The sequence below is a fragment of the Spiroplasma tabanidicola genome, assembly GCF_009730595.1.
Classification (GTDB): Bacteria; Bacillota_I; Bacilli_A; order Mycoplasmatales; family Mycoplasmataceae; genus Spiroplasma_A; species Spiroplasma_A tabanidicola.
This window is the reverse complement of the sequence record NZ_CP046276.1, coordinates 749,730-807,400: the sequence shown is the minus strand read 5'-3', so window position 1 is coordinate 807,400 and position 57,671 is coordinate 749,730. Positions and strand designations below refer to the sequence as shown.

Genomic DNA, 57,671 nt, shown 5'->3' with positions numbered 1-57,671 from the left:
TTTTATATTCTCAATTTGGAAGTTATCAAGATTTAATTAAATGAGTTATTTCAGATTGTGGATTTAGTAGTATCAAACTACAGTATCGCTACTATATTCAAAATAATTATTTTAAAAAACCTTGATGACTAATTAGTTTAGGATATACTAAAAAGTTTAGTAAATTAACAAAAACAAATCAAAATAAATATAATTTATTAAAACATATGAATTTAAATAAAAATATTCCAATATTTTTTGTGCATGGAAAAGGTGATACATTTATTGATTATCAAATGAGTTGAGATATGTATAATAAAAAAATTAAATTTGAAACTAATATAAAAAGTGAAATTTGAACACCAGAAGGTTCAGAACATGTTTATATGATAAGTGATTATTATAATGATTATTTATTAAAAACTTTAAACTTTGCAAAAGAAAGTGAGAAATTCAACAATGAAAAATAAAAAAATGGGTTTTTGAACAGTTTTAGCAATGACTTTAACTGCAACAATTGGAACTAGTATTATTTTAACTTATGGAAGTGTATTTGCTTTAAGTCAAAACAATCCTTTGTTAATGATATTTGCGTGAATTATTGGTGGAATTATAATTTTACCTGAAACATTTATAATGGTAGAACCAACAATTTCTTTTAAAGAAAATGGAACAGCATATAGTTGACTAAGAAGGGCAAACTGAAAAGTTATGGCTTTTTGATTAGGATGAGTTTTAATGTTATTTGTATCAGCTGTTGCAATAGCAACAGCTAGTCTGGCAATTACAAATATTATTAAAGAATTTTCAGGATACGATAATGAATATTTATGAAAGTTTATATCTATTTTTATATTATTTATTATTGGAGGTAGTCAAATATTTATTAGAAATTTTAGTTATAATAGTCAAATAGTATTTCTTGTTATTAAAAGTTTACCAATTTTGTTTATTTTAATACTAGCTTTAATTTATGGAGTAAACGATGATTTATTAAGTTCTAATACTATGAAGCAAAATTTAAAAGATGCTTATATTGGAGGATCACTTTTAATTCCTGCAATTACAATGACTATGTTTTCATATTCAGGAACTGAAATTCCAACTTATGTAGCAGCAGATACAAAAAACCCCGAAAAAACTACACCACGAGTTATTTTTGTAGGAGTAATAATTGTTGCAATAGTTTATATAGTTTATGCAGTTGCAATCTTATCAATCAGTAATATTGGAACTAATAAATTCTTGAATGTTTTTGCAAATACTCCTAAATGAGCAAAAATGGTATTCAACTCAATCGCTATAGTTTTATTTATAGGGGCTATCAATTCTTATTTAGTTTATCAAACAGTTTTGGTAAAAAAAATGGCAGAAGAAAAAGATTTATCTAAACATTTTTTAAAAAACTCAAAACTTTCAGATAAACCACTTAATTCAATGTTACTTTTAATGTTGTTAGCAACTGTTTATATCATTTTTAATGATATTAGAGATTTATTGGGATACTTTTCTCTTGCGGTAAGCGCTTTAAAAACATTAATGACAACAAATGTAATATATTTAAGAATTAAAGATAAAGATTATAAAAAAATATATAAAGATTGATTGTTTTATACTTTTGCTGCATTTTCATATTTAGCTTGTATATTAACCTTAGTTGGATCGTTTATGCTATTACTTATGGGGATAAAAACCGCAGATATTTGAAAACCAATTGTAATGATTTTAATAGTTATTTTGATTATTCCAGCTGGATTTTTAAAATTTCATATTCAAAAAAATTAGAAAATAAAAAAGAGATAAAAACTAAAATTAACAAATAGAATAAACAACCTTAAAGAAACAAAAAATATCTTATAATATTTGGTTTCTTTTTTTATTATTTAAATATTTTTGTACAAGATTTTTATTTTATAAATTCATTTGCAATAATATTAATTTTTTTAATCTCTGATATTTTTATATTTGATTCATGATGACCTGGAAACAATGTTGTATCTTTAAACTTATTTGTGTATAAAAATTGAATAGATTTTTTAAATATATCATCATTGCATCTTTTCATTTCTTTGCCATGAAATCCAATCTTTTCTTTAAACAATGTATCTCCACAAAACATATAATTTAAATCAACTAGATGATAAAATACAGTTCCAGGAGTATGTCCTTTCATAAGATAAATATCAAAATTAAAGTCATTTATATTAAGTGAAATACTTTTATCAATCAATATAGTATTTTTATATTTATTTTCTAGTTTTCAAAAATTATTTCTACTTGCTCCAGCATTCATTTCAGGATCATATAAGCAAACTTCATCTTCTTTTCCTATGTACAATTTTAAATTATTAAACTTAGTTAAAACTTTTTCAATGCTTACTAAATGATCGAAATGACCATGAGTTATTAAAATTGTTGTTAAATTGATATTATTTTTTTCAATATATTCTAAAATTTCATCTGCTTTATTTGCAAGATCAATTAAAATTGCTTCTTTTTTATCATTTATAAGTAAATAAGAATTACCATTATTAAATAACTCATTTTGAAATACTTTTATTTCCATGTTTGTATCTCCTTAAATTAAGTAAAAATTTTTCTAATTTAAATTAAATATATATTAATACAAATGGAAATGAATTTATTTTTTTGGTAAATTTTCCATTTTTTTTAAAAAAAACATAAAATTTATGATTTAATTATATCGATATGTTAATGATGTATCTATGAAAGGAAATAAAATGAAAATTTTTAGTAAAAAAAATACTATTGATACTAATATTATTGCTATAGCAGAAGATTTAGGTAATACAGAAAATGTTGAAAACGTTAGTCATTGTGCAACTAGAGTCAGAATTAAAGTTAAAAATATAGATATTGTTAAAATCAATTCACTAAAAGAAAATATATTAATCAATGGTGTTGTTGTAAATGAAAATTTAGTTCAACTTGTAATTAAAAAAGATATTGAGCAATTTAATAAAGATTTATTATCATCACTAGGAGTTTCTTTGAAAAGAGTAGTTAATTTTTATGATGTAAAACTTACTACAAAAAAAAGTTTTTTTAAAACTTTAACTGATGGTATTGGACTATTGGTTATGCCTATTATTCCTTATTTAATTACTTTATCGATTATTTCAACAATAGAAAATATAATAAATGGTATTGAAGTTAATGGTTCAACAATAAAGGATACAGGAGAGTTTTCAAAAACATTAGGAAGTATTTTAAAATCTCTTCAAAAAGCACTTGCATTATCATTTAGTATTTTGATACCATGATCTATTTTTAAACTTATGAAAGGTAGTGAAGCTATTGGTATTTCTTTAGGGGTTGTGCTTTGTGGAAAAGACATGGTTACAACAAATGACTTTATGAATTCTGGTAGACCATTATTTGATTGAGGACAAAATGGTCAAGTTGGAACTGATAGTGTTAATTGATCTTTTTCAGATTTAGCAAGTGGTTATCCATGAAAAATCTCATATGAAGGTCAAATACTTCCATTGGTATTGATTGCTTTTACAGCAGTTTATTTAGAAAGGTTAGTTAGAAAAATAAAATTTGGTGTTGTAAAAGAGATATTTGGAATCCCTTCTGTAATGTTGATTGCATTTTTTATAGGTCAATTATTATTGGCGCCAATAGGGATGTTAATAACTTATGGAATGAATATAGCTGTATTATGAGCAACAACTCACAATATTGCAAAATTTGTGTTTAATCCATTATTTGCATTGTTACTACCTTGACTAGTGGTGACTGGATTTATTCAGATATTTGTAGTGGTTGCTTTACAACAATTTATGACTTATAATGCAACTTCAATAAACCCAATGTTTACACAATTAAATATATCGGTTGCAACTAGTGTTATGGCATTTGCTATAATGAATAAAAAAAATAAAGAGTTACAAAAAACAGCAGTACCTGCATATTTGATTGCTTTTGTAGGAGGTTCAACTGAACCTGCATTATTTGGAGTAGCATTAAGATTTTTATTCCCTGTAATTGCTGTAAGTATAGGAACAACAGCAGGAGTAATTGTTACAACTGCATCAGGAGTTTTAACAACAATGGGTCCATGTTCACTTCTAGTATTCTTGACAGTAATTCCTCAAGCATCAACAAGACCTGGTTTTGATATGAATACTTGAGGGGGTACAGGATTCTTATGAATGGCTATAGCAATTATTGTCACAATAGGTACAACATTCTTAGCAACAATTTTATTATCAAGACTTAAATACTTTAAAAAATTGACTAAGTCTATTTTAGAAAGAGATTTTGCTCCTGTTCCTGGAGTAACTAATGAAGTAAAAAAAACAAAAGTAGAAAGTAAAGGTTAATTCAGAATGAAAAGAATAAAAGAAATACAATGAAAAAAATGATTTGATATTGATAAAAAATATTATGATCAAGCAAATGAACTTGTAAAAAAAGATATTTACTATAGACCAACTTATCATATTGCATCACCAAATGGATTGGTAAATGACCCAAATGGATTATTATTTAAAGATGGAGTTCATCATATTCATTATCAATGATCTCCAGTTGAACCATACCATGGTTTTAAACATTGAAGATATGTAACAACAAAAAATTTTGTAGATTATGAAGATAAAGGTGTATCAGTTACACCAGATCATGAAAAAGAATTATTTGGTGCTTTTTCAGGAAGTGCTTATGATTTTGGAGATACTGTAAAAATTTATTACACAGGTAATATGGAAGATGGAAAAGGAAATATGACAGAAGAAGTTCAGTTAGTAGCTGACTTTGAAGATGGAAAAATTATTAACAAGAGAATAGCTGTTCCTTGAGATAGTGAAAAATTTACACCTCATGCTAGAGATCCTAAAATTTTTGATCATAATGGTAAAAAATATATGATTTTTGGAGTTAGAACAAAAGATGATGACCAAGGTGGTTTGGCTATTTATGAAATGAAAGATTATGACAAATTTGAGTATAAAACTATTTTAAAACCAAGTCTAAAAGATAACACATATGGATATATGTGAGAATGTCCTAATCTTGATGTTATAAATGATAAGTATTTATTTTTCATTTCAGCTGAAGGATATTTTGATAAAAACAATAAGTATGAATTAAATGGTTCTAGAAATGTTGTTTATACTATTTTAGATAAATTTGATGTAGAAGCAAAAGAACTAAATGAAAAGTTCCCATTAATTACAATGGATTATGGTTATGATTGATACGCTCCTCAAACTTATTGAGCAAATAACAAACTTGTAGTTTATGGATGATTTGGTATTTGTGATGTTCAATATCCAACAGACGAGTACTCATGACACTCAATGTTGACTATTCCTAGAGAAATGACTATTGAAAATGATTTATTAGTTCAAAAACCATATGAAGAATTTAGCAAAAATACTTTGTTTAATAAAAAAAATATAAAAACAAATATAGTAAATATAAACAAAGCAAAACACATTAAATTTAATTTAGAAGGCAATACAGAATTTAAAATTATAAATGATGAAAATGAGTATTTAGTAGTTATATTTAATGATGATGAGATTATTATGGATAGATCTAAACAAACTTCACAAGTAAGTTGAGATTTTGAAACAACTAGATATGCTAAAAGAAAAGTTAAAAATAAATCTCAAGTTATAGAAATGTTTATTGATTCTTCATCTATTGAATTATTTGCAGATGATTATAAAACAGTATTTACATCAAGATTTTTTGTTAAAAACTTTAATAGAATTGAATTTTCTAATGAGCAAGATCTTGAAGTATCAGATATTAAACCTATTATATATAAATAACAATAAATAAAATGTTAATTTGAAATAACATTTTATTTTTTTTATAAAATGTTATGATTTTTATATTAATAGGAGAAAATATGAAATTAAATGAAATTATAAGAGAATCATTAAATGCAGAAATGAAAAGACAACAAGATCATATAGAATTAATAGCTAGTGAAAACTATGTTTCAGAAGCTGTATTAATTGCAAATGGATCAATTTTTACAAATAAATATGCAGAAGGATATCCTGGAAGAAGATATTATGGTGGTTGTTTAAATGTTGATAAAGTTGAACAATTAGGAATTGATGTTGCAAAAAAATTATTCGATGCAGAACATGTTAATATTCAACCACATTCAGGAAGTCAAGCAAATGCAGCTGCTTATAAAGCATTTTTAAAACCAGGTGATAAAGTTTTAGCAATGGATTTAAGAGCTGGAGGACACTTGTCTCATGGGTTTGACTTAAACTTTTCAGGAGAAGTATATGAATTTGCTTTTTATGGAGTAAATAAAGATACTTATTATATTGATTTTGAAGAAGTTAGAAATAAAGCGTTAGAATTTAAACCAAATATGATTTTAGCTGGAGCAAGTGCTTATTCAAGAGAAATAGATTTTAATAAATTTAGAGAAATAGCAGATGAAGTTGGGGCATATTTAATGGTAGATATGGCTCATATTGCAGGATTGGTTGCTGGAAGAGCACATTCAAATCCTTGTCCAATTGCTGATGTTGTTACAACAACAACTCATAAAACTTTAAGGGGAGCAAGAGGAGGAATGATTTTTTGTAAGCAAAAATTTGCAAAAAAAGTTGATAGTGCAGTATTTCCAGGAGTTCAAGGTGGACCTTTAGAACATTTAATTGCAGGAAAAACTCAAGCTTTAATTGAAGCAAGTGATCCAAGTTTTTTAGAATATGCAAATCAAGTAGTTAAAAATTCTAAAGCATTATGTAAAGTTTTAATGGATAATAATATTTTTGTCTTAACAAATGGAACAGACAATCACTTATTAAATATTGAAGTAAAAACTGCTTTTAATATAACAGGAAAAAAAGCAGAAGCAATTTTAGAGTCAATTGGAATTGTATGTAATAAAGAATTACTCCCTTTTGATACTGAATCATCAGTTAATACTTCTGGTTTAAGATTAGGAACTGCTGCTATGACCACAAGAGGGTTCAAAGAAAAAGAATTTGAACAAGTTGGTCGTATAATAGTTGATGCATTAAATAATAAAGATCTAGAATCATTAAAAAAAGAAGTTAAAACTTTATGTGATAATTTTCCAATTTATAACAATATTAAATACTAATATAAGTATTTAATATTTTTTTTTTTTTTTATAAAAAACAAAATCTTTTTTTAAAGATATATTGAGGTATTTATTTTGCTATATGTTCATAAATTATAACTAAGTTCATATTATTAATTCGGCAATTTGTAAATTGTAATGTCAATAACTAATCAATTTTTCCCAAAACTTTATTTTTAGAGTTTTTGTAAAATATTCAATTAGTATATTTTCATGGACTATTTGTTTTGATTTGCTTATGTGTTTTTTTTATATCAGAAACACTTTTATCTTCATAAGCTTCTTTATAAGTGGAGTTTTGTTGAACTTCAATTAAAGGCATTCATTCACTAAATGAGTTTGAATATAATTGCCCATCAAAAGTTTCTACTACAAAAATTTTTGTTTTATTTTTATAAAAGACTGGCTCGCCATTCGAATGTGGTAAATAAAATTTATTTTGGTATTTTATTGTAGAACCTTTATTAATAGTTCTTTCAAATCTTCTTGATAAATAAAAGTCAATGTTTTTATGTTCTTTAAAAATAGCAAAAGAGTTAATGATATTATTTAATTGAAGGGAAAACTGTGAATTATATCTTTTAATATATTCATTTAAAAATGAATTTGCTTCATTTATATTTGATATATTATTTTCTTTGAGTTCCTTTGGTAGGCGATCTTGAAGTGTATTTCACAACCTTTCAATACGGCCTTTTGTTTGAGGAACACTTGAAGTTGTTAGCTTTATTCCTAAGTTATGATATAAGAATCCGTATTGTGTTAAAGAGTCAGAGTGAAGATCTGACTCTTTTTCTTTTTGACTTCAAAATACAGTTCTTTTGTTAGTAAGTATCTCTCTTGGAACCCCTTACTCCAATAAAAATTTTTTGTTATATTGTAGTATCCCATAAGAGTTTCTTCTTTATCAAAATATAAAGCTAAAACTTTACCTGTAGCATCATCTATAAAACCATGTAAATACCATTTCTCATTATCAACTCAGTAGTGGACTGATGCATCAGTTTGCAAGCGCTCACCAAACTCTGTTTTTCGATTCTGCATAGGATGAATATTTTCTATTGAAAGCAAAGTATTTAAATACTCTCGTTTCTCAAGTTTTTTAATATTTTCATTTTTTAATAAGTTAGTAATTTTTTGTTTAATCATTTTTTTAGTTACTTTATGAATTCTTGGTGAATATAAATTATTCTTTTTTAATAAGTTGATTAAGTAAGTATATGAAACACTTATTTGATGATTTGATCAAAGTTTTTCTAGAAAGTGTTTATAATTATATTCTTCATATTTATTAATGTACAAGTCAATAATTTGATCACTTATTTGATGTTTCATTTTTTTATTTGATATTCTTCCAGTATTTTTGTGAATAAATGCTGTGTAACCATACTTTTTATATTTATTAATTAATAAGTTAACATTTCTTATTGTTTGACAGATTTTTATTGCTGCAGCTTTTTTAGATAGTTTTTCATCAATTACAGCTTTAATTATTTCCATTTTATTTTTTTATTCATTTTTAAATATCTCCTCATATTTAAATCACCCTTATAAATTATATATTTGGGAAACTTTTATTTGTTATATATAGGGAAAATATCATATGTTATTGACACAAAAGAATAAAATCTATATTAATAAAGTTTGACATTTATTATTTAATAAGTTATTATAACTTTTGAAAATAATAATCTATTAAATAGATATTTAGGTTATTTTCACTTAGAGGTACTATTATGGGAAGATATAAAAAAATGAACATATCAAACATTCAGTGTATTGGTACATCATTTTTTCATATTTTGCAATTTAATAAATCTATATTTGATATAGGTATAAAAAATTTTATAATTGATTGTTCTTGTTACAAAGATATCCCATTATATCTATCTACATTACAGCAAACACAACACTTTTTAAAAGATAATAATCAAACCGATATATTAGTAAATAAAAGCTTATATAAAACATTATTTTATGTTTTGTATTTCAACTTTAAATATTGCTAATATATCGGTTTTTTTTATATGTAAATTACTAGAAAGAAGGAAAAATAAATGAGCTCAAAATTAACTACTAAAATAAACAACATAATTTTAAAAAATCCAATTACAATTGCATCAGGTCCATTTGTAAATGGAGAATACTTAGATACAATTCATGATTTAGATATTCTTGGAGCAATTACAACAAAAACAGTTACTTATAAACCGAGAAAAGGAAATCCAAGTCCTAGAGTTGCTGAAATTAAAGATGGATACATTAATTCAGTTGGTTTAAGAAATGCTGGAATTAAAAGATTTATTGAAATGAAATTACCATTTGTAGAAGAAATGAATGTTCCTACATTTGTAAGTATTGCAGGAGAATCAATGGAAGAATACATTGAAATGGTAGAAATGTTAAATCCAATTGAATTTATAACAGCTATTGAATTAAATATTTCTTGTCCAAATGTTCACAATAAAAGCATTATGTTTGAATCTGATGCAGAAGGAATAAAAATCTTATTAACAAAAATTAAAGAAGTTTCTAAAAAACCTATATTAGTAAAAATTTCAAACAATAATGCAGACATTTTAAAAACAGCAAGAATTTGTAAAGAAGTTGGGGTTGATGCAATTGTATTATTAAACTCTCCAGCCGGAATGAGATTAGATTTACATACAGGACAATCTGTTCTAACAAGACAATATGGAGGAATGAGTGGAAAACCTTTAAAACATATTGCTTTAAAAATAGTAAATGAAATATCTCATGAAGTAGATATTCCAATTATTGGGGTTGGAGGAATATTTAACAATGATGATGCTATTGAAATGTTATTAGCAGGAGCTTGTGCTGTTGGAATTGGTAGTGCGATTATGTATGATCCTTTAGCAGCATACAAAATGGCAATTAACTTTGAAAAAGATTTAAAAAGATACAACTTTGAATCTGTTGAACAATTAGTGGAAAGTGTTAGAAAAACAAGAAATTGAAATAATAAATAATAAAAAAGTTTTCATATTAAGGAGTTGAAAATAGTGAAACATCTGTTACAAATTGAAGATTTAAGTTTAGATCAAATTAGTGCTTTAATTAACAAAGCTTTAGATCTTAAAAAAAATAAAAATATAAAAAAAATTAATCAAAAAACTATTGTTGCAAATTTATTTTTTGAATCAAGTACTAGAACTCATAAGAGTTTTGAAATAGCAGAAAAAAAATTAAATATGGAGGTAATAAATTTTAATCCTCAAACTAGTTCTGTTAATAAAGGAGAAACTTTATATGATACAGTTTTGACAATGAGTTGTTTAGAAGTTGATTGTTTGGTGATTAGACATCAACAAAAAGAATATTACAAAGAATTAATTAATTCAAAAAATATTAAATGTTCAATCATAAACGGTGGAGATGGAGATGGAGAACATCCAACTCAATCATTATTGGATTTGATGACAATATATGAAAACTTTAAAACATTTAAAAATTTAAAAATAGCAATTTTAGGAGATTTAAAATATTCAAGAGTTGCACATTCAAATATGAAAATTTTAAAAAAACTTGGTGCAAAAATATATTTCTTTGGACCTAAAAAATGATTTGAAAATAGCTACAAAGATTTTGGTGAATACAAAAACATTGATGAGTTTATAAATGATATTGATGTAATGATGCTATTAAGAATTCAAAAAGAAAGACAAACAAAAGAAGATCAAATTGAAATAGATTATTTAAATGAGTATGGTTTAAATAAAAAAAGATATGATCAATTAAAAGATAATGCAATCATTATGCATCCTTGTCCTGTTAATAGAGATGTAGAAATTGATTCAGATTTAGTTGAATCAAAAAAATCAAAAATACTTGAGCAAATGAATAATGGTTTATATATGAGAATGGCAATACTACAAGAAGTATTGAAAGATAAGTTTTAATGAAACTACTAATAAAAAATGCTAAGTTTTTTGAAAATGATTTACTTGTAAAAAAAGATATATTAATTGAAAATAAAATAATAAAAAAAATAAGTCAAATGATTGAAGTTAATGAAAAAGATTTATTAGTTTATGAAGCAAATAATAAATTTATAACACCAGGTTTAATAGATGTGCATGTTCATACTAGAGAACCAGGTTATGAATACAAAGAAGATTTAAAAAGTGTTACAAGAAGTGCATTGGTTGGAGGAGTAACAACTTTTTGTGCAATGGCAAATTTGAATCCAGTTCCAGATAATGTTGAAGATTATTTAAAAATAAAAAAAATGATTAAAGAAAAATCTTTTTTAAATATTTTTCAAATGTGTGCTGCAACAAAAAAACTAAATAGTGATGAGTTAGTTGATTTTGAAAGTTTATCAAAAGCTGGAGCAAAATATTTTTCAAATGATGGTTTTGGAATTCAAAAAAAAGAAGTTATGAAAAAAATTTTAAAACAAATTAAAAAAACAAACTCTATAATTTCTATTCATCTAGAAACTGAAAGTATAAAAAAAGATGGATACATTGATGATTGTAGCTTAGCAAAAAAATATAATTTAAATACTTTTAGTCAAGACTCAGAAGTAGAACAATTAAAAAGAGATATAGAATTATTAAAAGATATAAATTGTAATTATCATGTTGGACATCTTACTACAAAAAAATCTATAGATTTAATTAGAGAACATAAAAAAAGTTTAAATATAACTTGTGAAGTAACACCAAATCATTTAATTCTTCAATCTGAAATGTTTAATAAAAATAGTGGTTTGTTTAGAATTAATCCACCAATTAGAAAAGAAGAAGATAGACTTGCATTGATAAAAGGTTTACAAGATGGAACCATTGATTGTATAGCAACAGATCATGCACCCCATCACTGAGATGAAAAAAATGTAGAATTTGATAAGGCTAACTTCGGAATGATAGGATTAGATTTTAGTTTTAGTATTCTATATACAGAGTTAGTTAAAAAAAATTTATTATCTTTATCAGAGTTAATAAAAAAAATGCATAGTAATCCAAATAAAATATTCAATTTAAAACAAAATATAATTGCAGAAAAAGAAAATGCAAACTTAGTAGTTTGAGATTTAGAAGAAGAATTTGAAATTAATGAAAATTTTATAAAATCAAAATCAAAAAATACCCCATTTTTAAATAAAAAATTATTTGGAAAAAATAAATTGACAATATTTGAAGGAGAAATAAAATGAAAAGATGATTAGTTTTATCAGATGACACAATAATAGAAGGTAAGGCATTAGGAGCAAATAAAGATGTAATTGCTGAATTAGTTTTTTCAACAGCAATGACAGGATATCAAGAGTCAATCACTGATCAAAGTTTTAATAATCAAATTATAACTTTTACATATCCTTTAATTGGAAATTATGGAATTAATTTAGAAGACAATGAATCTTTAACTCCTTCATGTAATGGTGTTGTTGTAAAAGAATTTGCAATTAACGGGTCAAACTTTAGAAATAAAATTTCGTTAGATGAATTTTTAAAACAAAAAAATATTTCTGGAATTTGTGATGTAGATACAAGAATGCTTACAAAAAAAATCAGACAACATGGTGTAATGAAAGCTGCAATAGTTTGTGATGCAAAAAATATTGAAAAAGTAAAAAAAGAACTTAAAAATTATAATATACCTTCAAATAGTGTTGAACAAGTTTCAACAAAAAATAAATATTATATTTATGGAGGTAAGTGAAATATTTTACTAATTGATTATGGATTAAAAATTTCTATAACAAAAGAATTAATAAAAAGAAATTGTAATGTCATTGTTGCCCCATACAATATATCTACAAAAGAAATTTTAGAAATGAATGTGGATGGAATACTTTTAAGTAATGGTCCTGGAGATCCAATAGTTTTAACAGAACAAATTGAAGTTATAAAAAATATAATAGGAAAAGTTCCTATCTTTGGAATTTGTTTAGGACATCAACTATTAGCATTAGCAAATGATTTTAAAACTAAGAAAATGAAATTTGGACATCGTGGTATAAATCATCCTGTAAAAGACTTAGAAAATAATCGTTCATGTATAACTTCGCAAAACCATGGATATGTTGTTGATGAAAATACAATTGATTTTAAAAAAGCAACTATAACTCATAGAAGTTTAAATGATAATGAAGTGGAAGGAATATCTTATAATAATTTAAATGCATTTTCAGTACAATTCCATCCTGACTCATGTCCAGGAACTAGTGATTCATTTTATTTATTTGATAAATTTATCAGCATGATTGAGAAAGGTAAAGTTAAATAATTATGGCAAAAAGAACAGATATTAAAAAAATATTAGTTATTGGATCAGGACCAATTGTTATAGGTCAAGCAGCAGAATTTGATTATTCAGGTAGTCAAGCCTGCATTTCTTTAAGAGAAGAAGGTTATGAAGTTGTTTTGATAAATTCTAATCCTGCTACAATAATGACTGAAAAAGAAATTGCTGATAAAATTTATATTGAACCTTTGACAGTTGAGTTTGTAGAAAAAATAATTATTAAAGAAAATCCTGATGCAATTTTACCAACACTTGGAGGACAAACTGCATTAAATTTAATTGTTGATATTGAAAAAACTGGAATTTTAAATAAATTAAATATTGAAGTATTGGGAACAAAACTTGAAGCTATCAAAAAAGCAGAAGATCGCCAATTGTTTAAAAATTTAATGGATGATTTAAATGAACCAATTGCACCAAGTGAAGTCGTTTCTTCAATTAATGAAGCACTTAAAGTTGCAGATGAAATTGGCTATCCTTTAATAATTAGACCATCATTTACACTTGGAGGGGGTGGAGGGGGAATCTGTTCCAACCAAGAAGAGTTGATAAAAATAGTAACTCAAGGAATCCAAGAATCACCTGTGAAAAGTGTTTTATTAGAAAAAAGTTTACTAGGTTTTAAAGAAATAGAATATGAAGTTGTAAGAGATAAAAACAACAATACAATAATTGTATGTAATATGGAAAATTTTGATCCAGTTGGAGTGCATACTGGTGATTCAATAGTTTTTGCACCAACTCAAACATTAAGCGACCAAGACAATCAAATGTTAAGAGACTCATCTTTGAAAATAATTAAAGCATTAAAAATTGAAGGTGGATGTAATATACAATTTGCTCTCGATCCAAACTCATTTCAATATTATGTAATAGAAGTAAATCCAAGAGTTAGTAGATCTTCTGCTTTAGCAAGTAAAGCAACTGGATATCCAATTGCAAAAATTTCTGCAAAAATCGCTGTTGGATTAACACTTGATGAAATTATAAATCCAGTAACAAAATCTACTTATGCATTTTTTGAACCAACTTTAGATTATGTAGTTGCAAAAATTCCAAGATGACCATTTGATAAATTTTTAAATGCAGATTTCAGATTAACTTCACAGATGAAATCAACTGGTGAAGTTATGGCTATTGGTAGAAATATAGAAGAAGCGTTATTAAAAGCTGTTAGATCTTTAGAAAATAAAAAATATCATATTGAATCAATAGAGTTTGAAAATACTGAAACTACAAAACTTTTAGAAATGATAGCAATTCCAAATCATAATCGTTTATTTATAATTTCAGAGCTTTTAAAAAGAAACTTAGAAATAAATTTAATACATGAAGCTACAAAAATTGATGTTTTCTTTTTAGAAAAATTACAAAATATAGTAAATTTAGAAAATGAACTAAAAAAACATAAAGATGATTTAGATGTTTTAAAAGATGCAAAGAAAAAAGGATTTTCTGATTATATAATTGCAAAATTGTGAAACAAAAAAGAAAAAGATATATATGATTTTAGAATTAAAAATAATATTATTCCTGTATTTAAAATGATTGATACATGCTCTGGAGAATTTGAGTCAACTACACCTTATTTTTATAGTAGTTATGAAACAGAAAATGAAAGTATACCTTTTAAAGAAAAATCAATAGTTGTATTGGGATCGGGTCCAATTAGAATTGGTCAAGGAATAGAATTTGATTATGCAACAGTTCAATGTATTAAAGCAATTCAACAATGTGGTTATAAAGCAATTGTTATAAATTCAAATCCAGAAACTGTTTCTACTGACTTTTCAATATCAAATAAATTATTTTTTGAACCTTTAACAGTTGAAGATATTATGAATGTTATTAACTATGAAAAACCATATGGTGTGATTCTACAATTTGGAGGTCAAACTGCAATTAATCTTGCTCAAAAACTTGAAAATAATGGTGTAAAAATTTTAGGAACATCATTAGAAAGTTTAGACGCTGCAGAAAGTAGAGAAAAATTTGAAAAACTATTAAAAAGTTTGAATATATTACAACCTTTAGGAAAAACAGTTTCAGACAAAGATGAAGCATTAAAAGTAGCACAAGAAATTGGATATCCAATTTTGTTAAGACCAAGTTATGTTTTAGGTGGTCAAGCAATGCATATTGTAAATAACCAAAAAGAATTTGATTCATATATTGATAATGCAATTAATGAAAGTAATAACAATGGTTTGTTGATTGATAAATATATTCAAGGAAAAGAATATGAAATTGATTTAGTAAGTGATGGAAGTGATGTATTTATTCCAGGGATTATGGAACATATTGAAAAAGCAGGGGTTCACTCAGGCGATTCAATGGCGGTATATCCTCCCCAAAACTTATCTGAGCAAATGAAAAAGCAAATTATTGAAACTTCTACAAAAATAGCATTAGCATTAAAAGTTGTTGGAATTATAAATATTCAATTTATTGTAAAAGATAATGACTTATTTGTAATTGAAGTTAATCCTAGATCAAGTCGAACTGTTCCATTTATGAGCAAAATTACAAATGTAAATTTAGTAAATTTAGCAACTAGTGTAATGTTTGATAAAAAACTTAAAGATTTACAAGATAAAATTAATAACAAAAATGAAGAAAAAAATATCTATATAAAAGCTCCAGTATTTTCATTCTTAAAACTAAAAGAAGTAGATGTAGATTTAGGACCAGAAATGAAATCAACTGGAGAAGTTATGGGATGAGATAGAAATTACTTTAAAGCACTATATAAAGCAATTGAAGCAACAGGTATATCAATATCTCAACACGGGAATATATTATTCACTATTGGGGATGACAAAGAAAATGCTTTATTGCTAGCAAAAAGATTTAAAAACTTAGGATTTCAAATATATGCTACAAAAGGAACTGCTAAAAAATTTAGAGAAAATAATTTAGCTGTTAGTGAAGTGTCAAAAATTGAAGAAAATAATGCTGACAATAATATTTTAAAATTATTAAAATCAAAAGAAGTCAATATTGTTATAAATACAAAAAATAAAGATCAGTCAAAATTATATAGTCAAGATGATTTAATTATAAGAAGAACTGCAATTGAAGCACAAATTCCTTTATTTACATCATTTGATACAGTTGAAGCAATTTTAGAAGTTTTAGAATATCGAAATTTCTCATTAAATACAATATAGAAAGAAGAATATATATGAATACAACACCAATTATTGCTTTAGATTTTTCTGACTATAAAGAAGTAAAAGAATTTTTAAAAAAAATGAAAAAAGAAAGACTTTTTTTAAAAATTGGAATGGAACTATTTTATAAATATGGTCCGAGAATTATAAAAAAAATGATTAAAAAAAATCATGATATTTTCATTGATTTAAAATTACATGATATTCCAAATACTGTTTATAAAGCTATAAAAAACGTTTTATTATTAAAACCAAAAATAGTCACTGTTCATGCATTTGGAGGAGCAAAAATGCTAGAAGTTACTTATCAAGCAAAAAAAGAATTAAATAGTGATACAAAAATTCTTGCAATTACTTGTTTAACTTCATTAGATGATAATGCTTTAAAAAATGAGTTAAATATTAGTACAAATACTCAAGAAACTGCATTAAATCTTGCAAAACTTGCAAATGTCAATTGTATTGATGGAGTAGTATGTTCTGTATATGAAGTTGAAAATATAAAAAAATACATATGTAAAGACTTTATTTGCTTAACTCCAGGTATTAGAAATGAATTTAATAATCAAGATCAAAAAAGAGTAGCAACTGTATTGCAAGCAAAAGCTAGTGGTTCAAATTATATTGTTGTAGGTAGAGAAATTACTAAATCTAAAGATCCATATCAAACATATTTAAATATAAAAAAGGAGTGACAAAATGGATAAACAATTAATTACCGACATTTTAATAGATACTAATGCAATTTCATTAAACTTTGAAAATAAATTCACTTGAGCAAGTGGAATTATTAGTCCGATTTATTGTGATAACAGAGTATTATTAAGTTTTGTAAAGCAAAGAGATATAATAATTGATAGTTTTATAGATAGTATCAAAAAAAACTATCCAAATGTAGAATTAATAGCTGGAGTTGCGACTTCAGGAATTGGATTTGCAGCAATGATTAGTCAAAAAATGGGTTTACCAATGATATATGTAAGAACAAAGTCAAAAGATCATGGTAAAAACTCACAAGTTGAAGGAATTATTAAAGAAAATCAAAAAATAGTAGTAATTGAAGATTTAATATCTACAGGACAGAGTGTTTTAAATGTGTGTGAAGTATTAAAAACTAATAAAAGTAATGTTTTAGGAGTTCAAGCAATTTTCACTTATGATTTATTGAAAGCAAAAACTAACTTTGCAAATCAAAATGTAATTTTAAATACTTTATCTAATAGAAAATTTTTAATAAAAAGTATGAAAAAAAGCAATAGTTTTACTGACGAAAACATTAATGATTTATATATTTTTTTCAACTCATTAGGTTAAAATTTAATAATTCAATAACTATAAGCCTTTAATAGCAGTTTAAGGCTTATTTTTTTTCGCTCAAAAATTAACTGATTGTAAAAATATTTTTAAGTTTTAAATAATTTTTTTTGTTAATTACACTATATTTTATCAATTTATAATTCAACTTGTCATAAATAGTAATTTGTCTATTTTAAAACAATTCATTAATATATTATTGAATTGAAAAGTTTAAATTAGAAACTAATAGATTTCTAGATAAGTAAGGGGGATTTGTATGAAACATTTGTTAACAATATTAGCTACTTTTACAATTGGGTCTAGTACTTTGAGTAATGTTTCTGCTGCAAGTTTTAAAACTAGTAGTAGTAATAATAATTCAAATTCTGAATTAGATACAAACGGAAGTAAAAATGATAATAATGCAAATTCTGATGAACAATCTTCAAAAAATGGTAGCGAAGGTACTGCAAATTCTATCCCTGAATTTGTACCCGAAAAGGAAAAAGAACCAACAATTCCTCAAGACAAAAGAACAAATTTATTTGAAATAATAAAAGAAACAAGTTATTACAATTTTAAAAATGTTGATGAAAATATTTTATTAGATACTGTATTAAAAAAATATCCTGAACTTAAAAATGAAGTGGAAATCAAAGATTTTAAAATGCCAGATGAAGAAAAACAAACAAATGGTTCTGCTATCATTAATGCGAAGGATGATTCATTAAAATATAAAGGAAAAGTTTATATTTATTTCTCAATTGATCAATATAAAAACTATAATTTCAACCTTGATAAATACGAAGAAACTATGAGGGTTGGAGAACAAAGAACTTTTAAAGTTACTAATTTTTCATCAGAATGAAGAAATGAAGATTATCCAAATAATTTTGAATATAATAAAGACTACTTCATAGTTTCATTCAAAAAAAACATAGACTCAATTGTTGTAACTGCAAAAGATAAAAAAATCCCTCCAAAATTTAATTGTTTGGAAATTACAGTTAATTCAAATATACCTAGACTAAATAATAAAAAAACTATAAAAATTACTTTAAACGCTCAAAAAGTTGACTTTCAATTAGAAACGGAAAAAATTAATATTCTAGCTCAAAACGGAAGTAAAACAGATATTGGGATTATTAATTTTGATGATTTAATTGATGAAAGTAACTATGTTAAAAAAGTAGAAGTTAGTGATGAAACATATTTATCTGCAAATATAGATAAAAATAAAAGATATATTAGCATTTTAGCAAATAATAATTACATTGATAAAGTTATTGAAGTTTTAGTGTATTCAAATGACTTTATTCATAAAATTAAAGTAACTTTAATATGTCCGCCTAGAAAAGCTAAACTAAATACAAATGTTATTGATATTAATGTTAATTCTGAAGGATTTATAAAAATAACTAACTTTAATGAATTATATGTAGAAGATAACATGCCTAATGTACAATCTATATCTGACACAAATGCTTTAAGTGCAGAATTAGATAAAGCATCTCAATCTATAAAAATTAGAACTAATAATAAACCAGTAGAAAAAGTAATCATTAAAATCAAATCAAAAAATGTTCAAGAAGTACAAGAAATCACTGTAAATGTAAAAGGTGTAGCTAAAGATTTTAGTTTAGAAAGTAATGAAATAACTCTTGACTATAAACAAACAAAAACTATTAAAGTAAAAAATTATGACGAATTGTACGGTTTGGATATAAATTATCCAACATTATTCAAGTATAATAATAAATTTATTGATGTAAGATTTAATAGTATTGCTAAATCAATTGAAATCACAGCAAAAACAACAGAAGCAACTAACCAAACGCTTGAGGTTAGCTCAAAAATGGGGCATAAAGAAGTTGTTAGTTTTACAGTAAGAATTCCAGATATTGGTTTTAAATTAGATAATAAAAATATAACAATGGAATATAAAGAAACAAAAAGAATTAAGGTTACAAATTTAGATGAGATCTATAATGCAGATAAAAATAAACCAAATCAATTCTTAGGATATGATAATAACGCAATAGACGTTATATATGATAATAAAACTAATGAAATAGTTATTACAGCAAAAGAAAAAGAAGTGATCAATGGTAAAATAACTGTACAATCGGTTTCAGGACATATTGATGAAATTAATTATTCAGTCTCTATTCCAAACGTTGAATTCAAACTTGAAGAAAAATTAATATCAATAGATTACTACAAAGAAACAAGATTAAAAGTTATAAATTTAGATCAAATTTATAGAGTAGAGAAAAACTTACCAAAAATATTTGATTATGATAATTCGGTTTTAAAATTATCATATGATTCATCAAGTAATGAAATAGTTATAAAAGCTAAAAATAAAGAAGTTAACAATGGAAGTTTTATTGTTAGATCTCAGTCTGGATTTAGTAAAACCATCAATTATTCAGTCTCTATTCCAAATGTTCCATTTAAATTAGAAACAAATAGTGTTTCGCTAGGAGTGGAACAAGAAAAAAGAATCAAAATAACTAATCATAATGATCTTTATGGTGCTGCAAAAAACTTCCCAACCTCTCAAGGGTTGAAATACAACAAAAATGTTTTGGATGTAAGTTATGATAGTAAAAACTTTGAAATTGTAATTAAAACAAAAAAACAAGAAGCATCAGGTCAAATAATAGTTGAATCTGATAATCATACAGAATATATTAACTACAATGTAACTGTTCAAAGAGTCGATTTTGAATTAGATACCAATAATGTAAGTTTAGATGTTTATAAAGAAGCAAGAATAAAAATTTTAAATAAAGATAAATTGTATTCATATTCAGATAAAAATTTACCGCTAAAGTACAGTGGTTATAATACCGATGAAATTAATGTGAGTTATGATAGAAATTTAAATGAAATAGTTATAAAAGCTAAAGGTTTAAAAACGCAAAATAAAAAATTAATTATAAGTTCTCAAAATGGGACTCAAAAAACAGTTACTTATAATATTAATGTACCAAGAGTCGATTTTGACTTAGGAAATGTAAGTAATATGAGTGTTGGAAGTTCTCAATCAATTGATGTTAAAAATTGATACTCATTATTACATTCAGATAATTATCCATTAAGTTTCTCATATAGTAAAAATGGTATTGTTAGTGCCAAATACGATCAATATAGTCATAAAATTATTATTGACTCATTATCAAACAATGCATTTTGTAGAAACTTCAAATTAACTGTAAAATCTGTAAATGGAACTTTTAAAGAATTAGTTTTTGATGTTGTAAAACAACAAGATTTGAACAGTACAACTAAAAATCTTGATTATTTAAACGATTTAGAATCAAATACTATTAAAGAAGCATTTTTTAATAAAAACAGCGAATATGGTTTAGATATGAATGATTTTAAAGGATTTGGCGTTAAAGATATTACAGAAAATAGTGCAATAATTTATGCAAATGATGACATAACAAGAAGATGGTTCTATGGAGAAGCAAAAGTAAATTACTTATCTCCAAAAGTTGTAAATTATGATATTGACACAGGTTGAAGTGAACTTTCTTATTCAAACAGAAATGCAGATAATAAAGAAGTTAAAATATCAGTAAGTAATGGAAAATTTGATATGTCTTATGATGAATTTATGAATACTTATAAAAGCATGGAAATAAGTTACTCAATTTATTACAAATATACTAGTGAGTATACAGGTAAGTGAGAAAATAATATAAAAGAAGAAAAAAGAGAAGATAAATCGATCACTCTAGATATAAAAAATTATAGTAATTTAAAATTAGTGGACGAAATTGATAAAACATTTATTGATGATGGCGACAAAGATGTTGTACTATTTAACTTTTATATGAGTTCAAGTTTTATAAAAGGTAGTACATCATGATGAGCTATTCCTACAAAAGATGAATATAGTTTTGAGTTCAGAGCAACTGTTCATACAGATAGACCAACTGCATCATTTTTTTCAGCAAATAAAGTTGCTGCTTTGGTTGGTATGAAACTTAATTATATTAAATTTAAAAGATAGTATTTAGTTAATTTATCAAACAAATTGGCTTTAAATGGTACTTTCTCCATACGAATTTCGTATGGAGTTTTTTTATGCTTTAATCTATGTTTAACATAATTATAAAAATTAATATAATCTAAAATTATTGTTTAAATATTGAATAATTTAACTCTTTTATTTTATAAGTATAAATATATTCATTTTGTATTGTTTTAAAAAAAGAATTGCATGCTCAATTATCACAAGAGTTAATTACTCTCGACATTAATAAAACTTATCTTTTTTATTAAAATAAGTTTTATTATTTCGTTGTTATAGGAACTACCTTGATTAAAAAGAATAATATTAGTACTCATCTCTTTTTAATTACATAACTAATATATGTATAACACATTTTTCCATCAGGAATTTTAGATCATTTTTTAATAAACTATTTATAAATTATATAATTTTTTAGAATATATAAATAAGCATTTCTTTATATTGTTTTATGTAAATTACATTTGTACTTTTTTTAAATGTGGACCATTTACATAAAAATTTAGATTTAAAAAAATTTCATAGCTAAAATGCTTTGGTTTATAATATTTTGTCATTTTTGAATGCTTTTAAATTAATATTTTTTATATCTATAAGCAACTCATAGTTTAAAATTTTAATTATTTTTTTAAAAAGTAAAATTATTATTTAATATTTAAAGTGTTTTTTAAATAAACAAAAATAAATATAATTTGACAGTAAGAAATCTATTAAAATTTTTATTCATTGGTTTTCCATTTTTTAGACATTTTAAATAACCAAATCTTGAAACACCTAAATATTTACAACTAATTATAAAGTAAACTTTTTTTATTTTTAAAAATGGCGTAGTACTTTTCCTTATTTGTATTCGCCAAATGTTTTTTAAAGCTCAATCAAATTTTAAAGCCTCTCTTAATTCTTCTGTTGTCATATAATCAGGGTTTTTAAAAATCAATCAAGAAATTTAAATTTTTTAATATTTCTTTTGCTTTGATTTTGTTCCCTCATTCAGGAAAGCCTTCATCTTTAGTTTTAATTTCTACTTTTAATCTTTTGACTGTACTTGTGCTAACATTATATTTTAATGCAGCATATGTTATTCCAATTTTTTTAGTTTCTTCAATAATCTTTATCTTTTTGTTTTTTGATTATTATTTTGCCATATAAAAAGAAGACCTCTTAATAAAATTTTAACAATAAAAGTACTTTTTTACTGTCAATTTTATTTTAGATGTTTATGTGCGCTATTTTTTTATTATATATTTATATTTTTTATAATTGCTTATTATTATTTTTTAGATTAATATAATAATGTATTAAAGGAGTAATATGGTTTTTTTAACAGAAACAGCCAAAAAAAGTTTATCAACAAATACTTTGTGAATGTTATTTGGAATTGGAATTGGTTTGTTAATAATTGGAGTATTAGCAACAATATTTTTTATAAAATTCAAAAGAATTAAAAAAGAAGCGAAAGATAATTTTGCTGTTGTGACAGGAATATATAAAATATTTAGATTTTGACAATATTACGCTATTATAATAGTTGCATTAGTAGGGTATGTTGGATCATTAATATTATTAACAATATCTATTGAAGGGTTGGTAAAATAAAATTCTAATTTTAATTGGAATTTTTTTTATTTTTTTTATTTTTTATAGAGTATTTTGTGAAAAAGTAGATATAATATTAAAGATTTATATCATAGAAAGAGAAAAAAATATGTCAGAAGCTAACGTAACATTAAGCAAAGGCGAAAAAAAACTTGCTAAAAAAGAAAAAAGTATCGGCACTAAACCTTCGGGCTGAAGTACATTTTTATCAAGACTTCAAGAATTAGGTAAAGCGTTACAATTTCCTATAGCAATATTGCCATTTGCTGCAATTTTAAATCGTTTTGGTGCTTTGGGTATGTCATTAGCAGAAAAAGATTCTGTTGGTTATTGAATTTCATTAGTTATTCAAAAACCTGGGGATGTACCATTTGCTAACTTACCTTTATTTTTTGCATTAGGAACAGCATTCGGTTTATCAAAAGATCATAGAGGTGAGGTAACTTTAGTAAGCGCAGTTATGTACTTAGCAATAAGTTCATTAACAGCAGAGGGAACCCTTCCTAATGCATTTTATTCAAAAGTATTACCTTTTGAGGCTCATAGCACAAATGATGCTGGTCAAGATGTTATATCTAAATTTTCAAAATTAATATATGTTCCAAATATCGGAAAAGATGGAGAAACCATTGTTGGAGGAACGTATGTTTTAAATATAGGTGTTTTAGGCGGTATAGTCTCAGGTTGTTTATCAGCATGATTGTATAATAGATTATCTGAAATCAAACTTCCAGTAGCACTTTCATTCTTTGGAGGAAGAAGATTTGTACCGATGGTAGCGCTTGCGTCATCAATTCCATTAGCTATTGCATTTGCACTTGTTTGACCATGAATGCAGTTTGGATTAATTTCATTTGGAAAAATAATTACTCCAGATAATCCGGCTGCAGCAATTCCAGGAACAATGGTATATGGTTTATTAAATAGATTGTTATTACCATTTGGATTACACCAAATTTTAAATACATTTTTTTGATTTCAAATGCCAATATTAGGAGATAAAATTGCTCCTTTAACAGGTGAAGTAATTGGATCTAACCAAATAGTTAACGGGGATATAAAAGCATTTACAGATGGAGTTTCTAATGCTGGATTATTCCAATCAGGATTTTTCCCAATTATGATGGGAGGATTACCATTAGCAGCTGTTGCTATGATAATGGCAGCTAAAAAAGAAAAAAGAAAAGAAGTAGCAGGATTCTTAGGAGGAGTTGCTGGAGTTTCATTCCTTTCAGGGATAACAGAACCTTTAGAGTTCTCATTTGTATTTATTTCACCACTTCTATTAGGAATTCACTCAGTATTGACTGCAATATTTGTAGGAATTTCAACAGCTTTAAGAATTCAATTAGGATTTGGATTTAGTGCAGGATTTATAGATTATGCAATTTCATTTGCACAATCATGAGGATTTGCAAAACACAATGCAGCACAAAATGGTGGAATTTGAAACTTCTTAAGTAACCCGTTAATGACTATGGTCTTAGCGATAGGAGCAGGAGCGACTTATTACTTTGTATTCTACTTTGTAATAACAAAAATGAATGTTCTTACTCCAGGTAGAGAAGTCGAAGATGAAAATGCAGTTGCATCATCAGTTGCAAATAAAGATAGTGCTAAAATTTCAAAAGGAAAAGATAAATATGCTCAAATGGCAGAAAAAATCTTAGAAGCAATTGGAAAAGATAACTTAGTACAAATTGATAACTGTGCAACAAGATTACGTTTACAAGTAAAAAACAATGCTACAATTGATCAAAAACAAGTTAAAGCATCAGGGGCATTTGGAACTAAATTATTAGGAACAGAAAGTGTTCAAATAGTAATTGGTCCAGATGTAGAACATGTTGCAAGAGAATTACAAAAATTAGTAAAATAAAACTAAAAATATTTTAAAATAAAATGGATAACCATTTTATTTTTTAATAGGAGAGAAAGTATGGCATTTAACTTTGAAAAAGATACTGATTGAATTTTTACATTTTGTAAAACTTGTTGAGATTATAAAAAATTTGTTTTTGATAAACCTTTAGACTTTTCAAAAGCAAAAAAAGAACCTGCAGTTTGTACAAGTTGTAAAAAAGGTCAAACTATAAATTTAAAAGAAGCAAGGGAGTATTATCATCATTTAAATGATAATAATAAATAAATATGAATTGATTTGGAACAAATGTAAGTTGAGTGGTTATTGTAATAATTTTAGTAATTGTTTTATTTATAGCGATGTTTTTTCCTTGACAAAAATTAAAAAAATTAAAAAAAGAAAAATCAGATTTAGTAAACAAACCTAAAAATGTTATTAAAGATAGTAAACCAGAAGAAGAACCTGCTATTTTAAGTTTTATGGGAATTTATAACAGTATTGGTAAAAGTGAAGCTTTAAGAATGAAAAAATTAGTTTATGTTCTTCCTAAAGAAAATAGCTGCGAACTTTGTCAAAAATATGAAAATGAAGTTCTATCGCTTGAAGTTTTAGATAAAAAATATTTGACTATGTCAGAAGCGATTTCTAATGGATATCATCATATTGGTTGTACTCATGTTGATATTGATTATTATCCAGGAGATACAAAAATTGATAAAAAAATTTTTTCAAATGAAGATCAACTTAAAAAGCATAAAGTTTATATGGAATTGTTTAAACTAGAAAATGAAATAAGAAATTTAAAATATGATTTAGAAAACAAAAATTCTGAATCTAGTTTACAAGATAATTTAAATAAAAAATTATTAGAAATAGAAGAATTTTGCAAAAAAAATAGTTTACAAAGAAATCTTGAAAGAGAAGAACCTGAAATTAATGAATTAAAAAAGTTTACAAAATATGATATTAATTAACATATAAAAAATCTAGCATTGCTAGATTTTTTATATGTTTCAGCTTTTTAAAAAATTCATAACTCCATCTTCTAAACAATGATTTGTTTTATATTTAGCTGCTTTTTTAACTTGTTCAGTGGCGTTTCCCATAACAACACTAAACTTGAATTTTTCTAAAGCAGGAATATCATTTCCACTATCTCCAAAAAAAATGGTTTCTTCATTTTTATATCCTAACTTATCAAGTAATTCTAATGTTTTAGATCCTTTATTTGAATTTTTTGAAGATATTAAATAATGCATTCTAGTTTTGTTATCATTCGCATCTCAAATAAGAGTTAAATCATCTTTGTATTTATTATCAAATTTTTTAAAAATACTATTTGCTTCATTTTCAAAAGGAAATTGAGAAAATACATAACTTATATTTTCAAAATCTTTATGTTTATTAATGTCGATCAATTTATTTGTTCTTTTATAAAATTTCCTTTCCATTCCAAATTCATTTGTATAATAAACATATTGTTCTGTATATTTTTTTAAATAAATACTAAATTTATGATCTGTTAATGTTAGATAAACATCTTTTACAACTTCTGGGTTCATTACTTCAACCATTTCTGGTTTAAATTCAGTTACTTTTGAAACATAACTTCCATTTTCACAAACTATATAATTCAAATATTTATCTATTTCTAAATCTTTTGCAATTTTTATAGCTTCTTTTCAACTTCTACCAGTTGAAATAATTAGCATTATTCCATTTTTTTGTAAATTTCTTAAATACTGATTTTGCTTTTCACTTGAATACTCACCATTAAATAATAATGTTCCATCCAAATCACTAACAACTACTTTTATATTTTTCATATTCCTTTTTTCCTTTTTGACATTTTCTAATATTTTTGAAGTAAAGTAAATAAACTATTAAAAGTTTTTTTTAAAAAATAATATATATAATATTTTATAAGTTAGAAGGTATAAAATGAAAATATTTGATGTTAAAAATAAATATGTTTTAGTAACTGGAGCAAGTAAAGGAATTGGGCTAGAGATTTGTAAATACTTATTAAATAGAGGTTATAACATAGTTGGAGTGGCAAGAAATTGTGATAAATTAGTTGAGTTAGAGCAATTTTATCCAAATAATAAAATTGAAAAAATAGAAACAGATTTAAGAGATTTAAATAATTTAAAAAGTTTATTAGCAAGAATATCATATTTAGATATAAATTTAGTCGTTAATAATGCTGGTTATGGAGTTTGAGGAAAATTTGTTGAAACTGATGTTGAAAAAGAAATGAATATGATAGATTTAAATATTAAAACATTACATTACATGACTAAATTTTTTACAAAAAAGTTTATAGAAAATAATAATGGGAGAATTATAAATGTAGCAAGTGTTGCTGCTTTCCAACCAGGACCTTTATTTTCAAGTTATTTTGCATCTAAATCTTATGTTTTAAGTTTAGGAATTGCTATAAATACAGAACTTAAAAAAACTAAATCAAAAGTTAGAGTAGTTACAATTTGTCCAGGACCAATTAAGACTGATTTTTGATTAAGAAGTGAATATAAACAAAACAATAAAAAAGCTATTCATGGAATGAATGTAACAAAATATGTTAAAAAAACACTTAAAAAAGCTTTGAAAACAAATCGAAAAAACTTCTTACTAACTGGATTTACTAATAAATTAAACAAAAAATTAGTTGATTGATTACCATTAGGGATAGTTTTAAATGCAGTATATAAAAAACAAAAATAAAAAGTTCATTTAAAATGAACTTTTTATTTTTTATAAATTTAATCCCTCTATAAAATTTTTTATAACAGCTTTTCATTGACCAAAGATTTTTTCTCTTGCAATTCTAATTTCGTTTAGTTTATTTGTAATTGCATTTTCAGAATCTTCAATTCTTTTGAATTGATCTTCAAAAACTTTTGATACAGTTACAAATGATGTGTCTCTTCATTTATTAAATGACTCAACTTTTTCATTTTTATCATCTCTTGAATATTTTTCTAACAATCTTGCTTCTGTTTTTATTAATGTCCTTATAATGTGACCTACAAAAGCAAAGCTATCTGCATCTGTTAAAAAGATGTTTTGATTTTCATCTGACACTTTAAAAGGAATACCGCGATATTGATCGTTAAAACTTGTTGCAATTAATATTCCATATTTTGCACCTTCTTTTGCAGTGTCTTCTATAAGTTTTTTTTCTCAAGTTTTACTTCATGTTGCATTTTTTACTTCATATACAATTTTTCCAACTTCTACATTATTTTCTTTAACTAATTGCAAGTAGTCTGCTTTTTGACTTTGACTGGTAATTTTTTTGATAACATCATCTGGAAATACTTTTCTTAACTCAGCTTCAACATCATGTTCAAAGTTTTCTCCTTTAGTTTTATTTTGAATAACTTTATATTGAATATTTGCTTCTTTTAATTCCATTATTTGGTTATTTAATTCTTTAATTTGTAAATCATATTCATTTCTTAATTTATCTTTCTCTATTAAAATTTCTTCTTTTTTAGATGCTTCTAAAACTTTAATATTTGCTTCTAATTTAGAAATTAAATCTTTATTGGTTGAAATAGCTAAGTTTAATTCATCTTTTTCTTTTTGCATTGCTTGAATTTGTAAAGCCTTTGCTTTTTCAATATCACTTACTAATTTTTGATCAAAGTTGTTGATTTGTTCTTTTAATTTTGTAATCTCAATATCTTTTTCATTTTTTGCTTTTTCAATCATTTTTTCATTATTAATTGATAAAGTATTTATTTCAAGTTTTAATTTATTTTTTTCCAATATAAATTCTTCATTTTGTTTAGCTAGTGCTGAAGTAATTTCTGCTTTTTTTTGAGCATCTAATTGTGTTATTAATTTTTTTTCTAATTCTTTGATATATTCTTGTTTTTTTGATTCTAAAAAATCATTTAAATTTTTTAGACTTTGTTCGCTATTATCAAAGTCTTTTTCTGTTATTTTTTGTCCACATTTTGGACAAATAAAATCAAGTTCCATATTAGAAACCTCGCTTTCCTTAGTTAATTTTTGTGTAAATATAAATTAATGTAATAATTATTAGTAATTTAAATAATCATTTGTTTTTATTGACATTTACACTTTGATATTAACACTTATATAATGTTTTTATTGATTTATTTTGTTTTTCTCTTATTTTATTAGATAATAAGTCTGATAAAAGGAAAAAAAACTATGAGAAAAATAATAAATAATTTATTTCTTGGCGATAAAAATAGCGCACCAAAAGAAACTCAACTTCGTATAAGTTGTGCTGAAGAGATTTTTTTAAATAACTCAAAAAGTGATAATAATGAAATTTATTGAGATGACAAAAACAATGTTTTATATTACAATTTTGAAGATTTTCCAATTTATAAAAATATTGATGTAAATTTAGTGAATGAAGCGATTGAAACTATTGAAAAAAATATTAAAAATAGAGTTATTTATGTTCATTGTGTTTGAGGAATAAATAGAAGTCCTTCAATTGTTTTTATGTATATGGTTAGAAATAATTTAATAAAAGGAGATACCTATCAAGAAAGTCAAAAAGAGTTTTGAAAAATTTATCCTGATCACAAAGCGAATCCAGGTTGAAAAGAGTTTTTAATAAAACAATATCCATATAGATTTAATAAATAGTTAAAATATGTAAAAAGCTCATTGTTTATTGACTTTTTTATGCTTTTTTTTTTATTTCTTTTTTTAAAAGGAATAAAATTAAATATGAATGAAATAAATTGATATAAAAGCAGCAGTATGTAAAAGATTAGGAGAAAAATTACAAATTAAAGAATTATAAACTCCAAAATGTGGAGATAATGATCGTTTGGTTAAAATTAAGGCAAGTGGGGTTCGTTATACAGATTTACATGCAGCAAAAGAAGATTGACCAATTAAACCAGTTTTACTTTTAATTCCAGGGTGTGAAGGAATTAGAGAAGTTATTGAAGTTGGTAAAAATATTAAACATATAAAAGTTGGATATCTTATTTGATTACCATGATTATTTTCAGCTTGTGGTCATTTGAATGATTTTTAACAGGATGAGAAACTATTTGTTCAAATGCGTCTTATGGAGGATATACAAAAAACGGTGGTTATTCAACTCATTGTTTAGCAAATGCAAATTATATATGTAAAATTCAAGACGGATTGAGTTATGAAGAATCAGCACCATTGTTTTGTGCTGGTGTAACAACTTATAAAGTATTAAAGAAAACAAGATGTAAACCAGGCGATTATTTTGGTAATTTTGTAATTGTTGGTTTAGTTCATATGTCAATCCAATACGCAAATGCAATGGGATAAAAATTTGTGTCGATTGATTTCGATGAAAAAAACTAGCTTTAGCAAAAAGCTCAGGAGCAATCTTAACTATAAATTTAAAAAATGAAGAACACGTAGATATAATTAAAAAAAAGCGGAAGTATTACAAGGGACTGTAGTTACAGCTGTTGCGAAAAAAACATTTTTACTAGCATTTAACTCAATGAGAAATGGTAGGTTTATGGCTTGCGCATGATTGCCTCAAGAAAATATGGAAATACCAATTTTTAATACAGTATTAAAAGAAATTTATATAACTTGAAGTTTAGCAGGAACAAGAAAAGATTTATAAGAAACATTGCAATTTGCAGCAGATGAAAAAATTATTGTAGAATATAAAACAGATAAACCGCAAAATATAAAAGAATTTTTGAATATATGAAACAAGCAAAACTAATGTAAGGATTGTATTAAAAATATATTAAACTTTTTTACAAAACATTTGAAAAACTATATTAATGTAAAAGTTTTTAATATATAGTTAATAGGGTAAAGGAGTTTAAATTTTTAAATGGGACAAATTGTAAAAGTAACTATAACAAACATCGTTAACTTTGGTGCCTTTTGTGACGTTGATCTTGACGGAAAAACATACAAAGGTTTAATTCACATTTCAGAAATCACTGATGGATATGTTTCAAATGTAAATAATCATTTAACAATCGGACAATCAGTTGATGGATATGTAATGTCAATCGATGAAGACAAAGGTCAAGCTAAGATTTCTTTAAAAAGAGCTTAATTTGATAATAATTTTATTTTTCAATATATTATAAAACAATATTTAAAATCTGTTACTTTTATTAAAAGTCTAATAGTAAATTTAAATTATTAATAATATCAATATGGCGAAAAGTTTTGGAATATAAAAAATACCTTTTTACAAGGTATTTTTTATATTTTAATTTATTTTTAAGTTATAAAAAAATATTTAAAAACGGCAAATAAATAAATTATTTATTTATAATAGTAATGAGGTGTTTAGAGATTATGAAAAATTATGAAAAAATTTTATTAGCATATAAAATATTTTTTTCATTAATGTCAATGATAGTTATTTATGGTTTTTATATTTTTAAATTAGTAGATCAAACCGAATTATCGCAGAAATTTAGTGGAAATTTTGAAATGATGTCAATGGAGTACTTTACAACATTTACTTTATTATCAAATGTTTTTTGTCAAGTTTGGTTTTTGATTGCAGCAATACAATGAAAAAAAGAAGGGTTAACAAAAGCGACAAATTATACAACTGCAACAAGTTTAGCTACATTAATTACAGTTACTTTAGTTGTTTATAATGCAGTTTTAATACCAGTTGCTGGTTTTCCAAAAGAAGCTTTTGCTGCATTTTCATCAATATATAGTCATGTAATTATGCCAATAGCATTTGTTGTTTATGTATTGTTTTTAATTCCGAGAAAAGAAGAAGTTGGTTTAAAACAATTCTTTTTGAAAAAATTCTGAATACAATTTTTAGTAATTTTTTTATATTGCGTTTTTGCATTAGTTAGAGGTGAATTGAGATATCAATCAATGCAAAATACTGATCCAAATAACAATATTTATACATTTTCTGATGAAAATGGAAATATCAAAAATTATATATATCCATATTTCTTCTTGGATTTACATTCAAAAGGATTAGCGGGAATTCCTGCATATGGGATTTTCGTAATAACTTTCTCAGGGGTGCTTGGCTTTATGATAGGAATAAGTTTCTTATACAATTATTCAAGTAATTTAATAATTAAAAAAAGTTATTATCAAAATTGAAATACTCAAAGCAGTTAATCTGCTTTTTTGTTTTTAAATATTTAAAAACTATGTAATAAAATGTTAAAATTAAATTAATGAGAGGTGATTTTGTGGACAGAAATTTTATGATTAAATCAATCTACAAATTACTTAGAGAAACTGGTTGTTATAACATTGATTTTTACGAACCTCAAGATGCTCAATTTCAAGCAAGAAACGAAATTAGAACTATTAAAGATATTTATAGAATTACTTTTACAAATTCTAACCACAAAATAATAAACTTATATTTAGTATTTAACGAAAAAGATTTTTTATATAAAGCGGATAATAAAAATACTAAATCTTTAGAGTTAAATGTTGTAAGTAAAGAGCAACAAGAAATTGAAGAATTAATTAATTTATATACTTCAAAAGATAGTAATATGGGATTGACAAATATGAAATTATCTTTACAATCTAGTCCGATTAGATTTATTGATTCGTTAGACCAAAAAGAAATAAATATTTATGTTGAAATTTTAAAATATGAAAACTTGTTTGCTCAATCATCAACATTATCAGATTATATGTATTTTAATAATTTTGTTAATTTTTATGAAGAATTTTTACCTATATTTTTATAGTTATAGGTAAAATAATGTTGAAAAAAAGGAGAACTTCAAATGAATGTAATATGTATCGGTGAAGCATTAATGGATGTTTTTATTGAAGGAGATAAAAAAACTTCTAAAATTGGAGGAGCACCACTTAATGCAGCAATTGCTATTAAATATAACTCAGATAAAAATGTTTATTTAGGATCTAATTTTGGAGATGATGAAAATTCTAATGTAATAAGAAATTTTTTGAAAGACCAAAATATAAACAATGAATTTATAACAACAATAAAAAATACAGAGTTATCAACAGCTGTTGTTAGTTTAGAACCAAGTGGCGAAAGAAACTTCAAGTTTGATATAAAAAATGATATGAGAAATAATATTAATATTAATATTGATAAAATTGATTTAGCTCATTTTGGTTCTGCTTTTGGTTTGTTAAGTGATTGTTATCCGAATTATATCGATATTATGAAAAAATTGTATGAAACAAATAAGATTGTAGTTTTCGATCCAAATTATCGTGATGATTTATGAACAAGTGAAGATGAATTTGCAAAAGTTGTTTTTAGTGTAATAAAATATGCAAAAATTGTGAAACTAAGCGAAGAAGAGTTTATGATTTTAAATAAACATAAAAAATTATTTTTTATGAATTACTCAAATCAATTTATTTTAATGACCAAAGGAGAAAATGGTGTTGAGTTTTTCCATGATGGAAAAGGAGATAATTTCTCGGTTATAAAATCTAATAAAGTAGTTGATACAACTGGAGCTGGTGATGGATTTATTGGTGCTCTTATTAGTCAATTATCAATTAACTTTAGTTATGAAGATATGGGAAATGCTATTAAATTTGCAAATAAATTTGCAAAAAGAATAGTAGAAGGTAAGGGAGCTCTATGCTATTTATAAAATGCTGCATTTTATAAATAGTTTTTTTATAAATTTTTATAAATAGTAAGTGGTGGTTTTTATGAGAAAATGAGAAGAAATATATAATTATTTATTTGAATTAATAAAAAGTCATAATGTAAAAGCAAATGATTTTTTGCCAAGCGAAAGTTTTATAAAAAATAAATTTAAAATTTCACTTCAACCAATTAGAAAAGCTTTTTATAAATTAATAGAAGATAAATTAGTTATTTCAAGACATGGTAAAGGATATATGGTTATTGAAAATGAAAATAACATTTTATTTTCTTTTTCAAGTTTACATCCTGAAGCTATTAGTAAATATACATATGAGGGTAAATTTAAAGTAGATGAAGTTTTAAGAAAACAAACAAAATTTTATTATGAAGATTTTGTTCATAAAGTACTTGTAAAAAGATATATTAAAAATAAATTATTTATTGTGCAAATTTCATATATATCTGATTATCTTTTAAAAGATCAGATTAATAACGAGTTATTAAATGAACAAGGATTATTGATGTTTTTAAGATCTCACATTAAACAACCGATTGGTTTTTCTATTAAAAAAATATTATCTGTATCAAAAACAAATTTAAATTTAAAAATAGCAAAAGAACTAGAATCTAACAATTTGATTTTAGATAAAGGAATGTTATTTACAATAAACCAACAATTAATTGAATATCGAGAGAGTTATTATAATTATGAAGGTTTTGAATGAAGTTTTATTGAATATTATCGATAAATTAAATAATTTGTTAATATTGTTTTATTTCTAACGATATTTATTATAGGAGGAAAAATATGATAAATAAACACAATAATTTAAATAAATCATTTTATTGTGCATGTCTAAGTGAAATTGAAATTAATAGTATTATTGAAAATAAAAAAAAGTATTTCTGTGAGACTATGATTAAAACTTTCCCAAATATTTTAATAAAATGCAAAAAAGTTACAAACTGATTTTGTATTAAAGAATCTTTTTTGAAAGATCAAAATAAAGATTTCTTATTATCTATAGCTTTACTTGAAAAAATAAGCTCATTAATTAAAGAATTCGAAGAAGAAGTTGCGGAAATAAAAGCAGGTTACTATTATGTTCAAAATAAAAAAATAACACTAAAAAGTTAACTTTTATAGAAAATACAAGTTTTATAGTTTATAATTAAATTAGTTCACTTAGTGAATGCAGAATCTTATTTGACAATTAAGAATACAATTATGCCACTAATAGAAAGGTAATTATCTTTCTATTTTTTATTTATAATAAGGTAAAATACATTTATCAAGGTGAATTATATGAAAGAAATAAAGAACTTAGTTATTGATGATGAAGATTTAAAAGACTTTTATGATTACAAAGATATCAGAGGTATGAAAACATATTTATATCTTGCTGATTTATTAAGTTTTATAACTCAAAGAGAAGCTATAAATTACAAAGAAGTAAGGTCTATAATAATTTATGATAAAAGAATTAAAAATATCTTATATCGTTACTTTGCAAATATAGAAGATTTTTTAAAAGCTTTAATTTTTGATCATTTTATAATAATAAACGGAAAATATATCAAAAATGATGTTATAGATGATTTTAGTGTTTTTGAAAAGTTTAATATAATTAAAAAAAATGAAAATAAAGATGGTTGATCACAAATTTTATTTAGTTTGATGAAAAATGAAATTGTAGATCATAATGTTTTAGTGGATTTACACACATTAAAAGATTTTCGAAACAAAGTAATGCATTATAACTTTATTTTAGTAGAGTCTTTAAAAAATAATGAGTTTAATTTTGATTGATTAGATTATAATTTAGATTTATTTTTAAGTTATTTACCTGAAAAATATCATAAAAGTTTTGTTACCAAAATTAATAATGCAAAATTAGGTTTGCAAATACAAGAAGAGTTTGTTTTGAATGAATTAACATACGATGATACATTTCTATTACAAGATTTAGAATTTAAAAATAAAAAAAAATAAAAAAAAATAAAAAATCTCTTGCATTAACCTAAGGTTAATGTTTTACAATGAATTTGTCTTTATAAGACTGAAAAGAGGTATATGTATGAAAACAAGAAAATTAGGAAACAAATTAGAAGTTTCTGCAATCGGTCTTGGTGTGATGGGTTTTAGTTTATCATTTCCACCATTTCCATCAAGAGAAGAAGCGATAAAATTTTTAAGAGAAGCTAAAAAAAGAGGTATAACTTTTTTTGATACCGCTGAAATTTATGGTCCGTTTGAAAACGAAGAGATAGTTGGCGAAGCTTTTAAAGATTGTAGAGATGAAGTAATTATTGCTACAAAGTTTGGATTTAAATATGATGGTAATAAAGTTGTAGGAATTGATTCTTCTAGAGAAAATATTTTAAGAGCTGTTGAAGGATGCTTAAAAAGATTGCAAACTAACTATATTGATATTTTTTATCAACATAGAGTTGATCAAAACGTTCCTATTGAAGAAGTTGCTCAAGTTATGAAAGAGTTAAAAGAACAAGGAAAAATTAGATATTGAGGGCTTAGCGAAGCAAGTGCTTCAACTATTAGAAGAGCACACAAAGTTTTTCCTGTATTAGTTGTACAAAGTGAATATTCAATGTTTTGAAGAGAACCTGAAAAAAAAATTTTACCTACATTAGAAGAATTAGGGATTGGATTTGTTCCATTTTCTCCTCTTGGCAAAGGTTTTTTAACTGGTTCTATTAAACCGGGACAAGTATTTGAAGAAGGTGATTTTAGAAATACAATTCCAAGATTTAATAATCCAGAATATTTAGAAGCAAATATGAGATTGGTAGAATATGTAAAAGAAATAGCACAACAAAAAAATACAACTCCTGCTGCTATTGCAATTGGATGATTACTAAATCAAAAAGATTTTATTGTACCAATTCCTGGTACTAGAAACCTACAAAGGTTAGATCAGAATATAAGTGGTGTTGATGTTGTTTTTTCTCAAGAAGAATTAAATGAAATTAAAAAACATTTAGATAATATTGAGATTTTAGGACATAGATATAGCGATGTTCATGAAAAAGCAATCGATAAAGATTAATAAAAAAGGATAATTTTTTTTTAGTATAATATGTTAGTATATTTTTGTATTTTTAGAAATAAGCAAGCGTTTTGAACTCGTATATAAAAAAATAATTTAAGAACTATTTGTTCTTAAATTATTTTTATGAAGGTGAAATTTGGAGGTAATAAAATGATTTTTAGCAAAAGCAATGCGCAAGTTAGAATATTCAAATATGCTTTAGCTGTTTGATTTACAATATCATTAATACAATTTGTTGCAGCTACTTTTTTTGATCAAGAAATAAATAAATTTTTTGGTGAATTAATGGAGTATCGTTGAATTAGAATTTTTGCTTGAATTTTTGAAAACTCTGGGGATATGGCTCAACCAGTATTGTTTTATTTTGTAATATTTACGATATTTTTTGAATCTATCTATGTTTATTGTAAAAAAAATAATAAGTTTCATATATGAATTTGAATTTACTATATTTTTATTTTCTTAACATGAATTTATGTGCATGTTAAAAATTATTTTAGTTTTGTTGGTATAGATGATGGATTTGGTCCTGATATTTCAGCTTGATTTTTTGAGTCATATGAAATATGTAGATATATTGTTATAGCATTAGCTATTGTCGATACAATTATATTATTAGCATTTTTTTATTATTTAAGATTTAAATTTGTCAAAAGAAAAGATGTAATAGAAAATGCATATTGATTGAAATCGTTAAAAACATTTATTTCAGCTGCTGGTTTAACTTTAATAGTGTGAGTATTAAAACTAACTTTTTTAAGACCATATTATTATCAAACTGATTTTGATAATATCTTAAATAATGAAAATTTAGTCAAACAAGAATGAAAAGACTATTATTTAAACGAAGGTCATAATATAATGAAATGAGGAAAAGGTTTGTTAGGAAATTATGGATCGAAATTTGTGCCTTGATTTGAGATAACAGATTTTCCTAATGGATGGAAAAACTTTATCAGTGGAGAAAGAGGGGACCCTGGTTATAACTTTTTATATGCAGATTTCCCTTCAGGTCATATGGCTTCAACTTATTCTGTATTTTATGCTCTTGTATTTTTCTATGATAAAAAATTACATCAAAATTATACAAAAAGATATATAGCACTATTTTGTTTTTGGATGTTTTACTTAAATTTAGTTTTATCAACTCAACTAATAACAAAAACACACTGATTATCAGATTTATCATTTACAAATGTATTAGGTGTTCTATGACCTCTAGGTTTATATAAAATTATTAATAAAATAGTTTTTAAAATTATTTGTAAAAAAATCTCTAAAAATAATATTCAAGTAAAAGGTTTGGTAATAATCAGAAACAAAAGTTATCACTTAATGGTTATACATAATGGAAATGTTTATGATTTAGCTTCTGCTGGAATTTTCTTTCCGGTTATTGGTAAAGTTAATAAAAAAATAGAAATACTTATGAAGAAATATTATATAAAAGAAATTAAAACCGTAGAGTCAAAAGAATAAAAAAAATTATAGACAAATTGAGTAGAGGTGAAAAAATGTTTTTTAAAGTGGAGAATAAACAAATGAAAATTTTTAATTATGCATTAATTGTTTGGTTTTCTTGATCTTTATTCCAGTTTATTTTGTCTACTTTCTGAGATTTAGAAGTTAATGAGTTATTTAAACCTCTAATGGAATATCGTTGAATAAGAATTTTTTGTTGAATATTTGAAAATTCAGGAACAACTCAACCAGTATTGTTTTATTACATAATTGTATCTATTTTTGCTGAATCATTAGCAGTATGGTGCAGAACTAATAAAAAGTGATATTGATGAATTTGAGTATATTATGCTTGTGCTATTATTCTTTTTGTTGCTTTTCAAGTTAAAAATTATTTAGCTTATACAAATCTAGATGATGGATTTGGACCAGATATTTCTGCTTGATTTTTTGAATCTTATTCTACAGGAAGAAAAATAATAGTAACTTTAGCATTAATTGATTCAATCATACTTTCAATTTCATTGTACTATTTAAGATTTAAATTTTCCCATAGAAAAGATGTTATTGAAAATGCTTATTTATTACGAGCGTTTAAAACATTTTTATCTGCATTAAGTCTTAACATTAGTGTATGAGTTTTAAAACTAACTTTTTTAAGACCATATTATTATCAAACTGATTTTAATGATATTTTAAATAATGAAAATCTTGTATCTCCTGAATGAAAAGATTATTATCTTTCAAAAGGTCATGAAATTATGAATTGAGGTTTAGGAGAATTAGGAGACCAAAGTGTTCCTTTTGTTCCGTGATATTCAATTTATGATTTTCCTGATGGATGAGTTAACTTTTTAACCGGTAAAAGAGGAGACGCGGGTTGAGGATTGCTTTATGCAGATTTTCCATCAGGTCATATGGCTGCAACTTATTCAGTATTTTTTGCAATGGTATTTTTTTATGATAAAAATAATCATAAAAAATATACAAAAAGATACATATTTATGTTTAGTTTTTGAATGTTTTATTTAAACTTAGTTTTCTATACACAACTTATTTCTAAAACACATTGACTATCTGATCTTGAATTTACAATAATTGTAGGAATTTTTTGACCAATTTTTATAAATAGATTAATAAACAAAATTGCATTTAGAACTATTTCGAAATTTAATAATAAAAAAAATATTGAAAATAAAGCAATTGCTATAATAAATAAAAACACTTATTATTTTATTTTTTATCACTATAATAATAGATATATAATAAAAAAATCATTTTACTTTAAAAATAATTTTAATACTAAAAAACTTGAAAATTTTAAAAAAAGGTATTATATTAAAAAATTAGAAATTATAAAAACTGAAAAAAATTAGAAAAATAGAAACATAAAAGACCAGATTAAAAACTGGTCTTTTATGTTAGAAAAAAAACAAAAAAAAATAAAAAACATATGAAAAAATACTACTAAAGAAATTTTTAGTGTAATTTGTTAAAGTATATGTAGTTTGGGGTGACTCGTTATTTTTCTGATGTATTTTAATTTTTCTACTAATTTACAATTTGATTTTTATTAAATAAATGTTATTAAATGTTTGTTTTATAAATTTGTAACCATAAACCTAAACAATCTACTTATTTAGTTTTTTGTATTAAATTGAAATTTTTTTTCAACTATTTAAAAGCATTATTTAATTAGATAAGAATATAATTAAAATATATAGAAAGAAGGTCATTAAATGTATATTTATAAATCAAAAATTTTTGACCCAAAATATAACTTAGCAACAGAAGAATATTTAACAATAAATGCTAAATTTCAAGACCCAATCTTATTTTTGTGACAAAATGATAACACTATTGTTGTTGGAAGAAATCAAAATCCAGCAGCAGAAATTAATCTTCAGTCAGCAGAAAAAGACAATGTTAATGTTATAAGAAGAAATACCGGTGGGGGAACTGTATTTCAAGATTTAGGAAACATGAATTTTAGTATTATTTATACCGATAAAGAAAATAAAGGAGTCTCGATGTTCGAAAAAATGCTAGACCCAATTATTCAAACGCTAAATAAAATGGGAGTAGCGGCTAAATTTTCAGGAAGAAATGATATTGTTTTAAATGATAAAAAAATATCCGGAAATGCAATGTGAAAATATAAAGATCGTTTTTTACAGCATGGAACAATATTATTTAATGCAAATTTAGATAAATTAGCAAAATACTTAACAGTTGATAGAGCGAAGATTTTATCAAAAAACATTGAATCAATTACAGCAAGAGTTACAAATATTAACTCTGAAATTGAAAACAAAATTGAAATACCTGTGTTTTGAGACGAATTGATTAAAACTTATGAATCTTTAGGATCAATTAACTATTTAAAATTAGATGTAAATGATTTAGAAGAAATTGATAAACTGTTTGTAAATAAATATAAAAATTCAGATTGAACATTTGTTAAAAATGCAACTTTCGATTATATTAATAAAACAAGAATTGAAGGTAAAGGTAGTTTTGAAATCTTTTTAAATGTTATCGATAACAAAATTAAAGAAGTAAAAATTTATGGAGATTTTTTAGGTTATGCAGGAACAGAAATATTAGAAAAGAAATTAGTAAACGTTGAGTATAAAGCTAGTGAAATAAAAAAAATAATTGAACTAGTAAATATCAAAGATATTTTTGGAAGTAGTATTGAAGTTCAAGATGTTTTGAATTTACTAATACAATAGGAGGGAAAAAATGAAAACAAAATTTTTAAATGTATTTGACCCTTTAAAGAATGAGAGAGTAGAAATTATGGATCAAGATGGAAAAATTGTAAATCCAAAATTAATGCCAAAATTAAAAGATGATCAAATACTAGAAGCATATAAAATTATGAATTTATCTAGAAGACAAGATGAATTTCAAAATAAAGCACAAAGACAAGGAAGATTATTGTCATTTTTATCTTCAACAGGTCAAGAAGCAAGTGAAGTTGGTTATGCATTTGCCATGATAAGAGGAAAGGATTGATTGGTTCCTGGTTATAGAAATAATGCAGCATGACTTACTGCTGGAATGCCTATGAGAAATATAATGTTATATTGAATGGGAAACGAATATGGTGCTCAATCTCCAGAAGGAGTTAATTTATTACCACCAAATATTATTATTGGAAGTCAATATTCACATGCAACTGGAATTGCATTTGCAGAAAAATATAAACAAACTGGAGGAGTTACTTTAACAACAACTGGTGATGGAGGAATGAGTGAAGGAGAAACTTATGAAGCAATGAACTTTGCAAAACTTCATGAATTACCAGTAGTATTTATTTGTGAAAATAACAAGTGAGCAATTTCAACTCCATATGCTAAATCAACAAAATCTTTAAATATAGCTGTAAAAGGAATTGCTACAGGAATTCCGTCAATAAAAGTAGATGGCAATGACTTTTTTGCAGTTTTTGCCGTTTCGCAAGAAGCTATTGAATTTGCAAGAAGTGGTAATGGACCAGTTTTATTAGAATTAGATACTTATCGTCTTGGTGCTCACTCTTCTTCAGATAATCCAAAAATTTATCGTCCAGAAGAAGAATTTCAAGCAGCCTTACTAAGAGATCCTTTAATCAGAATGAAAAATTACATTATTGAAAAAGGTATTTGAGATGATAAAAAACAAGAAGATTTAGATAAAGAACAAGATGAATTAATTAGCAATGAATTCAATTATGCAGAAGCGAACAAAGATTATCCATTAGAAGATGTATTTAATTTTGTATATGAATCAAAAACCTCAGAACTAGAAGAACAATATAACCAAGCAAAAGAGTTTTATGAAAAATACCCTGATGCCAAAGGAGGTCACCACTAATGCCAAAAGTTTTAAATAATGTTAAAGCAGTATCAGAAGCACTTGATGTTGCTATGGATAAATGAAAAGAAGTAGTTGTTTTTGGTGAAGATGCTGGTTATGAAGGGGGAGTTTTTAGAGCTACAGAAGGATTACAAGCAAAATATGGAGAAGAAAGATGTTTTGATGCTCCGATTAGTGAAGCTATGTTTGCTGGAGTTGGAATTGGAATGGCAATTAATGGGATGAAACCAGTTGTTGAATTACAATTTGAAGGACTAGGATGAGCATCATTGCAAAATATTTTAGGTCATATGGGTAGATTTAGAAACAGAACAAGAGGAAAATATCCTTCACCATTAGTTATAAGAATGCCAATGGGTGGGGGAATTAGAGCTTTAGAATCTCACTCTGAAGCAATGGAAGCGATGTATGCACATACTCCTGGAATAAAAGTTGTATGTCCTTCAACTCCTTATGATACTAAAGGATTAATTTTAGCTGCAATTGAATCACCAGATCCAGTTATTGTTTTTGAACCAACAAAATTATATCGTGCATTTAAACAAGAAGTACCAGATGGATTTTATACTGTTCCAATTGGAGAAGCTTTTAAAATTCAAGAAGGAAATGATTTAACTGTTGTAACCTATGGAGCACAAACTGTAGATTGCCAAAAAGCAATTGAAGAATTAGAATCAAAAAATCCTGATATTACAATTGAATTAATTGATTTAAGAAGTATAAAACCATGAGATAAAAAAATGGTTTGTGAATCTGTTAAAAAAACAGGAAGACTATTAGTAGTTCATGAAGCTGTTAGATCATTTTCAGTATCAGCAGAAATTATTGCAACAGTTAATGAAGAATGTTTTGATTATTTAAAAGCACCACTTTCAAGATGTACAGGATATGACATTGTTATTCCTTTTGATTCTGGAGAAACTTATCATCAACCAAATCCAATTAAAATTTTAGCGAAAATGGAAGAAGTATTAAATTATAAATTTTAATACTTAGGAGAGAATATATGTTTAAAGTAAAATTTGCAGATATTGGAGAAGGTTTAACAGAAGGAACAGTAACTGAAATTTTTGTAAAAGTTGGAGATAGTGTTAAAAGTGGAGATTCTTTATTTAATGTTGAAACAGATAAAGTTAATTCAGATATTTATGCACCAGTTGATGGAAAAATTGCAAATGTATTAATTAAAAATGGACAAGAAATTAAAGTTGGAGATGTAGTTATAGAAATTGATGATGGAACTGGGGCTTCAACAAGTAGTGAACCTGCAAAAGTAGAAGTAAAACCAGTTGAAGAAAATGCATCAGTAGTTGGTGCAACTCCAGTTTCAAATGAAGTTATTTCAAGAGAACAACCACAAAGTTCTCAACCACAAGGAATGAGTTTTGATATGAGTCAAGCAAGTATGATAGATAATAGTTTTGCAAATGTAAGAGCAACACCATTAGCAAGAAAAATGGCAGCAGTAATGGGTGTCGATTTAACAAAAGTTAGTCCAACTGGACCAAATAATAGAATTTTAGCTGCAGATATTGAAAGTTTTGCTGCAAATCCACATATTGTTCAACCTCAAGCGTTACCACAAATGGCACCAATTGGTCCTGGACCAAAACCAAAAGTTGATTATACAAATCCTGCTATTTCAGTACCAGAATTCAATGAACCTTTATCATTTAATTCTGTACCTTGAAATCCAATTAGAAAAGCAACAGTTAAAGCAATGGATGTTGCTCATACAAAAGTAGCTGGATTTACTGGATTTAAAAATGTTGATATAACTGAACTTGTTAACTTAAGAAATCAATTAAAAGGTTTTGCAGATAGTCAAAGAGTTAAATTGACTTATTTAGCGTTTATTATTAAAGCTGTTACTTTGTCTTTAAAAGATATGCCTAATTTAAATGTAAGAATTGATGAAGAAAATAAAGCAATTAAATTTGCAAATCAAATCAATATTGGTATGGCATGTGACACACCTGATGGTTTAATGGTTCCTGTTATTAAAGGGGCAGATAAATTAAGTGTTTTACAAATTGCTGTTAAAATAAATGATCTTGCTTCAAAAGCAAGAAGTAAAAAATTAGCAATGAATGAAATGACTGGAGCAACTTTTACAGTTACAAATTTTGGATCAGTAGGATTAGATTATGCAACTCCAATAGTTAACTATCCTGAATCTGCAATTTTAGGTGTTGGTACAATTACTCGTGCCCCTGGTGTTATTAATGATCAAATTGAGATTAGAGAATTTATGCCATTTTCATTAACAGCAGATCACAAGGTAATTGATGGTGCTGATGCTGGTAGATTTTTACAAAGAATAGTTTATTATTTACAAAATCCAGCTATTTTATTAGTTTAAAGGAGATAAGAATATATGTTTAAAGTAAAATTTGCAGATATTGGAGAAGGTTTAACAGAAGGAACTGTTACTGAAGTTTTTGTAAAAGTTGGAGATAAAATAAAAAGCGGAGATTCATTGTTTAATGTTGAAACAGATAAAGTAAATTCAGATATTTTTGCACCAGTTGATGGAGTGATTGCAAACATTTTAATCAAAAATGGACAAGAAATTAAAGTTGGAGATGTAGTTATAGAAATAAATGATGGAACTGGTGATGAACCTGTAACAGTTGAACAACCTGCTGAAGAAAATGCATCAGTAGTTGGTGCAACTCCTGTATCAAATGATCTAATTCAAAGAGGAAGAAAAAGAGAAGTGCCACCAAGACCAGTTGATACTTTTGCAAAAGTAACACAAGTTTTAGATCAACAAAATCATCCTGGAATTGTAAAAGGAAACTCAAAAAATTTAAGACCAGCACCAAAATTTAAAGCAACTAATTTAGAGAATCATTATGATGTAATAATGGTTGGAGCTGGAGTCGGGGGATATGTTGGTGCTATTAAATGCTCTAGACTTGGATTAAAAACTTTGATTATTGAAAAAGCAAAATTTGGAGGAGTATGTTTAAATATTGGGTGCATTCCAACAAAAACCTTATTAAAATCAGCTGATTTATATGAACAAATTAGTAAAGCGGAAAAATTTGGAATTAAAGTTGATATGAAAGGTGTAAAAGCAGATTGAAAAGCAATTCAAGATAGAAAAGCAGATATAGTTTTAAAATTAACCAATGGTATTAAAGGGTTAATGAAAAAAAATAATGTAAATGTTGTTGAAGGAGAAGCTGTTGCTATTGATAAAAATACTATTGAAGTAAATAAAAAAAGATATACTTGTGATAATTTAATCCTTGCAACAGGAAGTGTTCCAAATTCTATGAATTTACCAGGAGCAAAAGAAGCAACTGAAAGTGGATTTTTAATTGATTCAACAGGAGCTTTAGCTTTACCAAAAATTCCAAAAAAATTAGTCATAATTGGAGGAGGGGTAATTGGTGTTGAATTTGCATGTGTTTATAAAAGATTAGGAACACAAGTTACAATTTTACAATTTTTACCAACTATTTTAGAAATGTTAGATAGTGATGTTTCAAAAGAAATGACAAAAGAACTTTTGAATCGTGGGAATCTAGAAATTATAACTGGTGCTGCAACAAAAGAATTTAAAGGAAATAGTGTAGTTTATGAAAAAGATGGTCAAACTTATACTATTGAGGCTGACTTCTGTTTACAATCAGTTGGAAGAAAAACTGTAACAACTGGATTTGACAATATTGGTTTAGAAAAAAACGAAAGAAGCCATATTGTTGTTAATGAATATTGTGAAACAAATATTGATGGAGTTTATGCAATTGGGGATGTCACTGGAAAAATGATGTTAGCTCATGTTGCTTCTTATCAAGGATTAATTGCTGCAAATCGAATTGCAAAAAGATTAGGAAATCATGAGGCTGATGATTTAATTATGGATTACAATCGAGTACCAAGTTGTATTTATACACACCCAGAAGTTTCAATGATTGGAAAAACAGAAGATCAATTAAAAAAAGAAGGTGTTGAATATAAAGCATTTAAATTCCCATTTGCAGCAATTGGAAAAGCATTGGCAGATGGAAATACAACAGGATTTGTCAAATTAATTTGTGAGCCAAAATATAAACAAATAATTGGAGCACATATCATTTCGAATACAGCAACTGATATGATCTCAGAAATTACAACTCTAATTCAATCAGAAGGTACAATCACTGAACTTGCAAAAGCAATTCATCCGCACCCAACTTTAAGTGAAGCGGTTTGAGAAGCAGCTGAAGCATTAGAAACTGGAAAACCAATTAACTTTTAATCTCATTTTTTAGGACTAGATATTTATAAAATATGTAGTAAATATGTGGTATAATTACCTCAAATAAAAAGGAGTACTATTATGAGTGAAAAAATATATCAAATTAGTTCTGATCAAATTGGTGTAGTTTCATTTTCTGAACCATGATTTTTAGCTCACGTAGAAGTTGAAGGTGCAAAACCAATTCAAATCTTTTATCCATCATTAGACGAAGGGATTAGAAGATTTGCTCCATCTTTTGAAGAACATGTTATAAAAGTATGAAAAGCAATGGGTGAAGAAGGCGAAAAAAAAATTAAAGAACTAAAAGATTATGTTATTAATGAATGATATGATCCAGGTGTAGAAACAATGCGCAGAGCAATGTATGAAACATATGGTTATCCTGAATTTAGAGATAAAACAGGAAAAGAATTAATTGAAGATGGTTATGATTTTTTAGCAATTACAATTGGTCATATTTGTTTAAGATTTAATAAAATGAACTTTTATTTCAAAGATTTACATATTTCAACAAGAATTGTAGATAAATTTTTAGCAGTAGATTTTTGATCGAAAGCAAAAAATGATGCCTTAAAAGAATTAACAAATACAGTTTTAGATTAATTATTAGAATACATAAAGTATTCTTTTTTTTGTTTTTTTGTAAATAATAAAAATATAACAAAAAAATAGATTATAATAATTATAATGCATTTAAAAGTGCAATAAAATCATAAAAAATAATGGGGTGTAACAAGTGATTTTATTTTTAAATAAAATGTTTATAGCAATTTCAATGATTTTTTCAAATTTATTTACAACATCTAATTTAATAAGTGAAAATCTTATTAAATTAAACAATAAAATTAGTGATGACATTACAACTAAGGTTAATAAAGTTAGCACTAAAGCATCAACATATAATTATAATGATTTATTATTAGATGACTATTCTAATATTAGTATAAATGATGATAATGCATTACAAAAAGCATTATTTTACGGAAGAATTTTAAAGTATTATATTGCAAATAGTATAAAAGATGAAAAAAATTTACTTAATAATTTAGAAACTGAAATAAATAAAATTTCTTTAGATGATGACATATATAGTAAAAAAGAATTTAAAAAAGCTTTACTAATGCAAAATATAATAGCTTCTACAATTAATATTAGCGCATATGGTGCATCATCTGATAATGAGTTTTTTGCAGAATCATTTGCAAAATGATTATTAACACCAGATGATCAAAAAAATCGTAGTTGAGAAATAATTAATGATTTTTATACTACTATAATGCCTAAACTTATTTCAACTGGAAGAGTTATTACAGATAAAGATATTGAAGAAATTAAAACTATTGTTCAAAATAATTCATCAAGTTTAACAAAATACGACTTAGATTTAACTAGTGCAAGTTCTAATCCAGTGGATTTAAAATATGCAAATAATCAACAAATTGGATGATTAAACTTTACAGATGATATAAAAGAATCATATGGATATGTCGCAATGAACTATTGTTATACTCAACTTTATTGAGCAAGAAGGTCATTGAATCTAAACTTTAATCAGCTAAAAAATCTAATATCTGCTTCTCAAAGTTTTATGTATGATTCATTCACTAAAGCGAGTGAAAGTAATATTAAAAAATTCAATGATTTTAATGATAACCACTTCACTTTTGCTAGTTTAGATGAATTTTTAATAAAAAACTCAATAGATACAAATGGAATAGCACAAATTTCTCCAAATTATTTAATAAATTCATTTGCAAACTATTATAAAAAATTAAGTTGAACAGGTAGTGATGTTATTGATGCTTGAAACGATGATTGAACTGAAAAATTAAAAAATGTCTTTTTAAATTTATATAATTATTTATATGCCTTATTTAAAAATGAAAACTATGTAAAAAATGTTATAAGTGGTTTAGTGTTATCATCTGATTCACCATTAAAAAATAATGATGGCAGTTCTATGGAGGGTGTTTTAGGATATACTTCGACATCTGGAGCGGGTTATAAAAATCCAGATAATGAATCTGAAGTTTTAATAACCACCACAGATTCTTATATAGTTATTAGATCAGATGGATTGTTATTAAAACAATTTAATAGTCAATATCAAAAAGGTTGATTCAGTTCTCCAGAAAATTTTAATGTAATTGTTCACGAAATGGGGCATGCAGTAGAAGCGTTTGGTGGTAGAGAAAACTCTTTAAGATTAAAAAATAATAGCGCATATAGAAATTATGGAGATTTATATTCAGGTAATTATATTGGAGGATCTAACAATAAAGACTCATCTGTTACACCTTCTAACACTTCATCAAAAAAATGAATAACATATATAGCGATCGGAGCAGCGGTAGGAATAGCACTTGTAATTGTAGGATTGGTTTTTTTAAAAAAAGCAAAAAGCGATAAAGACGTTAAATAGCAAATAATAAATAATTTTTTAGAAGGGTTATTATGATTAATATTGTAATTAAGTTATTTTTATCTATAGGTTTATTATTCAATAGCTCTTTTGTAACATCAAGTTACAAAAGAGATAAGTTTTATAATGAAAAATCTGAAAATGTAAATGATTTAACTTTTAATTATGATTCTTTTTTAAAAGAAGATAAAATTATTAAAAAAGATAATTCAAAAAAAGATGCAACAACAAAAATGATGTATTACGGAAGAATCTTGAAATATTATTATGCAAAAAGTGTTACGAAAATTAAACAAGAATTTTATGATTCAATAATTGATGTTTATGATTATAATGAATATTTTTTAACATACGAAGGTATAAATCATTTTGGTTCTAAAAAAACTGAACTTAATTTTTATAAAGCGTTACTAGTACAAAATATAATCGCTTCTACAATTAATATAAGTGAATATGGAGCAACAAATGATAGAGAATTTTTTGCAGAAGCTTTTTCAAAATGATTACTTACTCCAGATTCACTAAAAAATAAAAGTTGAGAAATAACAAATTATTTTTTTACAATATTTTTTCCTGAGTTAATTAAAAATGGAGAAAATCAAATTGATAAAAAAGATAGTTTATTAGATTATTTGTTTTCGAAATATGACGATCGACCAATTTATAATCTAGACTTAGAAGAAAAACCAAATGACTGTATTGATTTGGGATATGAAAGCGAAAAAGTTGGATGAGAAGAATTTGAAAGTGGAAAAAGTGGAAACTATTTATCAACATGCTTTACTAGTTTTTTTGATCAATCGATTGTTTTAAAAATAATTGATAAAGAAATGCACCTAGGAACTTATTATTATAATTTACTTGGTGGATGAATGAATGATTCTTATACAAAAGCAAGTGAGCAGAGTATAAAATATTTTCATAATTTTAACTCAAATTATTATGATGACTTTGATGCTTTAGATGCAAAGTTAGTTGAAAACTCAAAAAATGAATTTAATGAAAGTAATGTAATATTTAAAAAAATATATGATTCTATTGATAATAGATATACTAATTTTTTTTCAATTTATAAATGAAAAAAAAGTTATACTAAAGAATTAAAAGATGCCACACTATATTTATATAACTACTTATTTTCATTAATAAAAAATGAGTTATGAGTTAATAATATCTTAAATAGTTTTGTGATATCTAGTGATGAAGTTTTAAAAGACTCATCTAAAAATGTTTTAGGATATAATGCAACAGATTCAACATTTGAAGATGAAACTTGATCGATAAGTTCATCCTATATAATTATTAAATTTAAAGGCTTAATTGATGCAAAAAATAATAACAGTTATAAAACACAATGATTTTCATCGCCAATTTGATATTCGGTTCTAATTCATGAAATGGGTCACGCTCTAGATGGATTTGGTGGTAGATTAAATAGTTTTAGAAACAAAAATGATACTTCAACTAAAAAATATGATTATTATTATAGTGGTAGAAAAATTGGTTATGATGTAGACCTTGAAAATGTAAAAAATATTTTTTTATGAGTTATTTTTTTGTGCTTAACAATTGGATTTATAAGTACAGTTGCAACATTGAATATTATAGTATATTTAAAAAGAAAAAAAATAATACAAAATATAAAAGCGATTAAAGAATCGTTAGGTAAAAGTGTCTAATATTAGATATTTTTTTATTTCTTAAAACCATCCTTATTCTACTAAGAGAAGGTACATTTTTTCATATTTTTTGGTATAATTATAGTAATTTATCTTAAAAAAAGGAGAAAAATTATGCATTTAAAAAAAATAGTTGTAGAAAACTTTATTACTCCTGGTAAACAAATATTTGAATTTGATGATACACAAACTTTAGTAGCAGGTGAATTCTATGGTTTAGAAGAATTACCAATAATTAATGAATTATTAAATGGTGGTTGAAAACGTTCAACTGCTAGTTTTGAAAAATATTATCCTAAATTTGCAAGAAAAATTAAAAATATGGATTTAAAAATAGATGCATTAATAGTTCTTAAAGATGAAGAATTAGCAGAATTAAATAAGTTTGCTATTAAAATGGTAGGTAGAAATCAAAAATCAATCGCATGATACTATTCAATACATTGTTATTATCCTTATATTTTTCCAATAATTACTTTAACTCCAGCTGAATTTCCTACACAAGACACTAGTTTTGCTTTAGGAAGTCACTATGAAAAATTTCATAAACCTAACTTAACTAAAAGAGATTTATTAACAGTTGGGGGATTAAACGCAATAGGATTATTTAGAGAAATCTTTTTTGAATATCGTCAAATGCCAGTTAGAGCAAGTCAATTACAAACTCATAAAAGATATTTAGATGTTATAAAATCAACTTTTAGATACGATGAAGAATTTTTAAGAAAAATAGGAGATGTTTTATACCAAATTGAAGATGGAGATATTATTCAATATGGAGATCAACATGACTTTTATTTTAGAAATGAAAAAGTTAAAGAATTTTTAGATAATATTCCTTTATTTAGAGAAAATAAAACTGTTCAATATGACTTTTCTGAGTTGTTATTTGATTTTTATTTCAAAGAATTACAATGATCTTATTCTATAAAAACTGCAAACGATATTTATGAAATAAAAAGAGTTATCTTTGACTTAAATTGCACAAGAGCTATAACTGCTCCTGACTTTATTGCAAAATTTAAGTTTGAATTGAATATTCCTAAAAATATGATGATTAGAAACTTTAAGAAAAACTTTATTGAAGATAAAGTTGATCCAATCTTATTTAAAGAAGATATTGAAATAGTTAATATGTTTGATGATAAAGCAAAATTATATGATTTAGATGTTATTGATGATGAAAAAGAAATGAATAATCTAAATGTAATAAAACCTTCTATTAAACAAGATAAAGACATATTGTTAGAAGAGAAAAATGATAAAATAAAACTTGCACAAAAAAAAGAACAAGAAGCAAAAGAGTTGAAGAAGAAACTTAGACGTGAAAGAGCAATTTTATTAAAAGAACAAAGAGAAAAATTTAGATTACAAGAAGTAGAAGCTAAGAAAAAAGCATCTGCTGATAGAGCACAAAATCGAAAAAGACAAAAAGAACAAATTAATATCAAAAAAAGACCAACTATCTAAAATAGTTGTTCTTTTTGTTTATTTATATTTTTAAAAAGTTATAATAAATATATGTGAGGTTTATATGGAAAAAGATAAAAAAGAAGATGAGAAAGTTGCTATTGTTGAAACTATTGATAAACAAACTTTATATAATGAGATAAAGAACAACAAAATAGCAAATGAACAATCTGAGAAGTTTGTAAGAGCAATATTTGAAAATTATTTTTTAGATAATGATAATATTAACTTTTTACAAAAAAATGGATATAACTTCTTTTCATTTTTTGATGATGAACTATGTTTTTGCTTAAGTGAAAAAAAGTATGAAGATTGTTGTAAATTAAAATTAATAAATATTGTCGATAAAACATATAAAACATATGAAGAAATATTACATAAACCAGAAGAATACGAAAAATATTTATTATCTACTTTTGAATCTTTTAAAAATACTTTTTTAAAACTTGCGAAGTTAGAAAAATGTAATTATCCAAATTGTAGTGAATATGCAAACGAAAATAGATTGTATGAAATAAATTTTGATAAAAAAAATTTATTATCAACAAATAGATTAAATCCATTTGATAATATTTTTAAAATGGGAGAAGATTTTTTTAAAAAAGTTTCAAATGAGAACTTTAAGTTTTATGGATTATGCAATAATCACTTTAATGAGTTGAGACTTATTACGATTAACTCAAAAACAAGTGATCAAGAAATTATTAAAATACACATTATCGCTTTATTGTATAAAACTTTTATTGGTAAAGTTCAATTAGAATGTTTGAAAGAAGAATTTAGAAAGTATTTTAATTCAATAAGTGATGAAGATTATAAAGCATTGTTTGTGTTTAGAATAAAAAAACTTTCAAGTTTAGTTAAATCATTATTAGAAAACTTAAAAATTTATAAAACTAATTTTTTAGAGAATAAAGATTTAAAAATTATAAAATTGGAATTAGAAACAAATAAAAATATGAAACTTTTTGATTTGATGTATCCACAAGTTTGTCCTGAAGATTTCAGTTTAGTTAACTCTATTAATAATATTTTTGTACCTGAAAGAGTTGCTACTATTAATATTGCAAACACAGATGAAATATCTTTGACAACAATTGTTTATAATAAAAAAGATGAAAGATTAGAAAAGTTTTTTAATCAGTATTTAAAAATTTTAGAAAACAAAGAAAAATTTATAGAAGCTTTTGTTTCTAATTGTGCATTAATTCTTTCAGATAATATTTTATTTGATAAAAGTTTTTATGATAAATTAGAAAATGAAAATAAATTATTATATTCTGCATTAAATAAATTTAGATTTGAAAACCCTAATATGGGACAAGAATATTTAAAAATGAAATTTTTTGCAGGATTTAATAAAGGTAACAATTTTTTTTAAAATAATTAAGTGTTGGGAATATGAGTATGGGAAATGAATTTTATTTAGACAGAGTGAATGTTGAACCTTTAATTGAAAAAATATCAAATGGAATTTTAAATGAGTATAAAGGATTAATTGCAATAGATGGTCCAAAAAACTCAGGAAAAAGTTTTTTAATTGAAAGTGTAGCTTCAACTTTATTTAAGAAAGGTTATTATCATATAGCTTTTAATTTTGATAAGTTTAATAAAAGTGAAAACTTATTAAATGATTTTTTAGGTTTTTTAATTTTAGAACTAAAAACTATAAGTGATTTAAAAATATTTGAAACTTTTTTAAAAGAACAAAATATAAAAAAAATAATAAAACAAAAAAATAAAAATTATAATGATGTTTATTCATATAAATTTATCTTTTATAAAAAAATTAAAGAAAGCGATCAAGTTTCATATGAATTAATATTAGAAGAAATTTTATTTGAATTTAATAAACTTTTAAAAAGATTTAGTTTAAAAGTTGTATTAACAATTGATAATTTATATTATTTAGATTTAGAAGAACTTTATGAATGACAAGAACTTTTAGAAACTTTATCATTAAATTTAAAAAATATAAATATGATTTGTTCAATTGATTCAGAGTTTTTAACAAAAAAATCAAAAGAAATAATAATTGAAAAAAACATTTTTAAACAATTTTATGATATTAAAAAAGAAATAAAAACTTATGATCATAATAATGAAATGATCAAAAATTTTATTAAAGAAAAAAATATTTATGACTTATCTTTAATAAAAAAAATAGATAAGGAGTTAACTGTTTTTGCGCAAGTTATAGAAAAAAAATATACTTTTCATGTAAAGACGGATGACAAAAAAAATTATTATCAAGAAATATGTTTTATGTTTTGAATTTTAAAATTTTACAAAATTAAAAATTATGAAAACTTTGATTTGTTATATGATTATTTTAAAGTTTGAACTGATATAAAAAGGGGAAATAAAACATTAGAAATTACTAAATACCAAAATTTCAATAAAATAATAATTAATTTAAGAGAAGAAGATTATCAATTTACCGCAAACATTAGAGAAGCTGAAGTTATTGATATAATTCAAAAGGGATTAAAAGCAAAAATACCTGTATTATTTGCTTTTTATAACAATGACAGCATTAACATTCTAAATGAGTACTTTTTATTTTTCTTTTTTAATGCAAATATTGTAAGTATAGATAATTTTTATAAAACTAAAAAAGCATTATGCTATCGTATTGATGAAAAATCTTTAAATTCAGCAGTTTATGAAGTTTTTAAAAAATTAAGAATAAGAGAAATAGAAGAACTAGAGAATAATTATCAAAAAAATACTTTTGATAATGAAATGTATTTGATTATCAAAAGTATTTTAGAAATTATATAAAAAATTGATGTATTTTACATCAATTTTTTATTTTTCTTCTTCTTCGACTACTGAGTGACTTCAATCAATGTCGTTTTCTTCGTCTTTGCTTTTTTTATAACATTCATCACATACTGATACTGGGATTTCATCTTCAACTTTTTCATCATATACATAGATACGTTTAGGTTCTTGTACACTGATTTCATTTGAACATCCTGGATTTTGACATTTATCCATATTTTTCATCTCCTCAATATTATTTTATATGAAATTTTTAAAAATTACTTGTTTTTAAGATAACATAGTCAACTTTTTTAATGTCTTTTGTTTTATTTCCTCCAGAATAAGATATTGAAGATTGTAAATCTTCTTGCATTTCACGATATGTTTCCATTAAATTTCCTCTAATTTGAATTAATTCTTTTTTACCTTCAACATATCTTTTTTCACCTTTATTATATTCACTAGCACTACCATAATATTCTTTATATAGAATATTATTTACAGTAACTTCTTTACCAGGTGATTCAATATGAGCTGCAAATAAACTACCAACCATACACATAGTTGCTCCAAATCTTATTGATTTTGCAATATCTCCATTAACTCTCAATCCACCATCAGCAATAATTGGTTTATTTGCAGCTTTACTACATCATTTTATTGCTCCTAATTGTCATCCACCAGTTCCAAAACCAGTTTTTAACTTGGTAATACATACTTTTCCAGGACCAACTCCAACTTTTGTAGCATCAGCTCCTCAATATTCAAGATCTTTAACAGCATGTGGAGTTCCTACATTTCCAGCGATAATAAAAGTTTCATCATTTAAATTATTTCTAATGTGTTCTATCATATTTTTGACACTTATTGAATGACCATGAGCTATATCAATAGTTATGAATTCTGGTATAACATTTTCTTTTTTAAATCTTTCAATTAATTTATAGTCATTATCTTTAACTCCAACACTAATTGATGCAATTAAGTCTTTTGAATGCATATTTTTTGTAAACTCAAAAGAATCAACATTAAAACGATGCATTATATAAAAGTAGTTTTGTTCTGCTAATAGAGTACAAATTTCTTCATTAATAATACTTGCCATATTTGCAGGAACAACTGGCATTTTAAAGGTATATTTTCCAAGTTTGATGCTTGTGTCACACTCACTTCTTGATTTAACTGTGCATAAACCTGGAATTAGTTGAATATCATCATAATCAAATGCGTACATTTTATTTCTCCTTATTACTATTTAATTATAAATAAAAAAAGCAAAATTCCATTGCTTTTTATATATATTTAATTAATTAAAAACTTTTTGCAGCTTTTATGATTTCAGATTCAACTTGCAATATGGCTTGATTTGGATCCATACTTACAACTGGTTCTAATTTAGTTCCAGCAAAGCAAATTGGATGATTTACTTTAGCTCCAACAAATTCTCATGTACCTTTTAAATAATTAGTATGATCTCCAAATGGATATCATCCAATTGGTGCTCCTTGAGTTGTTAAAACTTGAACTGATAAATGATCTAAAAGACCTTTAGCATCTCCTTTTTTAGAGTATTTATATGAAAATGTTTGATTTGCTAATAAAATGTGATCTAAATAGTTTTTTATCATTGCACTTACTGCAAAATTATTCATGGGACTTGCAATAATTACTTTATTTACGCTTTTTAATTGTTCAATATAATTTAGCGCATCTTCTTGGTTGAAAAAATCTTTCATATTATCTCTTGAAAGAGTAATTTGTGCCATTTTTTCATCATTTAAATCAAGATAAATAAACTCATCATCACTATTTAATTTTTTATATTCTTCTACAAATTTATTTTGTAAAGCTATAGAAAAAGACTTGTCTTTAGGACTAGCTGTTCCTGAAATTACTAATACTTTATTTGCCATTGTTATTCTCCTTTATCTACATATATATTACAAAATAAATAACAAAATTCTTTTTCATTTTAAATATATTTAAGTTAAAATTAACAAGTTAATTAATCTTGAATTATTTAGAAAAGAGAACCATTAATGGATAAAATTATTGTCAAACAACTTAAAGATAAACTAATTGAAATCGAAATTGTTATTTCAAATTACTTAAAAGATATTAATAATATAGATGAAGCCTTAAATATTATTGATAATAATGTTAAAAATATGGCAAAAAAAGTATTAGATAAAAGTAGTGCAATAGAATTTTTAACATATACTTTCGATATATCAAGTTTTATTATTGAATTTAAATTAGTAAATAAAAAAAGCTCATTAATTCATTACTATATAGATCAATTATTTAAAATTAAATTGATAAAAAAATTATTAAGTTTAGAAATAGTTAATGAAATTCAATGAGTTATTAAAGATTTTTTTGTATTAAACTTTAATATCAAATTAGAAAGCATCACAGAAAAATATGATTTACTAAAAATAAGTAATAACAATATTGAATTTATTATCAATAAATTAGAAAATACACCAATTTTTGGATATGATCCATACAATGCAGTTGATTTAACAAAATTAGAAAAAAACTTAAAAGTTAGTCAAGAAATTTTAATTAAAGCGTTTTTTACATTCAGAAAAAATATAAAAACATTAGTTGTAATGTTAGAGAATTTTGAGGAATATGATTATTTAGTTGAAAGCGATAAACATGCATTAAAACATTGTTTAAATAATAACTTAGTATATTTTAAAATTCAAAAAATTAATATGGAACAT

The 57,671-nt window shown here is 24.6% G+C and carries 50 protein-coding genes and 2 pseudogenes (2 of these 52 cut by a window edge); 44 read left to right on the top strand and 8 right to left on the bottom strand.

The features are described from left to right. Together STABA_RS03620 and STABA_RS03615 are read left to right on the top strand one after the other, a co-directional pair. On the top strand, window positions 1-449 hold the 3' end of the coding sequence (locus tag STABA_RS03620) for an alpha/beta hydrolase (RefSeq protein ID WP_170264698.1). It extends 586 nt beyond the left edge of the window; 449 of the gene's 1,035 nt are visible here — the last part of the coding sequence; its start codon lies beyond the left edge, outside the window; its stop codon occupies window positions 447-449. Continuing rightward, a complete protein-coding gene (locus STABA_RS03615) occupies window positions 439-1,764 on the top strand; it encodes an amino acid permease (RefSeq protein WP_156006642.1) in 1,326 nt (441 codons plus the stop codon). Before STABA_RS03620 ends, STABA_RS03615 begins: the two co-directional genes overlap by 11 nt. Before the next feature lie 121 nt (window positions 1,765-1,885). On the opposite strand, the gene STABA_RS03610 is transcribed toward STABA_RS03615, so the two are convergent. Next, the gene (locus STABA_RS03610; protein ID WP_156006640.1) at window positions 1,886-2,545 is read right to left on the bottom strand and encodes an MBL fold metallo-hydrolase; all 660 of its coding nucleotides are present in this window, start codon (window positions 2,543-2,545) and stop codon (window positions 1,886-1,888) included. A 175-nt stretch (window positions 2,546-2,720) separates the two neighbouring features. Between STABA_RS03610 and STABA_RS03605 the strand changes: the two genes are divergently transcribed. The 3 genes from STABA_RS03605 to STABA_RS03595 all read left to right on the top strand — a co-directional run bounded on the left by STABA_RS03605 (window position 2,721) and on the right by STABA_RS03595 (window position 7,096). Further along, a complete protein-coding gene (locus STABA_RS03605; RefSeq protein ID WP_156006639.1) occupies window positions 2,721-4,331 on the top strand; it encodes a PTS transporter subunit EIIB in 1,611 nt (536 codons plus the stop codon). Between the two features lie 6 nt (window positions 4,332-4,337). Continuing rightward, window positions 4,338-5,789 carry a glycoside hydrolase family 32 protein gene (locus tag STABA_RS03600; RefSeq protein WP_156006635.1) on the top strand — a complete coding sequence of 484 codons (1,452 nt, stop codon included), beginning with the start codon at window positions 4,338-4,340 and terminating at the stop codon, window positions 5,787-5,789. An 80-nt stretch (window positions 5,790-5,869) separates the two neighbouring features. Next, window positions 5,870-7,096, top strand: a complete 1,227-nt coding sequence (locus STABA_RS03595; protein ID WP_156006633.1) for a serine hydroxymethyltransferase — start codon at window positions 5,870-5,872, stop codon at window positions 7,094-7,096. Window positions 7,097-7,244: 148 nt separating this feature from the next. Here STABA_RS03595 and STABA_RS06095 read toward each other — a convergent pair. Then, window positions 7,245-8,596: pseudogene (locus STABA_RS06095) on the bottom strand (ISNCY family transposase). Window positions 8,597-9,153: 557 nt separating this feature from the next. Here STABA_RS06095 and STABA_RS03580 point away from each other — a divergent pair. From STABA_RS03580 to STABA_RS03545, 8 genes are all read left to right on the top strand, one after another. Further along, window positions 9,154-10,089, top strand: coding sequence for a dihydroorotate dehydrogenase (locus tag STABA_RS03580; protein WP_156006627.1), 936 nt, complete (start codon window positions 9,154-9,156; stop codon window positions 10,087-10,089). A 24-nt stretch (window positions 10,090-10,113) separates the two neighbouring features. Continuing rightward, window positions 10,114-11,019, top strand: coding sequence for an aspartate carbamoyltransferase catalytic subunit (locus tag STABA_RS03575; RefSeq protein WP_343031699.1), 906 nt, complete (start codon window positions 10,114-10,116; stop codon window positions 11,017-11,019). Then, complete coding sequence (locus tag STABA_RS03570) at window positions 11,019-12,293, top strand: dihydroorotase (protein WP_156006625.1); 1,275 nt, start codon at window positions 11,019-11,021, stop codon at window positions 12,291-12,293. The genes STABA_RS03575 and STABA_RS03570 overlap by 1 nt, the downstream gene beginning before the upstream one ends. Beyond that, window positions 12,278-13,354: a carbamoyl phosphate synthase small subunit gene (locus tag STABA_RS03565; RefSeq protein ID WP_156006623.1), complete on the top strand. Its 1,077-nt coding sequence runs from the start codon at window positions 12,278-12,280 to the stop codon at window positions 13,352-13,354. Before STABA_RS03570 ends, STABA_RS03565 begins: the two co-directional genes overlap by 16 nt. A gap of 2 nt (window positions 13,355-13,356) precedes the next feature. Next, window positions 13,357-16,542 carry a carbamoyl-phosphate synthase large subunit gene (gene carB / locus STABA_RS03560; protein WP_156006619.1) on the top strand — a complete coding sequence of 1,062 codons (3,186 nt, stop codon included), beginning with the start codon at window positions 13,357-13,359 and terminating at the stop codon, window positions 16,540-16,542. 14 nt (window positions 16,543-16,556) lie between these two features. Beyond that, complete coding sequence (gene pyrF / locus STABA_RS03555) at window positions 16,557-17,252, top strand: orotidine-5'-phosphate decarboxylase (RefSeq protein WP_156006617.1); 696 nt, start codon at window positions 16,557-16,559, stop codon at window positions 17,250-17,252. Continuing rightward, window positions 17,245-17,859 carry an orotate phosphoribosyltransferase gene (gene pyrE, locus STABA_RS03550; RefSeq protein WP_156006616.1) on the top strand — a complete coding sequence of 205 codons (615 nt, stop codon included), beginning with the start codon at window positions 17,245-17,247 and terminating at the stop codon, window positions 17,857-17,859. The genes pyrF and pyrE overlap by 8 nt, the downstream gene beginning before the upstream one ends. 259 nt (window positions 17,860-18,118) lie before the next feature. Continuing rightward, complete coding sequence (locus STABA_RS03545; RefSeq protein ID WP_156006614.1) at window positions 18,119-21,868, top strand: hypothetical protein; 3,750 nt, start codon at window positions 18,119-18,121, stop codon at window positions 21,866-21,868. A 688-nt stretch (window positions 21,869-22,556) separates the two neighbouring features. Here STABA_RS03545 and STABA_RS05850 read toward each other — a convergent pair. Beyond that, window positions 22,557-22,802: a hypothetical protein gene (locus STABA_RS05850; protein ID WP_170264697.1), complete on the bottom strand. Its 246-nt coding sequence runs from the start codon at window positions 22,800-22,802 to the stop codon at window positions 22,557-22,559. Window positions 22,803-23,200: 398 nt separating this feature from the next. Here STABA_RS05850 and STABA_RS03540 point away from each other — a divergent pair, with 398 nt between their 5' ends. The 4 genes from STABA_RS03540 to STABA_RS03525 all read left to right on the top strand — a co-directional run bounded on the left by STABA_RS03540 (window position 23,201) and on the right by STABA_RS03525 (window position 26,323). Beyond that, on the top strand, window positions 23,201-23,485 hold the full coding sequence (locus STABA_RS03540; protein ID WP_156006612.1) for a hypothetical protein: 285 nt from the start codon (window positions 23,201-23,203) through the stop codon (window positions 23,483-23,485). Window positions 23,486-23,594: 109 nt separating this feature from the next. Then, window positions 23,595-25,364, top strand: coding sequence for a PTS transporter subunit EIIC (locus STABA_RS03535; protein ID WP_156006610.1), 1,770 nt, complete (start codon window positions 23,595-23,597; stop codon window positions 25,362-25,364). Window positions 25,365-25,424: 60 nt separating this feature from the next. Next, the gene (locus STABA_RS03530) at window positions 25,425-25,634 is read left to right on the top strand and encodes a hypothetical protein (protein ID WP_156006607.1); all 210 of its coding nucleotides are present in this window, start codon (window positions 25,425-25,427) and stop codon (window positions 25,632-25,634) included. Window positions 25,635-25,636: 2 nt separating this feature from the next. After that, a complete protein-coding gene (locus tag STABA_RS03525) occupies window positions 25,637-26,323 on the top strand; it encodes a hypothetical protein (protein WP_156006606.1) in 687 nt (228 codons plus the stop codon). A 30-nt stretch (window positions 26,324-26,353) separates the two neighbouring features. On the opposite strand, the gene STABA_RS03520 is transcribed toward STABA_RS03525, so the two are convergent. Further along, the gene (locus STABA_RS03520; protein ID WP_156006603.1) at window positions 26,354-27,175 is read right to left on the bottom strand and encodes a Cof-type HAD-IIB family hydrolase; all 822 of its coding nucleotides are present in this window, start codon (window positions 27,173-27,175) and stop codon (window positions 26,354-26,356) included. 115 nt (window positions 27,176-27,290) lie between these two features. Here STABA_RS03520 and STABA_RS03515 point away from each other — a divergent pair, with 115 nt between their 5' ends. Next, window positions 27,291-28,076 carry an SDR family NAD(P)-dependent oxidoreductase gene (locus STABA_RS03515; protein WP_156006600.1) on the top strand — a complete coding sequence of 262 codons (786 nt, stop codon included), beginning with the start codon at window positions 27,291-27,293 and terminating at the stop codon, window positions 28,074-28,076. A gap of 30 nt (window positions 28,077-28,106) precedes the next feature. Here the strand turns inward: STABA_RS03515 and STABA_RS03510 are convergent, their stop codons facing one another. After that, window positions 28,107-29,342 carry a DUF2130 domain-containing protein gene (locus STABA_RS03510; protein WP_156006598.1) on the bottom strand — a complete coding sequence of 412 codons (1,236 nt, stop codon included), beginning with the start codon at window positions 29,340-29,342 and terminating at the stop codon, window positions 28,107-28,109. A 195-nt stretch (window positions 29,343-29,537) separates the two neighbouring features. On the opposite strand from STABA_RS03510, the gene STABA_RS03505 reads away from it, so the two are divergent. From STABA_RS03505 to STABA_RS03390, 25 genes and pseudogenes are all read left to right on the top strand, one after another. Continuing rightward, entirely contained in the window at window positions 29,538-29,987 is a 450-nt protein-coding gene (locus STABA_RS03505; protein WP_156006596.1) for a dual specificity protein phosphatase family protein, read from the top strand. 184 nt (window positions 29,988-30,171) lie between these two features. After that, window positions 30,172-30,387 (top strand): annotated as a pseudogene (locus STABA_RS03500) (alcohol dehydrogenase catalytic domain-containing protein); the annotation flags it as partial. Further along, window positions 30,348-30,656 carry an MDR/zinc-dependent alcohol dehydrogenase-like family protein gene (locus STABA_RS03495; RefSeq protein ID WP_170264696.1) on the top strand — a complete coding sequence of 103 codons (309 nt, stop codon included), beginning with the start codon at window positions 30,348-30,350 and terminating at the stop codon, window positions 30,654-30,656. The pseudogene STABA_RS03500 and the gene STABA_RS03495, both read left to right, overlap by 40 nt. A 181-nt stretch (window positions 30,657-30,837) precedes the next feature. After that, complete coding sequence (locus STABA_RS06010) at window positions 30,838-30,966, top strand: hypothetical protein (RefSeq protein ID WP_281349591.1); 129 nt, start codon at window positions 30,838-30,840, stop codon at window positions 30,964-30,966. Between the two features lie 219 nt (window positions 30,967-31,185). Beyond that, window positions 31,186-31,416 (top strand): S1 RNA-binding domain-containing protein, encoded by a 231-nt coding sequence (locus STABA_RS03490; protein WP_156006590.1) that lies wholly within the window; start codon window positions 31,186-31,188, stop codon window positions 31,414-31,416. Between the two features lie 248 nt (window positions 31,417-31,664). Then, on the top strand, window positions 31,665-32,468 hold the full coding sequence (locus STABA_RS03485) for a Pr6Pr family membrane protein (protein WP_156006588.1): 804 nt from the start codon (window positions 31,665-31,667) through the stop codon (window positions 32,466-32,468). A 74-nt stretch (window positions 32,469-32,542) separates the two neighbouring features. Next, the gene (locus STABA_RS03480; RefSeq protein ID WP_156006586.1) at window positions 32,543-33,058 is read left to right on the top strand and encodes a hypothetical protein; all 516 of its coding nucleotides are present in this window, start codon (window positions 32,543-32,545) and stop codon (window positions 33,056-33,058) included. 39 nt (window positions 33,059-33,097) lie between these two features. Then, the gene (locus STABA_RS03475; protein ID WP_156006585.1) at window positions 33,098-33,949 is read left to right on the top strand and encodes a PfkB family carbohydrate kinase; all 852 of its coding nucleotides are present in this window, start codon (window positions 33,098-33,100) and stop codon (window positions 33,947-33,949) included. 61 nt (window positions 33,950-34,010) lie between these two features. Further along, the gene (locus STABA_RS03470) at window positions 34,011-34,697 is read left to right on the top strand and encodes a GntR family transcriptional regulator (protein WP_156006582.1); all 687 of its coding nucleotides are present in this window, start codon (window positions 34,011-34,013) and stop codon (window positions 34,695-34,697) included. A 59-nt stretch (window positions 34,698-34,756) separates the two neighbouring features. Further along, window positions 34,757-35,086: a hypothetical protein gene (locus STABA_RS03465; protein WP_156006580.1), complete on the top strand. Its 330-nt coding sequence runs from the start codon at window positions 34,757-34,759 to the stop codon at window positions 35,084-35,086. A 168-nt stretch (window positions 35,087-35,254) separates the two neighbouring features. Further along, window positions 35,255-35,941 carry a hypothetical protein gene (locus STABA_RS03460; protein ID WP_156006578.1) on the top strand — a complete coding sequence of 229 codons (687 nt, stop codon included), beginning with the start codon at window positions 35,255-35,257 and terminating at the stop codon, window positions 35,939-35,941. Window positions 35,942-36,026: 85 nt separating this feature from the next. Beyond that, entirely contained in the window at window positions 36,027-37,016 is a 990-nt protein-coding gene (locus tag STABA_RS03455) for an aldo/keto reductase (RefSeq protein ID WP_156006576.1), read from the top strand. Between the two features lie 153 nt (window positions 37,017-37,169). Continuing rightward, a complete protein-coding gene (locus tag STABA_RS03450; protein WP_156006574.1) occupies window positions 37,170-38,498 on the top strand; it encodes a phosphatase PAP2 family protein in 1,329 nt (442 codons plus the stop codon). Window positions 38,499-38,560: 62 nt separating this feature from the next. Further along, window positions 38,561-39,856, top strand: coding sequence for a phosphatase PAP2 family protein (locus STABA_RS03445; RefSeq protein WP_156006572.1), 1,296 nt, complete (start codon window positions 38,561-38,563; stop codon window positions 39,854-39,856). Between the two features lie 363 nt (window positions 39,857-40,219). Next, entirely contained in the window at window positions 40,220-41,215 is a 996-nt protein-coding gene (gene lplA, locus STABA_RS03440) for a lipoate--protein ligase (protein ID WP_156006570.1), read from the top strand. Window positions 41,216-41,225: 10 nt separating this feature from the next. Then, a complete protein-coding gene (pdhA, locus tag STABA_RS03435) occupies window positions 41,226-42,341 on the top strand; it encodes a pyruvate dehydrogenase (acetyl-transferring) E1 component subunit alpha (protein WP_156006568.1) in 1,116 nt (371 codons plus the stop codon). Next, complete coding sequence (locus STABA_RS03430) at window positions 42,341-43,333, top strand: alpha-ketoacid dehydrogenase subunit beta (protein WP_156006566.1); 993 nt, start codon at window positions 42,341-42,343, stop codon at window positions 43,331-43,333. The genes pdhA and STABA_RS03430 overlap by 1 nt, the downstream gene beginning before the upstream one ends. 17 nt (window positions 43,334-43,350) lie before the next feature. Continuing rightward, entirely contained in the window at window positions 43,351-44,706 is a 1,356-nt protein-coding gene (locus STABA_RS03425; RefSeq protein ID WP_156006564.1) for a dihydrolipoamide acetyltransferase family protein, read from the top strand. 15 nt (window positions 44,707-44,721) lie between these two features. Then, window positions 44,722-46,596, top strand: coding sequence for a dihydrolipoyl dehydrogenase (gene lpdA / locus STABA_RS03420; protein WP_156006562.1), 1,875 nt, complete (start codon window positions 44,722-44,724; stop codon window positions 46,594-46,596). Between the two features lie 81 nt (window positions 46,597-46,677). Further along, complete coding sequence (locus tag STABA_RS03415) at window positions 46,678-47,202, top strand: hypothetical protein (protein WP_156006560.1); 525 nt, start codon at window positions 46,678-46,680, stop codon at window positions 47,200-47,202. A gap of 133 nt (window positions 47,203-47,335) precedes the next feature. After that, window positions 47,336-49,021, top strand: a complete 1,686-nt coding sequence (locus tag STABA_RS03410) for a hypothetical protein (protein WP_156006558.1) — start codon at window positions 47,336-47,338, stop codon at window positions 49,019-49,021. A gap of 32 nt (window positions 49,022-49,053) precedes the next feature. Further along, window positions 49,054-50,700: a hypothetical protein gene (locus STABA_RS03405; RefSeq protein ID WP_156006556.1), complete on the top strand. Its 1,647-nt coding sequence runs from the start codon at window positions 49,054-49,056 to the stop codon at window positions 50,698-50,700. Between the two features lie 114 nt (window positions 50,701-50,814). Then, the gene (locus tag STABA_RS03400) at window positions 50,815-52,170 is read left to right on the top strand and encodes a coiled-coil domain-containing protein (RefSeq protein WP_156006554.1); all 1,356 of its coding nucleotides are present in this window, start codon (window positions 50,815-50,817) and stop codon (window positions 52,168-52,170) included. A 64-nt stretch (window positions 52,171-52,234) separates the two neighbouring features. Then, window positions 52,235-53,551: a hypothetical protein gene (locus STABA_RS03395; protein ID WP_156006552.1), complete on the top strand. Its 1,317-nt coding sequence runs from the start codon at window positions 52,235-52,237 to the stop codon at window positions 53,549-53,551. A 20-nt stretch (window positions 53,552-53,571) separates the two neighbouring features. Continuing rightward, window positions 53,572-54,954 carry a hypothetical protein gene (locus tag STABA_RS03390; RefSeq protein ID WP_156006550.1) on the top strand — a complete coding sequence of 461 codons (1,383 nt, stop codon included), beginning with the start codon at window positions 53,572-53,574 and terminating at the stop codon, window positions 54,952-54,954. A gap of 27 nt (window positions 54,955-54,981) precedes the next feature. On the opposite strand, the gene STABA_RS03385 is transcribed toward STABA_RS03390, so the two are convergent. The 3 genes from STABA_RS03385 to STABA_RS03375 form a co-directional block, all read right to left on the bottom strand. Then, window positions 54,982-55,173 carry a hypothetical protein gene (locus tag STABA_RS03385; protein WP_156006548.1) on the bottom strand — a complete coding sequence of 64 codons (192 nt, stop codon included), beginning with the start codon at window positions 55,171-55,173 and terminating at the stop codon, window positions 54,982-54,984. 37 nt (window positions 55,174-55,210) lie between these two features. After that, the gene (locus STABA_RS03380; RefSeq protein ID WP_156006546.1) at window positions 55,211-56,173 is read right to left on the bottom strand and encodes a GMP reductase; all 963 of its coding nucleotides are present in this window, start codon (window positions 56,171-56,173) and stop codon (window positions 55,211-55,213) included. 76 nt (window positions 56,174-56,249) lie between these two features. Then, entirely contained in the window at window positions 56,250-56,852 is a 603-nt protein-coding gene (locus tag STABA_RS03375; protein WP_156006544.1) for an FMN-dependent NADH-azoreductase, read from the bottom strand. A 126-nt stretch (window positions 56,853-56,978) separates the two neighbouring features. On the opposite strand from STABA_RS03375, the gene STABA_RS03370 reads away from it, so the two are divergent. Continuing rightward, window positions 56,979-57,671, top strand: partial view of a hypothetical protein gene (locus STABA_RS03370; protein WP_156006542.1) — the 5' end (the start) only. Its footprint extends 1,179 nt past the window's final position; only the first 693 of its 1,872 coding nucleotides appear in the window; its start codon is at window positions 56,979-56,981; the stop codon falls past the right edge of the window.